General features: G+C 66.8%; 53 protein-coding genes and 1 tRNA gene (2 of these 54 running past the window's edge). 31 read left to right on the forward strand and 23 right to left on the reverse strand.

Annotation, left to right across the window (positions count from 1 at the left end; all coding sequences use genetic code 11):
- Together eno and VH569_RS24355 are read right to left on the reverse strand one after the other, a co-directional pair.
- Positions 1-817, reverse strand: the 5' portion of a protein-coding gene (gene eno / locus VH569_RS24350; protein WP_423318628.1) for a phosphopyruvate hydratase. The gene continues 461 nt to the left of window position 1, outside the view; only the first 817 of its 1,278 coding nucleotides appear in the window; its start codon is at positions 815-817; its stop codon lies off the left edge, out of view.
- Between the two features lie 147 nt (positions 818-964).
- Positions 965-1,747 (reverse strand): alpha/beta fold hydrolase, encoded by a 783-nt coding sequence (locus VH569_RS24355; RefSeq protein ID WP_423318630.1) that lies wholly within the window; start codon positions 1,745-1,747, stop codon positions 965-967.
- A gap of 132 nt (positions 1,748-1,879) precedes the next feature.
- Between VH569_RS24355 and murJ the strand changes: the two genes are divergently transcribed.
- A complete protein-coding gene (murJ, locus tag VH569_RS24360) occupies positions 1,880-3,430 on the forward strand; it encodes a murein biosynthesis integral membrane protein MurJ (RefSeq protein ID WP_423318632.1) in 1,551 nt (516 codons plus the stop codon).
- A gap of 207 nt (positions 3,431-3,637) precedes the next feature.
- On the opposite strand, the gene VH569_RS24365 is transcribed toward murJ, so the two are convergent.
- Entirely contained in the window at positions 3,638-4,480 is an 843-nt protein-coding gene (locus VH569_RS24365; RefSeq protein ID WP_423318633.1) for a sulfurtransferase, read from the reverse strand.
- A gap of 269 nt (positions 4,481-4,749) precedes the next feature.
- Here VH569_RS24365 and fliN point away from each other — a divergent pair, with 269 nt between their 5' ends.
- Positions 4,750-5,052: a flagellar motor switch protein FliN gene (gene fliN, locus VH569_RS24370; RefSeq protein WP_014188019.1), complete on the forward strand. Its 303-nt coding sequence runs from the start codon at positions 4,750-4,752 to the stop codon at positions 5,050-5,052.
- Positions 5,053-5,201: 149 nt separating this feature from the next.
- Positions 5,202-6,455 carry a diaminopropionate ammonia-lyase gene (locus VH569_RS24375; protein ID WP_423318635.1) on the forward strand — a complete coding sequence of 418 codons (1,254 nt, stop codon included), beginning with the start codon at positions 5,202-5,204 and terminating at the stop codon, positions 6,453-6,455.
- On the opposite strand, the gene VH569_RS24380 is transcribed toward VH569_RS24375, so the two are convergent.
- Positions 6,436-7,158, reverse strand: a complete 723-nt coding sequence (locus tag VH569_RS24380) for a hypothetical protein (protein WP_423318636.1) — start codon at positions 7,156-7,158, stop codon at positions 6,436-6,438. The genes VH569_RS24375 and VH569_RS24380 overlap by 20 nt on opposite strands.
- Before the next feature lie 254 nt (positions 7,159-7,412).
- On the opposite strand from VH569_RS24380, the gene gatB reads away from it, so the two are divergent.
- A complete protein-coding gene (gatB, locus tag VH569_RS24385; RefSeq protein ID WP_423318638.1) occupies positions 7,413-8,864 on the forward strand; it encodes an Asp-tRNA(Asn)/Glu-tRNA(Gln) amidotransferase subunit GatB in 1,452 nt (483 codons plus the stop codon).
- A gap of 165 nt (positions 8,865-9,029) precedes the next feature.
- Complete coding sequence (locus VH569_RS24390; RefSeq protein ID WP_423318640.1) at positions 9,030-10,832, forward strand: PAS domain-containing sensor histidine kinase; 1,803 nt, start codon at positions 9,030-9,032, stop codon at positions 10,830-10,832.
- A 49-nt stretch (positions 10,833-10,881) separates the two neighbouring features.
- On the opposite strand, the gene VH569_RS24395 is transcribed toward VH569_RS24390, so the two are convergent.
- Positions 10,882-11,118, reverse strand: a complete 237-nt coding sequence (locus tag VH569_RS24395) for a hypothetical protein (RefSeq protein ID WP_098737227.1) — start codon at positions 11,116-11,118, stop codon at positions 10,882-10,884.
- 282 nt (positions 11,119-11,400) lie between these two features.
- On the opposite strand from VH569_RS24395, the gene VH569_RS24400 reads away from it, so the two are divergent.
- The 9 genes from VH569_RS24400 to VH569_RS24440 all read left to right on the forward strand — a co-directional run bounded on the left by VH569_RS24400 (position 11,401) and on the right by VH569_RS24440 (position 18,939).
- Positions 11,401-11,493, forward strand: a tRNA-Ser gene (locus VH569_RS24400).
- A gap of 394 nt (positions 11,494-11,887) precedes the next feature.
- A complete protein-coding gene (locus VH569_RS24405) occupies positions 11,888-12,346 on the forward strand; it encodes a BRO-N domain-containing protein (protein ID WP_423318642.1) in 459 nt (152 codons plus the stop codon).
- A gap of 1,351 nt (positions 12,347-13,697) precedes the next feature.
- Entirely contained in the window at positions 13,698-13,976 is a 279-nt protein-coding gene (locus tag VH569_RS24410; protein ID WP_423318644.1) for a hypothetical protein, read from the forward strand.
- A gap of 899 nt (positions 13,977-14,875) precedes the next feature.
- Positions 14,876-15,682 (forward strand): nuclease-related domain-containing protein, encoded by an 807-nt coding sequence (locus tag VH569_RS24415; RefSeq protein WP_423318646.1) that lies wholly within the window; start codon positions 14,876-14,878, stop codon positions 15,680-15,682.
- A 156-nt stretch (positions 15,683-15,838) separates the two neighbouring features.
- A complete protein-coding gene (locus VH569_RS24420; RefSeq protein ID WP_423318648.1) occupies positions 15,839-16,933 on the forward strand; it encodes a helix-turn-helix transcriptional regulator in 1,095 nt (364 codons plus the stop codon).
- A gap of 10 nt (positions 16,934-16,943) precedes the next feature.
- Positions 16,944-17,414, forward strand: coding sequence for a glycine-rich domain-containing protein (locus tag VH569_RS24425; protein WP_423318650.1), 471 nt, complete (start codon positions 16,944-16,946; stop codon positions 17,412-17,414).
- Between the two features lie 98 nt (positions 17,415-17,512).
- Positions 17,513-18,037 carry a hypothetical protein gene (locus VH569_RS24430; protein ID WP_423318652.1) on the forward strand — a complete coding sequence of 175 codons (525 nt, stop codon included), beginning with the start codon at positions 17,513-17,515 and terminating at the stop codon, positions 18,035-18,037.
- Between the two features lie 5 nt (positions 18,038-18,042).
- Positions 18,043-18,366: a LuxR C-terminal-related transcriptional regulator gene (locus tag VH569_RS24435; protein ID WP_423318654.1), complete on the forward strand. Its 324-nt coding sequence runs from the start codon at positions 18,043-18,045 to the stop codon at positions 18,364-18,366.
- 111 nt (positions 18,367-18,477) lie between these two features.
- Positions 18,478-18,939 (forward strand): response regulator transcription factor, encoded by a 462-nt coding sequence (locus VH569_RS24440; RefSeq protein ID WP_423318656.1) that lies wholly within the window; start codon positions 18,478-18,480, stop codon positions 18,937-18,939.
- A gap of 515 nt (positions 18,940-19,454) precedes the next feature.
- Here the strand turns inward: VH569_RS24440 and VH569_RS24445 are convergent.
- Positions 19,455-19,778, reverse strand: coding sequence for a PsiF family protein (locus tag VH569_RS24445; protein ID WP_423318658.1), 324 nt, complete (start codon positions 19,776-19,778; stop codon positions 19,455-19,457).
- Positions 19,779-19,942: 164 nt separating this feature from the next.
- Between VH569_RS24445 and VH569_RS24450 the strand changes: the two genes are divergently transcribed.
- The gene (locus tag VH569_RS24450) at positions 19,943-20,098 is read left to right on the forward strand and encodes a hypothetical protein (RefSeq protein WP_423318660.1); all 156 of its coding nucleotides are present in this window, start codon (positions 19,943-19,945) and stop codon (positions 20,096-20,098) included.
- A gap of 49 nt (positions 20,099-20,147) precedes the next feature.
- On the opposite strand, the gene uxuA is transcribed toward VH569_RS24450, so the two are convergent.
- The 3 genes from uxuA to VH569_RS24465 all read right to left on the reverse strand — a co-directional run bounded on the left by uxuA (position 20,148) and on the right by VH569_RS24465 (position 24,461).
- Entirely contained in the window at positions 20,148-21,338 is a 1,191-nt protein-coding gene (gene uxuA, locus VH569_RS24455; RefSeq protein ID WP_423318662.1) for a mannonate dehydratase, read from the reverse strand.
- Between the two features lie 50 nt (positions 21,339-21,388).
- Positions 21,389-22,912 (reverse strand): mannitol dehydrogenase family protein, encoded by a 1,524-nt coding sequence (locus VH569_RS24460; RefSeq protein WP_423318664.1) that lies wholly within the window; start codon positions 22,910-22,912, stop codon positions 21,389-21,391.
- 175 nt (positions 22,913-23,087) lie between these two features.
- Complete coding sequence (locus tag VH569_RS24465) at positions 23,088-24,461, reverse strand: MFS transporter (protein ID WP_423318666.1); 1,374 nt, start codon at positions 24,459-24,461, stop codon at positions 23,088-23,090.
- Between the two features lie 505 nt (positions 24,462-24,966).
- Here VH569_RS24465 and VH569_RS24470 point away from each other — a divergent pair.
- Positions 24,967-26,076, forward strand: coding sequence for a diguanylate cyclase (locus tag VH569_RS24470; protein WP_423318668.1), 1,110 nt, complete (start codon positions 24,967-24,969; stop codon positions 26,074-26,076).
- A gap of 175 nt (positions 26,077-26,251) precedes the next feature.
- Positions 26,252-27,961, forward strand: coding sequence for an ELWxxDGT repeat protein (locus VH569_RS24475; protein ID WP_423318669.1), 1,710 nt, complete (start codon positions 26,252-26,254; stop codon positions 27,959-27,961).
- Positions 27,962-27,982: 21 nt separating this feature from the next.
- Here the strand turns inward: VH569_RS24475 and VH569_RS24480 are convergent, their stop codons facing one another.
- From VH569_RS24480 to fliG, 6 genes are all read right to left on the reverse strand, one after another.
- Complete coding sequence (locus VH569_RS24480) at positions 27,983-29,041, reverse strand: biotin-dependent carboxyltransferase family protein (RefSeq protein WP_423318671.1); 1,059 nt, start codon at positions 29,039-29,041, stop codon at positions 27,983-27,985.
- Positions 29,041-29,760: a 5-oxoprolinase subunit PxpB gene (pxpB, locus tag VH569_RS24485; RefSeq protein WP_423318672.1), complete on the reverse strand. Its 720-nt coding sequence runs from the start codon at positions 29,758-29,760 to the stop codon at positions 29,041-29,043. Before pxpB ends, VH569_RS24480 begins: the two co-directional genes overlap by 1 nt.
- Before the next feature lie 10 nt (positions 29,761-29,770).
- On the reverse strand, positions 29,771-31,072 hold the full coding sequence (locus VH569_RS24490; protein WP_376960263.1) for a TRAP transporter large permease: 1,302 nt from the start codon (positions 31,070-31,072) through the stop codon (positions 29,771-29,773).
- Between the two features lie 3 nt (positions 31,073-31,075).
- Positions 31,076-31,585 carry a TRAP transporter small permease gene (locus VH569_RS24495; protein WP_423318674.1) on the reverse strand — a complete coding sequence of 170 codons (510 nt, stop codon included), beginning with the start codon at positions 31,583-31,585 and terminating at the stop codon, positions 31,076-31,078.
- Between the two features lie 102 nt (positions 31,586-31,687).
- The gene (locus VH569_RS24500; protein WP_423318676.1) at positions 31,688-32,722 is read right to left on the reverse strand and encodes a TRAP transporter substrate-binding protein; all 1,035 of its coding nucleotides are present in this window, start codon (positions 32,720-32,722) and stop codon (positions 31,688-31,690) included.
- 209 nt (positions 32,723-32,931) lie between these two features.
- Positions 32,932-33,954 (reverse strand): flagellar motor switch protein FliG, encoded by a 1,023-nt coding sequence (gene fliG / locus VH569_RS24505; protein ID WP_098737244.1) that lies wholly within the window; start codon positions 33,952-33,954, stop codon positions 32,932-32,934.
- A 169-nt stretch (positions 33,955-34,123) separates the two neighbouring features.
- On the opposite strand from fliG, the gene VH569_RS24510 reads away from it, so the two are divergent.
- The 14 genes from VH569_RS24510 (at position 34,124) to VH569_RS24575 (ending at position 48,302) form a co-directional block, all read left to right on the forward strand.
- On the forward strand, positions 34,124-34,822 hold the full coding sequence (locus tag VH569_RS24510) for an MORN repeat-containing protein (protein WP_423318678.1): 699 nt from the start codon (positions 34,124-34,126) through the stop codon (positions 34,820-34,822).
- A 120-nt stretch (positions 34,823-34,942) separates the two neighbouring features.
- Positions 34,943-35,836: a MurR/RpiR family transcriptional regulator gene (locus VH569_RS24515; protein WP_098737248.1), complete on the forward strand. Its 894-nt coding sequence runs from the start codon at positions 34,943-34,945 to the stop codon at positions 35,834-35,836.
- A 55-nt stretch (positions 35,837-35,891) separates the two neighbouring features.
- Entirely contained in the window at positions 35,892-36,737 is an 846-nt protein-coding gene (locus VH569_RS24520) for a D-amino acid aminotransferase (RefSeq protein WP_423318681.1), read from the forward strand.
- On the forward strand, positions 36,734-38,647 hold the full coding sequence (locus VH569_RS24525) for a dipeptide ABC transporter ATP-binding protein (RefSeq protein WP_423318682.1): 1,914 nt from the start codon (positions 36,734-36,736) through the stop codon (positions 38,645-38,647). Before VH569_RS24520 ends, VH569_RS24525 begins: the two co-directional genes overlap by 4 nt.
- 68 nt (positions 38,648-38,715) lie before the next feature.
- Positions 38,716-40,248: a glutathione ABC transporter substrate-binding protein gene (locus tag VH569_RS24530; protein ID WP_423318684.1), complete on the forward strand. Its 1,533-nt coding sequence runs from the start codon at positions 38,716-38,718 to the stop codon at positions 40,246-40,248.
- 128 nt (positions 40,249-40,376) lie between these two features.
- Complete coding sequence (gene gsiC, locus VH569_RS24535; protein ID WP_423318685.1) at positions 40,377-41,297, forward strand: glutathione ABC transporter permease GsiC; 921 nt, start codon at positions 40,377-40,379, stop codon at positions 41,295-41,297.
- A complete protein-coding gene (locus VH569_RS24540; protein WP_423318687.1) occupies positions 41,294-42,181 on the forward strand; it encodes an ABC transporter permease subunit in 888 nt (295 codons plus the stop codon). Before gsiC ends, VH569_RS24540 begins: the two co-directional genes overlap by 4 nt.
- A complete protein-coding gene (locus VH569_RS24545; RefSeq protein WP_423318689.1) occupies positions 42,156-43,265 on the forward strand; it encodes a P1 family peptidase in 1,110 nt (369 codons plus the stop codon). The genes VH569_RS24540 and VH569_RS24545 overlap by 26 nt, the downstream gene beginning before the upstream one ends.
- Positions 43,262-44,095 carry a M55 family metallopeptidase gene (locus VH569_RS24550; protein ID WP_423318691.1) on the forward strand — a complete coding sequence of 278 codons (834 nt, stop codon included), beginning with the start codon at positions 43,262-43,264 and terminating at the stop codon, positions 44,093-44,095. The genes VH569_RS24545 and VH569_RS24550 overlap by 4 nt, the downstream gene beginning before the upstream one ends.
- Positions 44,096-44,106: 11 nt before the next feature.
- Positions 44,107-45,078, forward strand: a complete 972-nt coding sequence (locus VH569_RS24555; protein WP_423318693.1) for an isoaspartyl peptidase/L-asparaginase family protein — start codon at positions 44,107-44,109, stop codon at positions 45,076-45,078.
- A 91-nt stretch (positions 45,079-45,169) separates the two neighbouring features.
- A complete protein-coding gene (locus tag VH569_RS24560) occupies positions 45,170-46,120 on the forward strand; it encodes a zinc-dependent alcohol dehydrogenase family protein (protein ID WP_423318696.1) in 951 nt (316 codons plus the stop codon).
- Positions 46,121-46,156: 36 nt separating this feature from the next.
- The gene (locus VH569_RS24565) at positions 46,157-46,579 is read left to right on the forward strand and encodes a CopD family protein (RefSeq protein WP_423318697.1); all 423 of its coding nucleotides are present in this window, start codon (positions 46,157-46,159) and stop codon (positions 46,577-46,579) included.
- Positions 46,580-46,663: 84 nt separating this feature from the next.
- Entirely contained in the window at positions 46,664-47,143 is a 480-nt protein-coding gene (locus VH569_RS24570) for a VOC family protein (RefSeq protein ID WP_423318699.1), read from the forward strand.
- Between the two features lie 208 nt (positions 47,144-47,351).
- Positions 47,352-48,302 (forward strand): S1 family peptidase, encoded by a 951-nt coding sequence (locus tag VH569_RS24575; protein WP_423318701.1) that lies wholly within the window; start codon positions 47,352-47,354, stop codon positions 48,300-48,302.
- A gap of 109 nt (positions 48,303-48,411) precedes the next feature.
- Here the strand turns inward: VH569_RS24575 and VH569_RS24580 are convergent, their stop codons facing one another.
- The 8 genes from VH569_RS24580 to VH569_RS24615 form a co-directional block, all read right to left on the reverse strand.
- A complete protein-coding gene (locus tag VH569_RS24580; RefSeq protein WP_423318703.1) occupies positions 48,412-49,413 on the reverse strand; it encodes an ABC transporter ATP-binding protein in 1,002 nt (333 codons plus the stop codon).
- Positions 49,410-50,414: an ABC transporter ATP-binding protein gene (locus VH569_RS24585; RefSeq protein ID WP_423318705.1), complete on the reverse strand. Its 1,005-nt coding sequence runs from the start codon at positions 50,412-50,414 to the stop codon at positions 49,410-49,412. Before VH569_RS24585 ends, VH569_RS24580 begins: the two co-directional genes overlap by 4 nt.
- Positions 50,415-50,449: 35 nt before the next feature.
- Positions 50,450-51,508 (reverse strand): alanine racemase, encoded by a 1,059-nt coding sequence (locus VH569_RS24590; RefSeq protein WP_423318707.1) that lies wholly within the window; start codon positions 51,506-51,508, stop codon positions 50,450-50,452.
- A gap of 78 nt (positions 51,509-51,586) precedes the next feature.
- The gene (locus VH569_RS24595; RefSeq protein ID WP_149224340.1) at positions 51,587-51,970 is read right to left on the reverse strand and encodes a RidA family protein; all 384 of its coding nucleotides are present in this window, start codon (positions 51,968-51,970) and stop codon (positions 51,587-51,589) included.
- Positions 51,971-51,992: 22 nt separating this feature from the next.
- Positions 51,993-53,597: an N-acyl-D-amino-acid deacylase family protein gene (locus tag VH569_RS24600; protein ID WP_423318709.1), complete on the reverse strand. Its 1,605-nt coding sequence runs from the start codon at positions 53,595-53,597 to the stop codon at positions 51,993-51,995.
- Position 53,598: 1 nt separating this feature from the next.
- Entirely contained in the window at positions 53,599-54,507 is a 909-nt protein-coding gene (locus VH569_RS24605; protein ID WP_423318711.1) for an ABC transporter permease, read from the reverse strand.
- Between the two features lie 14 nt (positions 54,508-54,521).
- Positions 54,522-55,463 carry an ABC transporter permease gene (locus tag VH569_RS24610; RefSeq protein WP_423318713.1) on the reverse strand — a complete coding sequence of 314 codons (942 nt, stop codon included), beginning with the start codon at positions 55,461-55,463 and terminating at the stop codon, positions 54,522-54,524.
- Positions 55,464-55,663: 200 nt separating this feature from the next.
- On the reverse strand, positions 55,664-57,135 hold the 3' portion of the coding sequence (locus VH569_RS24615; protein WP_423318715.1) for an ABC transporter substrate-binding protein. Its footprint extends 103 nt past the window's final position; the window shows 1,472 of its 1,575 coding nt (coding positions 104-1,575); its start codon lies beyond the right edge, outside the window; it ends in the stop codon at positions 55,664-55,666.

Here is a 57,135-nt window from a genome sequence, read left to right on the forward strand (position 1 = left end):
CCCAGTAGGCGACCATCTGYTCGGGCGACAGCGACTTGCCTTCRCCGGCCAGCTCGTACTTGCCGTTCTTGAAGAACTCGGTCGAGGCGGCGTCGAGCGCCAGCATGACGTCGTCGCCCGGCTTGTAGCCGGCGGCCTCGATGGCCTTCATGACGAAGCCGAGCGCCTCGTCGGTCGASCCGATGTTGGGGGCGAAGCCGCCCTCGTCGCCGACATTGGTGTTGTGGCCGGCRTCCTTCAGCTTCTTCTTCAGCGACTGGAARATCTCGGAMCCCATGCGGATGGCGTCGGCKCCGGTCTCGGCACCCACCGGCATGATCATGAATTCCTGGATGTCGATGGGGTTGTCGGCATGGGCGCCGCCGTTGATGATGTTCATCATCGGCACCGGCAGCAGCGAGGCGAAGGCGCCGCCGACATAGCGGTAGAGCGGCAGGCCGGCATCCTCGGCGGCGGCGCGGGCGACCGCCAGCGACACGCCCAGGATSGCGTTGGCGCCGAGMCGGCYCTTGTTCTCSGTGCCGTCSAKSTCGATCATCGYMAKGTCGAKSMCGCGCTGGTCGKCGGCRTCCAKRCCGRYSAGCGCSTYGKASAKYTCRCYGTTGACSGAYTSGACSGCCTTCAGCACGCCCTTGCCGCCGAAGCGGGACTTGTCGCCGTCGCGCAGCTCGACCGCCTCRTGGGCGCCGGTGGAGGCGCCCGACGGCACCGCGGCGCGGCCGAAGGCGCCGCTGTCCAGCGCAACGTCGACTTCCACGGTCGGGTTGCCGCGGCTGTCGAGGATTTCGCGGGCGTGAATCTCGGTGATGACGCTCATGATCGGTCGATCCTTCGAGGAATGGCAGCCGCGTTGTCTCGCAGGCCGCGTTTTAAGGCGCGCAGGCTTGATAGCCCCGACGTACGGGCGATGCAATATCTGCTTCGGCTTACAACCCCGCGCGGATGCGCGGATTCGAGCCGGAAATCAGAGAAATCCTTCCACCATCGCGGCGAATTCGGCCGGGCGTTCGGCGTGAAGCCAATGCCCGACGCCGTCGATCATGCGGATGTCCGCCTTGGGGAAATGGCGGCGGATGGCGTCGTGATGCTCCGGCTGGATGTAGTCCGACGCGCCGCCGCCGATGAACAGCGCCGGTCCGTCATAGCGGGCGCCGCCGAAATCGGGGAAGCCGATCAGCCCGGTCATGTTCGTGGCGATGGAGTCGAGATTGATCCGCCAGGAGAAGGCGCCGTTCTCCAGCACCAGATTCTGCATCAGGAAGGAGCGCAGCGGCGCCTCCGGAACGGCATCGGCCAGCTGCGCCTCGACCTCCGGCCGGCGTGTGGCCCCCTCCAGCTTCGCGGCCTTCATCGCGGCGACGAAGGGGGCGTGGGTGTGGGTGTAGGAGACCGGGGCGATGTCGGCGACCACCAGCCGCTCCACCCGGTCGGGATGGGCAAGCGCCAGCGCCATGGCGGTCTTGCCGCCCATCGAATGACCGACGATTGTGGCGCGGGCGAAGCCGCGGTCGTCGAGGAAACGCAGCACGTCGGCTGCCATCTCCGGATAGCTCATGCCTTCGGCCCAGGGCGCGCCGCCATGATTGCGCAGGTCGAGCGCATAGACCCGCCGCGATTCGCCGAAGCGGCGGGCCAGGGTCTGCCAGTTGCGGGCCGAGCCGAACAGGCCGTGCAGGACCAGCATCGGCGTTCCGCCATTGGCTTCGCCGGCTTCCAGATAGGTCAGGGGGAGGGCTTGCTGCGGCATGTCGGTGCTTTCGGCCTGTGATGTCGGAAGATGCGTTCTGGACGAATGCGGGTCGCGATCCTATGACGAACGCGGCCGCATCGCTAGGATGCCGCCGGGCATCATCCGCATCACAGAAGCGACCCTGCCATCGTGTTCCGTCATATCCTGTCCGTCGGCGGCCTGACCCTGGCCAGCCGGGTGCTCGGTTTCCTGCGCGACGTGCTGACCGCGGCGCTGCTCGGCGCCGGGCCGGTCGCCGACGCGTTCTTCGTCGCCTTCCGGCTGCCGAACCACTTCCGCGCCCTGTTCGCCGAGGGCGCCTTCAACTCCGCCTTCGTGCCGCTGTTCTCGGGCAAGCTGGTGCAGGACGGCGTAGCATCCGCCCGCCGCTTCGCCGACGAGGTGATGACCCTGCTGGTCATCGTGCAGATGGTGTTGCTGCTGGCTGTGCTGGCCTTCATGCCGCAATTCATGACGGTCTTCGCCCCCGGCTTCGCCGACGAACCGGAGAAGTTCCGGCTGGCCGTGCTGTTCACCAGCATCACCTTCCCCTACCTGCTGCTGATCTCACTGGTCTCGCTCTATGGCGGCGTGCTGAACAGCATGAGCCGCTTCGGCTCGGCCGCCGCCGCACCCATCCTGATGAATCTGTGCCTGATCGCGGCGCTGGTGATCGGCACGCCGCTGATGCCGACGGCCGGGCATGCGCTGTCCTGGGGCGTGCTGGCGTCGGGCGTCGCGCAATTCCTCTATCTGGCCTGGGACGCAAGGCGGGCCGACATGACCCTGCGGCCGGTGATGCCGCGCCTGTCGCCCGACGTGAAGCGCTTTCTGAAGGTCCTGGGTCCGGCGGCACTGGGGTCCGGACTGACTCAGATCAGCCTGTTCGCCGACACGCTGATCGCCTCGGCCCTGCCGACCGGGGCGGTGTCCTACCTCTATTATGCGGACCGGCTGAACCAATTGCCGCTGGGGGTCATCGGCATCGCCGTCGGGACCGTTCTGCTCCCGGAAATGTCCAAGCGGATCAAGAGCGGCGACGAGGCCGGCGCGGTCGACAGCCAGAACCGCGCCATCGAGCTGTCGCTGGTGCTGACCCTTCCGGCCGCCATCGCCTTCCTGGTGGCGGGCACGCCGATCCTGTCGGTGCTGTTCCAGCGCGGTGCTTTCGGCCCGTCGGACGCCGCGGCCTCCGCCCTCACCCTGCAAGCCTATGCGCTGGGCCTGCCGGCCTTTGTGGTGATCCGCAGCCTCGTCAACGGTTTCTATGCCCGCCACGACACGGCGACGCCGGTTCGGGTGGCGCTGGCGGCGGTCGGCATCAATGTGGCGTTGAAGCTGGCGCTAATGGGGCCGCTGGCCCAGGTCGGGCTGGCGGTCGCCACCTCCGTCGGCGCCTGGGTCAATGCCGGGCTGCTGGCGCTGCTGCTGCACCGCCGCGGCCTGTTCCGGGCGGATGCGCGGTTGACCCGCAACCTGCCGCGCATGGCCATCGCCGCCGTCGCCATGGCGGGCGCCCTGTGGCTGGCGACCGAGCGGCTCGCCCCCTGGCTGGGTGCCGTCGGCGTGGCGGAGCGGCTGGGCGGCCTGCTGGTGCTGGCGGCGGTCGGGCTGACGGTCTATGCCGTGGCTGCCGTGCTGCTGGGGCTGGTGCGGCGCAGCGACCTCAGCCGCCTGCGCCGCCGCCGGGCGAAGGCGTAAGTTGGGGGGGGAGCTTTGTCGTCGTGTTGCTTTGTCGGGCAAGATTTGCACGGATGTCACGGATTTGGACACGGATTACACGGATTTCTCTTCTTGATTTGCCTTGCTGCGGGCTGCCGGTGGGTCTGCACGCTGCAGTGAAGCGATCCGTGACATCCGTGTCGATCTTGCCGAACACGCCTGCTCCTCTCCAAGTATCCTCCTGCCTCACCCCTCTGTCTGCAAAGGCCGCTCCGGATCGGCGCTCCATTCCGACATCGAGCCGTCATAGAGCCGCACGCCGGGCACGCCGGCGATCTCGCTGAGCGCGAACCAGGACACCGAGGCGAGGTGGCCGGTGTTGCAGAAGGTGATGGGCTGGTCGCGCAAGGGCAGAGCGGCCCGGTCGGCCATCGCCTTCACCGCGTCGGGCGTGGCGAAGCGGTGTTCGGCCGCCGAGAAGAGCGGGGCGATGTCCAGGTTGACGGCGCCCGGGATGGTGCCGGGAGCGCGGGCCTGCGGGCTCTTGGCCTTGCCGGCGAACTGCTCGGCCGACCGCGCATCGTGCAGCGGTGTGCCGCCGGCCTTCACGGCTGCTTCGACATCCTCCACGGTGGCGCGCAGGCCGGCGCGCGGGTGGGGGACGAAGCCGGTCGGCTTGCGCACCGCCGGCTCGGGCGTCACCGGTCCGCCGTCGGCGATCCAGGCGGCGAAACCGCCGTCCAGCACCGACACCGCGTCATGGCCCAGCATCTTGAAGGTCCAGTAGACGCGGGTGGCGTTGCCCATGTCGGACGCGTTGGCACCGGCCGCGACCAGTACCACATGATCGCCGTTGCCGATCCCCAGCCCGCCGATCAATCCCGCCAGAACCCCCGGGTCCGGCAGCATCCCGGCCCCGCCACCGACTACAGTCCGCCAGCCGGCCGTTGCGTAGTCGGAATGAACCGCTCCCGGAACGAAGCCGCCGGCGGGCGGGGTTCGCACGTCGAGGACGACGATGCCGGGGCTGTCGAGCCGGCCTTTCAGCCAGGACGCGTCCACAAGCGGGGAAATGCTGCTGTCGGTCATCAGGGTGAACCCGGTTCCGGTTGGTCGGTTGCCTTGCCCTGCCGTGATCGTTGCTCAGTCGCAACGGATTGCCCGGCAGGCCGGCGGATGCCCGCCCGGCGGGCTGCCGGTAGGGGCGAAACAGTGTGGGCGAAGCGCCGGTGCGGGAAAAGCCCAATCTTGTCGCAATCCCGGCCGGTCGGTGGCGTTGCCGGCTAACCCGTCCGGGGTGTAGGATGTTCCGTTCGTATAGGAAGGCGCCCCTTTCCGGCGCGGGAGCTTGGACAGCCATGGCCAACATCGACGACCTGCTCGGCGCGCCCGATCCCAACGACGGCGACGCCTCGTCCTTCGCCATCGGCGACGCGCCGGTGGAGATCAAGGTCGTCATCGGCACCGCCATGCTCCGCGTCCGCGACCTCCTGAAGCTGGGCCGCGGCGCCGTCGTGGAACTGGACCGCCATCTGAAGGACCCGACCGACGTTTATGTCGAGGGCGTGCTGGTCGCCCGCGGCGAGGTCGCGATCATCGACGACAAGATCGGCGTCACCCTGACCGACTTCATCAAGTCCAGCCGCGAATGGAAGCGTTAATCCCGCTCCTTTCCCTTTATCGATGCTTCATTCGGTAGCAGCCCCGCTTGCGCTGGCGTCTTGACGGCGGGCGATGGCTTCTGGTGTCGTTGTGTCCGGTCGTGGGAAGTGCCGTCGCCGACGGCGTCGCCGGCCCGGAGAGCGAAGCCATGCCCCACACCGCCGTCTCCCCCTGCCTGCCGCGCCACTTTTCAAATCCCCATGCCGACCATGAGCGGGTCTACGGCCCGTCGGAACGCGCGATCCTCAGCCGTGCCGCCTTCGAAGGGGCGATGGCAGAGATCGGTGCCTGGCCCGGCTACACGCCCACCCCGCTGCGCTCCCTGCCGGGTCTGGCGCGGGAGGCCGGGATCGACCGCCTCTGGTACAAGGACGAAAGCGCCCGCTTCGCGCTCGGCAGCTTCAAGGCGCTGGGTGGGGCGTACGCCGTGCTGCGGCTGCTGGCGCGGGAGGTGACGGCGCGGGTGCCCGGCGTGCCGGTGACGGCGTTGGATCTCGTCGTCGGCCGCTATGCCAAGGTGACGCGGACGCTGACCGTCACCACCGCCACCGACGGCAACCATGGCCGCTCGGTCGCCTGGGGCGCGCAGGTGTTCGGCTGCAATTGCGTGGTGTATGTGCCCGCCGCCTGTACGCCCGGCCGCCGTGCCGCCATCGAGGCGTACGGGGCGCGGGTGGTGGTGGTGGACGGGCCGTACGACGAGGCGGTGCGCCGTGCCGCCGCCGACGCGGCGGAGCAGGGCCGGTTCGTCGTCTCCGACACCTCCTACACCGGCTATATGGATGTGCCGCGCGACGTGATGCAAGGCTACACCGTGATGGTGGAGGAGGCGATTACGCAGCTTCCCGCCAGCGAACGGCCGACCCACGTCTTCGTGCAGGGCGGCGTCGGCGCGCTGCCCGCCGCGGTCTGCGGCCATCTCTGGGAAAGCTGGGGACGCCAGCGCCCGCGCTTCGTGGTGGTGGAGCCGCACAGCGCCGACTGCCTGTACCAGAGCGCCGTCGCCGGCCGGCCGATGCGGGCCGAGGGCGACCTCGACACGGTGATGGCAGGGCTTGCCTGCGGCGAGGTCTCGCTGCTGGCCTGGGCGATCCTGGAGCGCGGTGCCGACGATTTCCTGACCATCCCCGACGAGGGGGCGGTCACCGCCATGCGCAAGCTGGCGGACGGCGGGCATGGCGGCCGTCCGGTGGTGGGCGGTGAATCGGGCGTCGCCGGGCTGGCCGGGCTGCTCTGCGCCGCCGCCCACGAGGAGGTGAGGCTGGCACTGGGCCTCGTTCCCGATGCGCGGGTGCTGGTGTTCGGGACCGAGGGGGCGACCGACCCGGAGGTCTATGAGCGGATCGTCGGCCGCTCGCCGGAGGCGGTCGCCGACGGGCTGCTCAGCGCAGCAGGTCGGTGACGATGTTGGCGCCGTCGGCGGTCAGCCGGTCGGCGGTTTCTCGATGGTCGCGGGCACCGGAGAAGCCGCCCTCGGCCTTCACCCGCTCGATCCAGCTCTGCGAGGCGCCGAGCGACACCAGCCGCTCGACCATCATCTGGGTGGAGCGCAGGGTCATCCGGCCATTCTCCGCCATGCGCGGGGCATGCACCATGAACTCCGCCCGCGGAGCGGCGTAGCGCGGATAGCCGGCCAGATAGAGGCCGACGCACATGCTTTCGCAGGACTCGCCGTCGCGCACCCGGGTGGCGACCGGCCGTCCGCCCTTGCGTTCGGCCAGGACGGCATCGATCATCCGGTAGCCCGCGGCGGTGAAGCCGCCGGGGCTGGACAACTCGATCACCAGCGGGCGGCGGGCCGGCAGGGCGTGCAGGGCGTCGAGGAAGCTGCGTTCCGCTCCCGGCGTGATGATGCCGTCCAGCCGCAGGACGGTGACGTCGCCCTGGTCGTTGCGGGACATCGCCGCGTCGGGGAACTCCGAAGACGGGGCCGCGGGCACCGGATTGACGGTGACGGGACCGATGGCAGCCGGGGCGGAGCCGGCCGGATTGAGCGACAGGCCGTCCGGCTGGGTTGCGGCATGGCCGAATGCGGAGCCCGCGATCAGCAGGGCACCGAGACCGGCACCGAACCCGACCTTCCGCAGCAGCTTCCGCACCGACATCACACCCTCCCGCGCTCGATCCACCCAGCGTGGCGGTCAAAGCTTGCCCGAGTGTTAACGGTATGTCTGTGGCGGACCACACAATGGGGGTAGGAGCGGGGGTAGGAATGCGGGCGGGACGGATGCGGCGCGATAAAGCGTGCGCGCGAACGCAAAGGGCGCTAGAAGAAACAGGATTCCAAGGGTATGGCCGGGGCGTCCTTTCAGGGCGATGCCCGTCCCGTCCCGTGCCGTGAACGTCGAAGAGCGGAACGATGTCGTACATCCAGGGTGAAACGGGCGATTGGGAAGTCGTGATCGGGCTTGAGGTCCATGCCCAGGTGATTTCGAACGCGAAGCTGTTTTCCGGCTCCGCCACCGAATTCGGGTCCGCGCCGAACAGCCAGGTCAGCTTCGTCGACGCCGCGTTCCCCGGCATGCTGCCCGTCATCAACGAATATGCCGTCGAACAGGCAGTGCTCACCGGTCTGGGCCTGAAGGCCGAGATCAACCTGCACTCGGTCTTCGACCGCAAGAACTACTTCTATGCCGACCTGCCGCAGGGCTATCAGATCAGCCAGTTCCTGCAGCCCATCGTCGGCAAGGGCGAGATCGTGCTCGACCTGCCGGACGGCACCAGCCGCACCGTCGGCGTCACGCGCCTGCATCTGGAACAGGACGCCGGCAAGTCGCTGCACGACCAGCATCCGTCCAAGACCTACATCGACCTGAACCGGTCGGGCGTGGCGCTGATGGAGATCGTGTCGGAGCCCGACATGCGGACCTCGGAGGAGGCCGGCGCCTATGTGCGCAAGCTGCGCTCCATCCTGCGCTATCTCGGCACCTGCGACGGCAACATGGAGGAAGGCTCCATGCGCTGCGACGTCAACGTGTCGGTGCGCAAGCCGGGCGACGCCTTCGGCACCCGCTGCGAGATCAAGAACGTCAACTCGATCCGCTTCGTCATGCAGGCCATCGAGTATGAGGCGCGCCGCCAGATCGAGATCATCGAGGACGGCGGCAAGATCGACCAGGAGACCCGGCTGTGGGACACGACCAAGTTCGTGACCCGCTCCATGCGGTCGAAGGAAGAGGCGCACGATTACCGCTATTTCCCCGACCCCGACCTGCTGCCGCTCGAACTCGATGCGGTGTGGGTGGAGGACATCAAGAAGACGCTGCCCGAACTGCCGGACGACAAGAAGACCCGCTTCATCGAAGACTACAAGCTGTCGGTCTATGATGCCGGCGTGCTGGTGTCGGAGAAGCCGAAGGCCGACTATTTCGAGGCGGTCGCCAAGGGCCGCGATCCGAAGCTGGCCTCCAACTGGGTCACCGGCGAACTGTTCGGCTATCTGAACAAGGCCGGCAAGGAGATCGAGCAAAGCCCGGTGTCCGCCGAAAACCTCGGCGGCCTGATCGACCTGATCGCCGACAACACCATTTCCGGCCGCATCGCCAAGGAAGTCTTCGAGACGATGTTCGAAACCGGCGAGAAGGCCGCCGACATCGTCGAGAAGAAGGGGCTGCGCCAGGTCACCGACACCAGCGCCATCGAAGGCTCGATCGACGCCGTGCTGGCCGCCAACCCCGACAAGGTGGCGGAGTTCCGCAGCGGCAAGGACAAGCTGTTCGGCTTCTTCGTCGGTCAGGTGATGAAGGCGACCCAGGGCAAGGCCAACCCGGCGATGGTCAACGAAATCCTGATGAAGAAACTGAAAGGCTAACCTGCCTGTCCCTGTTGGCGGGCAAAAATCGCCATCTTGCCCGAAAGAAAGCCTCTCCGTTCGGCGGAGGGGCTTTTTTCTTGGGTGCCACCCGCCGTTACGGTAAAGCCGCAGTTGAATTTTCCCGGTTTCCGCCGTCACAGTGCTGGAAACGGTGGAGGAACCATGGCGGCGGAGCCGGTGATGATGGCGCTGGCGGCTGGTGCTGTCGGCGGTCTGCTCGGGGTGCTGCTGGGCCGGTATGCCGGTCGCCGGGCGGCCCGCCATCCATCGTCGCCACACCCCGCCAATCCTGCCGGCGCCCGGCTGGCGCATGCCCTCCACGAACCGGACATCGGCGAGCGGCTGGAGATGGCGCTGGAGGCGACCGGGGCCGCGGTCTGGGATGCCGATCTGGTGGCCGGCACCTGCTGGTGGTCGGACACCTTCCCGCGCATGCTGGGCTATCGCACGCGCCCGGCGATGCCGCCCGATTTCTGGGAAAGGCGGCTGCACGCGGAAGACCGCGAGCGGGTTCTGGCCCACATCGCCTCGCATCTGGCCGGCGAGACCTCGGCCTACGCCTACAGCTACCGCCTGCGGCACGAGGGGGGCGGCTGGGTGTGGATCGCCGCCAAGGGCCGCGCCTTTCGCGACGACACCGGGCGGGCGGTGCGCTATGCCGGCATCATGACCGACATCACCGAGGCCCGCCGGCAGGAGGAGCGGCTGCGGGCCAGCGAGGAACGGCTGCTGAAGATCATGGAGGCGGCCCCCATAGCGGTGAACGTCACCACGCGCGACGGCCGCTGGCTGTTCTGCAATGCCCAGTCCGTGCGGCTGATGGGCCGTGACCGTTCGGAACTGATGCGCACTCCGGTGGCCGATCTCTATGCCGAACCCGCCGACCGCGCGGCGCTGATCGCCCGATTCGACCGGGAGGGCGCCTTCCGCAATGCCGAGATCCGGTTCCGCAGGCCGGATGGCAGCGTCGTCTGGGTCCTGTCCTCGTGGAACAGCATCGAACTCGACGGTGAAGCGGCGCTGCTGACCTGGCTCTACGACATCACCGACCGCAAGGCCGCCGAGTCGGCGATGATCCAGGCCAGGGAAGAGGCCGAACAGGCTCTGGCCGACCTGCGGGAGGCGCAGGAGAGCCTGATCCAGGCCGAGACCATGGCCTCGCTCGGCCAGCTGGTGGCGGGGGTGGCGCACGAGATCAACACGCCCATCGGCATCGGCCTGACCGCCGCCAGCCACATCGGCGAACAGGCGCAGGTCCTGCGGGACCGCTTCACCGGCAACGCACTGCGCCGGTCGGAATTCCTGGAGTTCCTGGATGGGCTGAGCGAGAGCAGCCGCCTGCTGATGGCCAACATCGACCGCGCCGCGTCACTGGTGCAGAGCTTCAAGCAGGTGGCGGTCGACCAGTCCTCCGGCGACCGGCGGGTGTTCGAACTGGGCGGCTATATCCAGGAGCTGCTGTTCTCGCTGCGTCCGCGGCTGAAGCGCACCAATCTGCGGGTGGCGGTGGAGTGCGACGACGAACTGACGATGGACAGCTTTCCCGGCGCGCTGGGGCAGGTGCTGACCAATCTGGTCATCAACGCCGTCGTGCATGCCTATGGCGACGGGGATCGAGGCGGGGATCGGGGCGGCGACCGCCTGGTCGAGAGGCCGGCCGGCACGATCAGGATCACGGCGCAGGCGGATGGGGCGGAGCGGGTCCGGATCGATTTCATCGACGACGGCGCCGGCATCGCGCCGGAGCATCTGTCGAAGGTCTTCGACCCCTTCTTCACCACCAAGCGCGGACAGGGCGGCTCCGGCCTGGGGCTGCACATCGTCTTCAACACAGTCACCGGCCCGCTGGGCGGCAGCGTGTCCGTCCAGTCCTGGCCGGGGCAGGGGACCCGCTTCACCATCCAACTGCCCCGCGAGGCTCCGGCGATGGAGCCGGCCGTGGCAGCGGAGCCGGCCCTGGGCTGAACCCGTGGCGCAGCCCCGCGGCAGGGTGGCCGATCAGGCGCAGGTTCGGTCAGGCAACGTGAAGTTCGTGGAATTGCAGATGCTTGGGCCGCCGGCCGCGACGCTTCGGCGCCGCGAAGTTGGCGAGCGCGCCGTTCTCGCCGCGCAGCTCGGCGGTCAACTCCTGCACGCAGCGCTGGAGCAGTTCCTTCTCGCGCTGGTCTTCGCGGTCGGTGATTTCCAGGCAGCTCAGCTTGATCTCGACGAGGTCGATCAGTGTTTCGGCGCAACGGCGTGACAGGGTCATGGCATCCTCCACGGCGACGGGGTGCGGCGTCACTGACCGGCGGGGCTCTGTCGGGATCAGCCCCCACGCGACCGAGTCGTTCGGCACCCGGGCTTTTTATTGCTCATGGTGGCATCATAAGCGCCTTCCGTTAAAAAGTACCTAAAATTTTATACAGATTTGTCCCTTTCCAAAGATTTTCAGGAAAAGCGGATTTGCGGCTTTGTAAGCGTTGACAAGGGTACGGCCGGCCGTTAGAACCCTCCCCACGCCAGCGGTGACCCACGGGAAACCGCACTGGCTGGAGGGGTGGCCGAGTGGCTGAAGGCAACGGTTTGCTAAACCGTCATAGGGTTTAAAGCCCTATCGTGGGTTCGAATCCCATCCCCTCCGCCACCTTGCTTGGCAGGTGCCAAGCCATTGAATTTCCGCGATAGTTGATGCTCTGAAAGTGCCCGATAGGGCACACGCATGGGGTACACGTTTGCCCCTCCGTTTCGTCCTCTTTGGACGGCAAAAGCTCCCAATTTGACCCTGTCCGTTGCAGTGTTTGTAAAGCTCCCTAGCGACTCGATACAGCAGCCATTGCCAGCGCGGCTACCCTGGTAGCTGACAAGCTCCGGGGGCGCTCAGTGAGTCACCTGCGGGCTTCTGAGGGCGCTATGCCGATGCAGGGAAGGCGTGGGACGCCAGATGGAACCAACAGCCCCCGGCTTTCTGAAAAAGGCACTTGGCAAAAAGAGGGTTGAAGACTGGTGGGGTTGCTGTTGGTGCCTCCGTATCCCGGACCATGACCAAAGTTCACAGCTTCGTGTTCCCCGCTTCCGCCGGCCCGATCAGCATCCGCACCGTTGAAATCGACGGGGCGCCTTGGTTCATGGCGGTTGACGCCTGCCGCGCCCTTGGGCTTTCCACGTATGCCGGAACCACGGTCCATCTTAAGACCCTGACCGCCGACGAGCGGCAGGGGCACTCTTTGCCCTCCCTAAATCGGCTATTGGGTGGTGGTGTAGACCGTGCGTTCTTCGGGGGTGCTGGCCTACAGACCCTCATTTCAGAGTCCGGCCTTTACAAGCTGGTGATGCGTTCGGACAAGCCCGAGGCCCGCAAGTTTCAGGATTGGGTTACGCGGGACGTGTTGCCCGCGATCCGCAAGGACGGTGGCTATATCATGGGTGAGGAAGGGAGGGGCATGGGCACCCTCAGAGACTCGCTACAGCGTTTCCACCGTTGCCCGCTACCCATGTAGCCAAGCCAGCGCCAAGGGCCTTCAGCGGGCTGCCTATGGGCTTACTGGCGAGAGCTTGGCACAGTAGCCACCCTAAGGGCTTGCAGGCTTTTCACGCGATCTGTGAAAAGGTAGTGATTGGCTCCGATGGTCTGGGGAGCGCCATCGGCCCAAAGGGACACAGAAGAACTAACGGGGCTTGGTAGTTCGATTGCATCTCAATCAAACCCTATTTTCCGTGCCGTGCGGTAAAATCGCTCCTGATCTTATATAAACATTTTATCTGGGGTGGGGGTGGGCTTGAGAGGCTATAGCTATTTGTCGCCACCGCCGACAAACCCCTCATCATTTTGCAGTTGATGCCTGCAATCTAGCCGATGATCGGGACTCGCGGACATCCGAATTATCTTGCGGCTCAAGATAAATAGCATCGCAGTTCGTGGGGATTTGCATTCGCAACGTGCAAACTCCGCCTCCCATGAACGGTTTGGAGCATTCCCGCGGCTATTGCCCAAGCAACGAACGAGCCGTCCCTAGGCGCCCTCAGGGACTCGCTACAGTGGCCCCACCATCGCCCGCCACCCACGTAGCCAAGCCAGCGGCAAGGGCCTTCAGCGAGTCGCCCACGGGCTTCCTGAAGGACACCCGCAACCATGAGCGACCTGAATTGCGTGACCGCCGTTGAAGGTGAAACCCGTATTCAGGGACATGGACGAGTTAGAGGCTAAGAACCCCTTCGGAGTGAACGCCTCCAAATTTCCCTACCCGCAGCGGCCGTGCCATTGAAATGACCCTACCACGCTAGAGGTCTTCAGGGGTTTGTTTGTAGTGCAGATTAACCCCGGTGAGCTAACATTCGCCTCATGATCGAACGGAGCAAGGCAGAGCTTGAGGGCGTTGGGTATGTTGCAGTCGTCCCGTGCAACGTCCTCATGCATGACCTGAGTGCATGGAGCGCCTTACCAACTCCCGTGCCGCTACTACCGAACAGCGGCGGATTTGAGGGGGTTGGAATATTCACGCGGCCCGTGAAAAACACCGGCAAGCGTGGCGGAGCTTGAGAGTTTCGGAGGTTTGGGGGAGACGCCCACAAATTTGGCCCCTTATTACCACCACGGTAAAAACCTTGGACGCCCGGCTACGGTTGCACCGAACACGGCCGAAATTGAGAGCTTTGAGATTATGTCGGCACAGCCGATAAATCCCAGAAAGCGTATCAGACCTGGGGGCTTTGGACCCCTTTGCATCCGGCAGGTGCAAACTTGTGGGCAGGTTTAATGGTTTCGGAGGTTTGCCGTGCCGTACGGCGAACTTCGGTTCCAGCGGTGGTCGCTTCCCTACGGCCTTCTACCTGAACTAAGAACAAGCCCTTTTGGTCGCCATGTTCTCCCGGACGGAAAAGGCGAAGGAGGTTCGGGTTACCCTGGTCCGGGTGTTCGCCGCGTATCGCTGCGGTGATCTGGTCCCGGCCGTTCCCCAGCTTCCCAACTTCATGAACCCGGCCGAAGCTGCGCGGGCGTGGGCTGTGGAGTACGAGGGGAAGCTGTTGGCCTACCGCATCCCTCAGACCTTCGCTGAAGCCCTGCGGATTGCTACGGACGATGCGGTCTTGGTGGCGCTGGCGGGACTGAGAGTAAAAGTTGGTTCGTAAGTTATTATAGCCCTCAGGCTGCCAACATCCCCCTTTGCTCCCGCTGTCTCCGAAGCCTCGCTACGGACACACCATTAACGGTATAACCGGACAACAAAGCTACTTCGGTATTCGGTAGGTATCCATGGTCACTAAGGAGATAGTTCAATCGCCATTTCTTATTATCGATGTTAGAAATCGCTTCGGTGATCCCTGCATAGTCCAGACACCACCAGATATTATCCAACACTTCTTCATAGAGGACGGGGAAGATGATTGTAGATTTATCCCCCTGGAACACCCCAGACCCCTTACCGGGGATGACATTATGTCCGTACTCAGCATGGAACACATTGTCCGGCACCAGTGCCCTTCGCTGTTGTCCGCCATAGGGCACCGTCTCTAGGAACCCGTGGTGATCCAATGAGCGCCCTGAGGGTGGAGTCGGCTATACCCCATCGTTCGGCCATAGCGGCCACGGTAACGCCTTGCTTGTCCCGCCAAAGGGGTTCCCGGCGGAGAGTAGAAATCTTCGGAATGTGCATATCGTTGTTCGTCCTTTGAGAGTGGGTTGACCCGCTTACCGGCTTGTCCGGTGCCCTGGTCCTGAGAGGCGGCATGGAGCCTTCCTCCTAGGCCCTGTTCCTCTCGGGCGCACTGTTGCACATAGCCCGGACCGATCCATGCAATGCCGCAGCACTCCGGGTCCGGTGCCCGGGTCAACCCAGCACTTATAAGCGGAAGCGTGGCGGTAGACGTTGCAACTTGGAGGCGCTACCATCGGCGCTTGGGCAAGCATCTTGTCTAGCACTCCCCCGTGTCTGCACACCGCCGGGATGGCTGTGATGGACTCGACATTTCCGCGGTAGAAGGCTTCCGCCATGGCCCGTAGACCTTTTCGAAGTGCCGAGCCCTACCGAGTGGAAGCGTACGCCAACGAGACCGATGCGACGCTGGTCTTCCAAAAGTCCGAGGTCCAAAAGTGGCAGGCGGAAGCCGTCGACATCTATGCCAGGGCGCATGCACGGGCTGATGGATGTACCCTCGATCCTTTGTTCGCTCGCGAAGGCAATGGCGAGCAACTCTACCGCAGTCTTGTCGAAGCGACCTGCATCCGCCTCTTCCATGCCCGGCTGATCGAGCGCGCCCTCGTCGACTTCGCCAACATGCAGGATGGCTGGCGCGCCATCCATGAGGCCGACATCCCGCCGCGGAAATCCCGCCGCAAGGCGGACTGCCTGGCGATCAACGAGCGGACGGGCCAGTTGTTCGTTTTCGAGGCGAAGCGGGACACACGCCACTACAGCGCCGAGGCCGGGCGCGCCATCGACGACCGGCTTTGGGAGATCGTCGATGCGCTGGAATCGAGGACCCGTTATCTCGGCTGGCGGTACAGGGAGGTTTCCGTTCTTGTCGCCACCGGTCTCCTTATCATCTCCCCTACAGTCGCGGCGGAGAGCATCGCCGGCACGGCCGGGAGGTCCAGCGGCGCCAGGAAGCCTACGGTGGCCTTGCTGAGGATCTGCGCCGCGACACCGCAAGCCCCAGGGCTGTCAGCACCGAGGCGGCCGAGCAGATCAGCGTCGCCATACCGGGGGCGATGCTGGCTTCGGTCAGTTGGCGGCCGGCTGGCTTATAGAATCGTCGCCAGCTACAGCGGGAATGCCGTGACGGCTTGCGACACGGCGAAGATCACCATCGTTTCCAAGGCTCAGCGGAATACATGATGAGGCCGCTATCCCGCTGTTTGTTGCGAGTCTCACGCGAGAATCCCTCTCGGAATATGCAGCGGCATTAAAGAGTATGCGGAAGCTTTGGACCCGAACTTTCAAACTGTTGCATAATGGCAACAAAGCACTCAGGTCCACAGCAGAATTGCACCAATGACGGAAAATCGACCGTTTCCTGATGACGCTTTAAAGTGGCGTTGGCAATATGGTTTCAACGCGACGAACGGCCATGGCGCCATGACTGCAACCTGCATTCCCGAGAAGTTGGCTGGTCTTATCGGTATAGCCTCAGAAATGCAGGCTGCGATCCTGATATACGAACAGGATGTTATCGTGTTCGCCAATTCAAGTGGGCGGGAAATATATGCATGCCAGGATTGGTCGAAACCTGTTCTGTTTGATAATTGCTTCCGTCGAGCGGTGGAGCTCGGGCGCATACAAGATAAAATAATATTATCAGATCCTCAGTCACACCTCGTTTATGCAAAGATGGCTAGAGCAAGAGAGGCAAGCTTTCAATTCCGCCGTTACTATGATGGGATTTTGTATGATCGCCATCACGTTGGCCTGGACAGCGAATGGAATGCTCAAATATGGCTACCTGTTCGGCCGTCACTTGATGACGCAGCAGACCAAAGAGCCATACCCCCGAATCTACTGGAGCAGATCGAGCGAGGCCGTGCGGCTGCCGTTATGGCGGCTATGCTCGAACGCATGGGGATCGCCGTATCGCTCGTAGGCTCGAATTCGAAAATCATCGAAAATTCCTCGCTGATGGTGCGGTGTCTTAGATCTGGCTCCGTTCTCGCAAGGGCGCCAGGCAACAGGCTGATATGCCCGCGACCTTCTGATGACGAGCGCCTTCAGCAAGCGATAACAGCCGTCGCGTCGGGCCGGAAAAGTGAAGCGCTTGTGAAGTTGCCCGACGCACAGCTCGTCGCTGTTATGCCTGCGAACAACGGTGCGGCCATGGTGGTTCTGCAGAGTGTCGCTCCCACTGAGCCATTGCAGGAAATCCTCATTTCTACGTTCGGCCTCAGCCGACCGCAGGCAGAGGTCGTTGTGCGCATAGCGGCCGGCGAAACAGCCGAGCAGATCGCCATCGCCCTGGACCGAAAAATTCGAACTGTCCGGCAGCAAATCGAAACATCCCGAGCCAAGATTGCTGCGGGGCGTCAACAGGACATCGCCCGCATCGTTACGCGGGCGGCGACACTATTCGGTGGCATTCCGCCATTGAATTCATAGAGGAAGCAATATGGCGAACCTTGAATATGTGAAGAACTACGATTTCTCACACGTGATTGCTCACATGATGCGTGATGGTCTTTCGAAGGATGAGGCGGCGCAGTCGGCCGATCATCTCCGGGCCTTCATGGTTCTGAATGCCATGCAGCTCGATTCGCCCACCTGCCTGGTGGCCTGGGAAGGCATGGAGCCGGCGTGGCACGCCTTCATCCTCGATACCCGCGCCTATGCATCGTTCTGTCAGCGCGCTTTCGGGCGCATGCTTCACCATTGGCCGGATGCCTATGGCACCGACGAGTTCCGTGCCGGCTGGTCGAAGACTGTCGAACTGGCCGCCAAGCATTTCGGAATCTTCCTGGATCGTGACCCGGAAGCCCGTGAAACCAGCCGCGGCAAGCAGTGGAACATGGCTGCCCTTTGCAGCCGCCCTGTAGAAGAAGGCGAAGACCCCGAGTTTCCCATTGTCCGGCAGGTAGCCTGATCGCACCAGAAAGGCGCCCGCCTGGTGACACAAGCGGGCGCCCTTAGGCAGGTCGGTTACCCGATCCAGACGATCACCCGTAGCCGTAGGAAGCAACGATGATCAACCATGAGCATACTGCCGTACTGGGCAGGTGCAAGGGCGAGCGCACGCCCGATGCACATTTGCTGTTTATCGATCATTTGTCCGTGGACCAACTTCGCCGGCGGGCAGCGCATGATCGTGCCGATGCACTGGAAATGGTCGGTCACGCATCGGCCGATACCGTCTCCATGTTGTTGGATGATGCCGAACGATGTGAGGCGCGGGCAACGATGCTGGAGCAACGATGTGGCGACACCATCGGTGCTGGCCCGGGGGAACTTACCGTCGAAACGGCCATCAGCCGCTTGACGCAGGCGGCGCGTGGTCGCGTGGTCGGCTATCGGCCCGGCCACCCGGCTTCGCGAATCACTGCCATCCAGGCGGACATTCGGCGCCATGCAGACCATCGCACAGCCTTTGCATTCGTGGCCCACTGCGCCGATTCGACCCGGTGCCACCTTCAGTCCGTCCCCCAACCGACCCTGGAGGCCGCCTATGTTGCCGCCGTCCAGTCTTTAGCGTCCTTGGCTGACAGGTGATGGCGATGTCCTTCATGGAACCTGCGACGCCGCGGGCCATCCAGTTTGGCGCGACGCTGACGGATGGAGGCGGCGCTTATCATTCCCGAGGGCGCGAAATCATGGCGTGCTTGGGCAAACTGACGACCCGAGAGGTTGACGTGCTGGTGCTTCTGGTTGCCGGCAAGGGCTCCAAGACCATCGCCTGCGATCTCGGCATCAGCTTCAAGACGGTGGAGTGCCATCGAGCCCGCGTCATGGAGAAGCTGGGATGCGCCGGTCTCTTCGAGCTTGGCCGCGCTTGGGAAGCTGCGGTGCTGAGCAATCGACGGAAGACGGCGACGCGATAGCGTCCGATTGCGAAACCGCAGACTGGAACATGCCCGGCTGGCGCAAATAGCCGTCCGCCGTCGGTTTTGGTGGCCTGCGTCGGCGCGACACCACAGAGCCTGGAAAACTCCATGACAATTGACCGCAGGAAATCTCTTTTCGCGCCTCTGCATGAAGACACATCGTTTTCAGACTTCCCGCTACCCGGCGAGCAGTCACCTGCGTTGACCTATGCCTTGAGTATGATGGATGCATATGTTTCGGAGCGGTTCGGCGCGATGGCCTCCGAGACCGCCGTGCCATCCTCCCGTGTCACGCAACTGCTGCAAACGGCTGCCGTTGGCGTTGAGGGCAGACGGCGGGACGCGATCAAGCGGCTCTCACAACTCACATCCCGAGAAGCTGATGTCCTGGGCGGGCTGGTCGACGGAAAAAATAGCAAGTCGATAGCTTTCGACATGAATATCAGTCCGAAGACTGTAGAGATTCATAGATCTCGGATCATGAAGAAACTTGAGTGCGGCAGCCTATTTGAACTCGGTCGTATCTGGGAAGCCGCACTCTCTGCCGGCGATATCCCTACGGCTGTTTGATCTTTTGAGCAAATGATGCTCCAGCCGGTTGGCGACGATCCGCATTCCTCCACCAGCGTAGCCTGCCGGCAGCGCCCCCATGTTGGCTGGAATGCTGGTGCGCCTCGGGCGATCTCGTCCAGCGAGGTCAGCGATGCCCTGTGCGCGGCCGGGCTCGCGGCCAGAGTCACGCTGGTGCTGCTCGACTGCCAGCTTCGGCGCGCGGGGCGGGGGACCGCCGCTGTGATCAGGCGGCACCTTCTTCGGCCGGTCGATGGCGCCTTTCCGTGAGATCGCGGATGTCGTCAAGGAGCGAGGCCGGAGGCGGCCGGCATCCGCAAGCCTGGGAGTGTTCCAGGTGCCATTCGACGCGCTGCTGTCGGGTCGCCTTCGCTGGCATGGGATGGGCTTCGTGCCAGGTTCTGTTCATGGATGCCCCTATTGACTGCAGAGCAATTATACCCGTCGATAGGGGCGGCTTCCATTGGCTCCGGTCTTTCCGCCCACGGCTCCGGGCGGCCGGCTTCGTCTCGCGGTCAACCCTTCAGGCAGCTTGCCATGAAGGCTTTCCGATCTTCCCCACTCTTCCCGGCCGCGTCAGCGTTGCACTTCTTCATCTTGTCCTGCTGAGCCGTCAGCGGCTTGGCCGGTTCGGCGGCTGCGGCCGGCTTGTTCGAGAGGCAACTGCTCATAAATGCCTTGCGCTCGTCGCCTTTCAGGCTTTTGGCGGTCGCATCGGCATTGCAGGCCTTCATTTTTTCCTGCTGCTTCTCCTGCTGCGGCGTGGCCGCAGTCGACGCACCGGAACCGGCAGCCAGCGTCACGGCCATGGCAGCAGCTGCAATCACGTACCTCAGCATCTCAAGATCCTCCCGGGCACGCCGCCTCGCACGAGGCATGTCGCGACCGGTGGAGGATCGCACGGGCGGAATCGAAGGGCCAACGGGCGCATCCGGGCAGTGCAGGGCGGCTGGATGCGCCCGTTGGCCGAGCCGCCCTATACCGAATTGCGTGGGCTTCGCCGATGTCCATCGCGCTCTGGGCGCGGAACGGCTGCCACCGGGTGGATGGCACGCTCAAACCCCACCAGTCGGCAAACCCCGCCAATCGGCAAACGGTGCATGCCATCGAGGCGCTGGCCTGCGGCATGATCCTGACGGTGATCGAAGGATTAGGCTGACTGGAGGCGGGACCTCTCTCCCCGCACTGGAAAGAGGTCCCGCTTCCGATCATGCCACCCGCTTGTCGCGGAAGGCTTCGATGGTGCGCATCACGCCGCGCAGTTCGGCCAAGCCCTTCAGGCGCCCGACGAAGGAATAGCCGGGGTTCATCGTCTGGCCGATGTCGTCGCCCAGCAGATGGCCGTGGTCGGGGCGCATCGGGATTTGGGCGTCGGCGCGGCCTGCCTGCCGGCGGCGGGCCTCCTCGTCGATGATCGCCGCGGCGACGCCGATCAGGTCGGTGTCGCCGCCGAGATGGTCGGCCTCATAGAAGGAGCCGTCCGGCTCGTGCGTGGTGTTGCGCAGATGGACGAAGTGGATGCGCGGGGCGAACTCCTTCGCCATCGCCACCAGATCGTTCTTCGGGTTGGAGCCGAAGGATCCCGTGCACAGGGTCAGCCCGCAGGCCTCCTGCGGCACGGCGGCGAACAGCGCCCGCACATCCTCCGCGGTGGACATCACGCGCGGCAGGCCGAAGATGGGGAAGGACGGGTCGTCGGGATGGATGCACAGCCGCACCCCCTCTTCCTCGGCGACCGGGGTGATCTCGCGCAGGAACTCGATCAGGTTGGCGCGCAGATCCTCGACGCCGATCTCCTGGTACAGCTCCAGCATGCCGCGGAAGCTGTCGCGGTCATAGGCGAAGTCGCGGGCCGGCAGCCAGTCGATCAGGTTGCGCTCCAGCTCCGCCACCTGTTCCACCGTCATCGCCTCGAACCGTGCCTTGGCGGCGGTGACATGGGCGGGGTCGTAGCTGGCCTCCGCATTGCGGCGCTTCAGCACGAACAGATCGTAGGCGGCGAAATCGACGCTGTCGTAGCGCAGGGCATAGCCGCCGTTCGGCAGCCGGTGCATCAGGTTGGTCCGGCTCCAGTCGGTGATGACCATGAAATTGTAGCAGATCACCGGGACGCCGGCCCGCGCCACATTGCGGATCGACTGCTTGTAATTGTCGATCTTGGTCTGGAAGTCGCCGGTCCGGGTCTTGATCTCCTCGCCGACGCCGATGCTTTCCACCACGTCCCAGGTCAGGCCGGCGGCCTCGATCATGGCGCGGCGCTTCTGGATTTCCTCGGGCGTCCAGACGCTGCCCTGGTTCATGTGATGCAGCGCGGTGACGATGCCGGTGGCACCGGCCTGACGGGCCTTCTCCAGGGTGACGGGATCGTCCGGGCCGAACCAGCGCCAGGTTTCCTGCATGATGATGTCCTTTCGAAGAGGGGTGCGGGTGGGCGGAAGCCGCCCTTTGGTCAGGGGGTCGCGAGGAAGCCGGTCAGCGTCTTGGCGACGCCGACGCGCATCAGGCTGTCGAGATGACGGACGACCGCGCTGCGGAAGACGTCCTCGGCGACCAGTTCGGGGTCGAAGATGTCCTCCACGGCGAACAGCGCCGCCGCCAGCGCGCCGGCATCGTCGCCATGGGCGCCGGCAATGCCGGTCAGCTGTGCGGCCATCGGATCGGCGACCGCATAGGCGGTGCCAGCCTCGTCCTTTTGCAGCAGGAAGCGCATCCAGGCGGCGACGGCCAGCGGGATCGCCCTCGGTGCCTTGCCGGCGGCGAACAGCTCGCGTGCCGGTTCCAGCAGGCGCGGCGGCAGCTTCTGCGATCCGTCGGAGGAAATCTGAAGGGTGCGGTGGCGGATGCCGGGGTTGCGGAAGCGTGCCTCCAGCGCCGCGGTGTAGGCGGGGATGTCGGTGCCCGGCACCGGGGGCAGGGTGGGGATCAGGTCCTCCGCCCACAGGCGCCGCACGACGGCCGGCAGCTGCGGGTCGGCCATCGCCCCGGCGATGGTCTCGATGCCGGCGATCACCGACAGGTAGGCCAGCAGCGAATGGGCGCCATTGAGGCAGCGCAGCTTCATCAGTTCGAACGGGTGGACGTCGTCGACCATGATGGCGCCGGCCTTTTCCCAGGCCGGGCGGCCGAGCGGGAAGCGGTCCTCGATCACCCATTGCTTGAAGGGCTCGCTCACCACCGGCCAGGCATCGACGCAGCCGGTCGCCTCCTCCACCGTGGCGCGGTCGGCGTCCTGGGTGGCGGGGGTGATGCGGTCGACCATGGTGCAGGGGAAGCCGACCTGCTCCGCGATGTAGGCGGCGAGGTCCGCATCGCACAGTTCGGCGTAGCGGACGACGATGCCGCGCACCTTGATGCCGTTCTGGGCGAGGTTGTCGCAGACCAGCACGGTGAAGGGGGCCACCCCGGCGGCGCGGCGGCGGCGGATCGCCTCCGCCAGCAGGCCCGGCACGCTGCGCGGCTTGGCGGGATCGGCAAGGTCGGCACGGATCTGCGGATGCGTCTCGTCGAGCGCGCCGGTGGCGGCGTCCTGGCAATAGCCCTTCTCGGTCACCGTCAGGGTGACGATGCGGATCTCCGGCTTCGCCATCAGCGCCAGAACCTCGTCCAGCTGGTCGGCGGTGGCCATGGCGTCGAGGAAGGATCCCATGACGCGCAGCCGGTCGCGGTTCTCCTCGCGCACCAGCAGGGTATAGAGGCAGTCCTGCGGTTTCAGCGCGTCGCGGATCGCCGGCGACAGCGGATCGACGCCGACGATGCCCCAGCTCTTGTCACCGGCCGCCAGGACATCGTCGGTGTAGGTGGCGAGATGGGCGCGGCAGAAGGCGCCGAGGCCGATATGGACGATGCCCGGCGTCACCGCGGCGCGGTCGTAGGCGGGGCGCTCGACGCCCGGGGCCAGGCGGTCGAGGGTGGCGGTGGAAAGGCGGGTTTGTGAAGGACGGGCCGCCAGCAGGGCGGTGTTCGCGTCGGGCATGATGGGCTCCGGGTCGCGGCGGTCGCTGCGGTCTCCCTGTCCGCTGCCGCCCCGGAGGGGTGTGTGCGGCAGTGCGGGTGGGCCGGTGCACCGTCATTCTGGTGAAGTGGTGGTGGTCGATTGCGGACTCCGGGGCGGGGCGCCCCGGAGTGTCGGGACGGGGTGGGCGTGGAGATCAGACCTCGATCCCGGCCGGGGTCATGCCCGACCCGGTCTTCGGCAGGATGAAGTGCATGATCGCCAGACCGACGAGGTAGAGGACCGAGGCGATGCCGAACAGCACCTGATAGTTGCCGCCGGTCGCATCCAGCAGGCGGCCGACGCCCATCGAGACGAACATGCCGACGAAGTAGGCGCAGAAGCCGCCGATGCCGACCACCGAACCCACCGCGTTGCGCGGCATGGTGTCGGAGACGATGGTGTAGACGTTGGCCGAATAGCCCTGGTGGGCGGAGGCGGCGATGCCGATCAGCAGGACGGCGACCCACATGCTGGACACGGTGGAGGCGAAGAACACCGGCAGGACGCACAGGCCGCAGACCAGGAAGGTCAGCTTGCGGGCCCGCAGGGGCTTCACGCCGCGCTTGATCAGGTGCGAGGAGAACCAGCCGCCGCCGACGCTGCCGAAATCGGCCATGGTGTAGATGATGATCAGCGGCAGCATCGCCCCGAACAGGTTCACGCCATACTGCTTGTTCAGGAAGCCCGGAACCCAGTTCAGGTAGAACCACCACACCGGAGCCGAGAAGCAGGTGCCGACGATGTTCGCCCAGGTGCCGCGGTAGCTCAGCAGCTTGATCCAGGGAATGTTCTCCTGCGGCAGCACCGGGTCGCTGCGGATATAGGCCAGCTCCTCGGCCGTCAGCTTCGGATGGTCTTCCGGCTTGCGGTAGATCAGCAGCCAGGCGATGACCCAGAAGAAGCCGATGCCGCCGGTGACCAGGAAGGCGGCCTGCCAGCCATAGGCGACCAGCAGGATCGGCACCAGGATCGGCGCGACGACGGCGCCGACGTTGGATCCCGCGTTGAAGATGCCGGTGGCGAGCGCCCGTTCCTTGGCCGGGAACCACTCCGACACCGCCTTGATCGAGGCCGGGAAGTTGCCGCCCTCGGTCAGGCCGAGGCCGGCGCGGGCCATCTTGAAGCCGAAGACGCTGCCCATCAGGGCGTGGACGCAGGCGAAGAAGCTCCAGCCGGCGACCGCCGCCGGCAGGCCGATGCGGATGCCGATCTTGTCCATCAGCCGGCCGCAGCCGATGTAGCCGAAGGCGTAGGCCAGCGAGAAGGCGGCGACAATGTCGCCGAAGTCGGACTCGGTCCAGCCCATGTCGCCCATCAGCGTGGACTTCAGCAGGCCCAGGACCTGACGGTCCATGTAGTTGATGGTGGTCGAGAAGAAGAGCAGGCCGCAGATGGTCCAGCGGTAGCGGCCGATGGCCTTGCTCACCGTGACCGCCGCTTTGCCTGCCGCTTGGCCGATGCCGCCGGCCCGGTGGGCCGGTTCCGCCGACTGGCCGGGTCCGGCGTCGGCAATGATCTGTTCGCTCATGATAGGCGTCTCCAGCCAGGACGCACGCCGCCGCCCGGTGTTCGCACACCGGCCCCCCATCAAGGCATCGAGCCTTCATCGCTTGGGCGCGCCGGATGGCTTCGCGCGGGAGCCGGTCATTCGGCAGCCCCACAGCGTCGTCCGGCGGCGGTCGCACGTTTCAGAACTGTTTCCTGGATCAGTCAGGCCATCGTCGGGAGCGGTGCCGCTTGGGAACCGTTCATGGCGTCGCATACTACCATTCCAGTTGCTGGTATGGTAGTTGCGCCGGCCCTCGTTGGTCAACCTCACCATCTGCGGCATATCGTCAGGCGAGGGCCGGCCGACTCCGATCCTACCTTGGTATGTTCGATTGGGCTGGACGGCATTTGGGACAAACCCCAATGTACTGTCTCAGGAGCTTCGTAAGAGGATGATCGGCGGAATTTCAATAGCCGCATAGACCACAACCGCAGACTACAGGGAAGGGCCGCAGGTGGAGGAACCCAGCGCCACGGGAACGATTGTGACCGCACTTGCCGGTGGCATCGGGCTGCTGGCGCTGATGACCCTGATCTACGGTACAGTCTTATACCGCCTGGGAGACCGGCCCAGGCTGCGCCAGTTTTGCCTGGGCCTGATGTTCGGTGCCGGCGGTGTGGCGGCGATGCTGCAATCCGTCCCGATCCTTCCAGGTATCTATCTGGACGTAAAGACGGTGCCGGTGGCGCTGGCCGCCCCCTTCGGCGGTCCCCTTGCCGCCGTGCTGGCGGTAGCGCTGGTTTCTGCCGCCCGCTTGGCGCTCGGCGGCGCCGGCATGGTGTCGGGTGTGATCGGCATTCTCGCGGTCGGCAGCGTAGGGCTTCTGGTGCGCTGGCTGGTCCCTGTGACGGGCTGGCGGACCGCAAGGCCGCTGTTCATTCTGGCTCCTGTCGCCGCACTCCACCCGTTCTGCATCTTCCTGCTGCCCTGGGAGGTGGCGCTGCCGGCCTTCGTCAACGGCGCTCTTCCCATCGCGCTGTTCACGGCGGGCGGCATCCTGATGCTGGGCACGATGCTGGGACGCGAACACCGCCGGGTCGATACGGAAAAGATGCTGCGGGATGCGTCTCTGAGCGACCCGCTGACCGGTCTGGCGAACCGCCGGGCCTTTTTCGCCGCCATCGACCGCACCGTGGCCGGCGCGCTGCGTCACGACACGCCGGTGTCGCTGCTGATGCTGGACATCGACCATTTCAAGGCGGTGAACGACAGCCGCGGGCACGATGCCGGCGATGCGGTTCTGGTGGCGCTCAGCCGTCTGCTCCAGCGCAGCGTGCGGCAGAGCGATCTCGTTGCGCGCTTCGGTGGCGAGGAATTCGCCATCCTGCTTCCCAACGCGCCCATCGACGGGGCGTCCCTGCTTGCCGAACGCCTGCGCTGCGCTGTCCGCGATCTCGCCATTGCGCAGGACGGCGCGGTCCTGCATGTGACGGCCAGCATCGGCGTATCGACCCTCTCCGCCGGCACCGACCGCGCCGATGCCATGATCAAGGCGGCCGACATGGCGCTCTACCGGGCCAAGCAGGGCGGCCGGGACCGGGTCTGCCGCCAGCACGAGGCCATCGTCAAGGAACCGGTGCCGGCTGCGGAGTGAGGCAGCTGCGCGTTCGCTCGGATAGTTCGCGGATGTTCCGGACCGGACCGGGGTAGCGGCGCGGCGCGATGGATCACTGGCTGCCTGCACGTGCCGGGAAACACACCAGCGATAAGGTAGAATTATCTCTCCCTGCCGATGCCGGGCGCGTCGGCACCCAAGGGAGGGAGCGATCATGGGATGGGATCAAGCGCAGGCGCACGGCGCGTCCGGCCGACGGATCACGGGCAGTGCGCATCGAGACCTTCTGTTCGGCGGGAACGGCAACAACACCATCGCCGGCCATCGTGGCAACGACTATATGGAAGGCGGCGCCGGCAGCGACCGCTTTGTCCTCGATCCCGGAGATGGCTGGGATTGCATCGGCGACTTCCAGGGCGGTGCGGGCGGCGATCTGCTGGATCTGCGCGGCTGGGGCGGGATCGGCAGCCTGGAGGATGTGCTGGCCCATTCCCATCAGGACGGCGACGGGCTGGTCCTCGATTTCGGACCGCGCGACGGGGTCAAGCTGATGGGGCTGTCACGGGACGATCTGACGGCCGACAATCTGCGGCTGAAGGCCAGCCGTTTGAAGGCGGACGCCGTGTTCGCGGCCTCCGACAGCGGTCATGGCGGCGAACTCTGGGGAACGGACGGGCGCCGGGCCTTCCGTCTGCGGGACATCGCCCCGGGGACGGCCTCATCGGATCCCCAGGGCTTGGTCGAGGCGGACGGGCATGCCTATTTCAGCGCCGACGACGGCGTGCATGGCCGCGAGCTGTGGATGACGGACGGTACGCCGGGCGGCACCCGCATGGTGGCCGACATCCATCCGGGCGTCGCGGGCTCCGGGCCGACGGCGTTGACCGTCGTGGACGGCAAGCTGTACTTCCAGGCCCACGACGGACAGCATGCGACGGAGCTGTGGGTCAGCGACGGCACCGCCGCCGGGACCCATATGGTGAAGGACATCGCCGACAAGCCGGCCGGTTCCTATCCCTACGATCTGACGGCGGTCGGGGACGAGCTGTTCTTCTCCGCCACCGACAGCGAGCATGGGCGGGCCCTGTGGCGTTCCGATGGAACGGCGGCCGGAACGGTGCTGGTGAAGGATTTCTTTCCGGGAGGGTTCGATCCGCCGGTGCCGCTGCCCATCTTCCCCGGTCATCTGACGGCGGGCGGGGAAGAGGGACAGCGGCGCCGGCTGTTCCTGACGGGCTGGGACGGCACCGGTTCCTACAGCCAGCTGTGGGTGACCGACGGGACCCTGGCGGGGACAGTCAAGCTGCTGGAGGGGCTTGGCGAGGATCCGAAGAGCGGGCACACCCTGTCTCTCGCCATGGCGGGAGATACGCTGTTCTTCAATCGGGGCGATGACCTGTGGAAGAGCGACGGCACGCCGGCGGGCACGGTCCTGGTCAAGGATTTCCCGTCCCTGGGCTTTTCCCGTTCCAAGCAGTTCTTCGCCTTCGACGATCAGGTCGCCTTCGTTGCCGGGAGCGAGCAGAACGGCTACGAACTCTGGACGTCGGACGGGACGGAACTGGGAACGCGGATGGTCAAGGACATCGCGCCCGGCCGCGCCGATGCCAACATCGCGAACATCACCGTCGTGGACGACACGCTGTTCTTCACCGCCGATGACGGCGTGCATGGCGACAGCCTGTGGCGAAGCGACGGCACCGCGGCGGGCACGCGGATGGTCATGGACAAGGCCCACCACACGGGTTGGACGCAGCCCACCAGCCTGGATGCGGCGGGCGGCAGCCTGTATTTCAGTGCGACCGATTCCACCCAGGCAGCGGCCCTGTTCCGCCTGGATATGGACAGGGGGGTGGTGACGGAACTCGCCGGTGCGCAGCCCTTCAGCCTGCCCAACGGCGGTTTGCAGGTCGTCGGGGTCTGACCTCTCCGGCGGCCTCCGGCGTCACAGCAGAGGCAGGTCGCTGCCGCCATTGACGATGTCGACGGTGCCGGAGATCAGGTTTTTCCCATAAAGCGCCTCCAGATCGATGCCGCCGGCCGGGCGCACTTGGCGAATGGCGCGGATCCAGCCGGCGATGGTCTGCTCCTGGCGACGGCGGATCGCCTCGGCGTCCTCGACCGCCACGGGCTGGAAGGACAGGCTGTCGCCGGGACGCAGGCGGCCGGCGCGGGCCAAGTCGGCGGAGATCACCGTGGCGATCTTGGCATAGCCGCCGGCCGTCTGGTGGTCATTCAGCAGCAGGATCGGCTGCCCGTTGCCCGGCACCTGGATGGAGCCGGTGACCAGCCCGTCCGACGGAATGTCGGCGGAGCCGCGATGCTCCAGCGCCGGCCCCTCCAGCCGCAGCCCCATGCGGTCGGCCTGTTTGCCGACGCGGTAGGGGGCGGACAGGAAGGTCTCCAGCGCCGCCGCGGTGAAACGGTCCTCCTGCGGCCCCAAGACCACGCGCAACGGTCCGGCGCCGTAATCGGGCGGCTGCGGCAGTTCGACGTCCGGGCCGTCGGGTGCGCTGTCCAAAGCCAGCGGCAGCCGGTCCCCCTCGGCCAGCGGCCGTCCGCCCAGCGGGCCGATGCCGGCACGCACATAGGTGGATAGGCTGCCCATCACCGGCGCCAGCGCGAAGCCGCCGGCCACCGCCAGGCAGGCGACCGACGCCCCGTCCACCGCCCCCAGCCGCAGCACGTCGCCCGCAAGCAGGGTATGGCTGCGGTGGGGCTCCAGCGGCTGCGGAGCGGCGCCATCGCGCTCCAGCGTCAGGGCCAGCGGACCGACCGCGGCGATGCGGACCGACGGCGCATCCACCCGCAGGGAAGGGCCAAGCAGGGCGATCTCCAGCCCGGCGGCCCCTTGCGGATTGCCGACCAGCGCATTGGCCAGCCGCAGCGCCACCGGGTCGAGCGCACCGGCCACCGGCATGCCGAGTTCCTGGAAGCCGAAACGTCCCAAATCCTGGACCGTCGCGAACAGGCCCTGCCGGACCACCGTCAGGGAGGCGGCCATCACGCCGCCCTCAGGCTGGCGGGGTCGAAGCGTCCGGCGGATGCCGCCTCGGCGATCCCGTCGAACGCCGCGCGGTCCACCGCCTCGAAGCGCACCCGGTCGCCGGCCGCCAGCAGCACCGGATCGGGCCGGCCGCCGTCATAGAGCGGCACCGGGCAGCGGCCGATCAGGTGCCAGCCGCCGGGGCTCTCCCACGGATAGACGGTGGTCAGCCGCCCGGCGACGGCGACGGAGCCGGCCGGGACCCGCACCCGCGGTTCGGTCCGGCGCGGCCGGTCCAGCTCCGCCGGCAGGTCGCCCATATAGCCGAAGCCCGGCATGAAGCCGAGCATGTAGACGAAATACTCCACCGACCCATGCAGCGTTGCCACCCGCTCCGCGGTCAGGCCGAGCTGGTCCGCCATCTCGGCCAGATCGGGGCTGAGCTCGGGGTCGTAGCAGACCGGCAGCCGCCACAGCCGCCCCTCCGCGGGTGTGGCGCCGCTGCCGGCCAGCGCCGCCTCGACCGCCGCCTGCATCTCCCGCCGCCCGGTGGAGACGGGATCGTAGACCACCAGCAGCGAACGGAAGGTCGGCACCGTTTCCACCAGCCCCGGCGGCGGGGCCGCCTTCAGCCGGGCGTGCAAATCCATGACGCGGGCGTTGGTCGCCCGGTCGATGGTCTCGCCGAACTCGACATTGAAGGCGGTGTCGCCGGCACTGGTGAAGCGGACTTGCACGTTTCCCTCGTTAACCAATCATCATCGACGGCAGCCACGACACCATGCCGGGGAAGACCCACAGCAGCGCCACCATCACCACCATCAGCAGGAAGAAGGGCAGGCTGGCCTTGCCGATGGTGAAGATGTCCTTGCCGGTCATCGATTGCAGGACGAACAGGTTGAAGCCGACCGGCGGGGTGATCTGCGCCATCTCCACCACGATGATGATGTAGATGCCGAACCACAGCAGATCGATGCCCGCCCGCTGCACCATCGGCAGGATGACCGAGGTGGTCAGCACGACCATCGAGATGCCGTCGAGGAAGCAGCCCATCACCACGAAGAAGGCGGTCAGCGCCACCAGCAGGGCCGCCGGCGACAGCTGCATGGTGGTGATCCATTCCGCCAGCAGGCGCGGGATGCCGGTATAGCCCATCGCCACCGTCAGGAAGGCGGCACCCGCCAGGATGAAGCCGATCATGCAGGAGGTGTGGGCGGCGCCGAACAGGCTGTCGCGGAAGGTTGTCCAGTTCAGCGTGCCGGTCACCAGCGCCAGCACCAGCGAGCCCAGAACGCCGATGCCGGCGGCCTCCGTCGGGGTGGCGATGCCGACATAGATCGAGCCCAGCACCGCTGCGATCAGCAGCATCACCGGGATCAGCGCGCCGGTATCGCGGATCTTCTCCCCGAAGCTCTGCGACGGTTCGGGCGGCGGCACCCGGTCGGGGTTGAGCAGCGACCAGCCGCCGACATACAGCATGAACAGGCCGGTCAGCACGATGCCGGGAATGACGCCGGCGATGAACAGCCGGGCGATCGACACGTCGGCCGCCACGCCATAGACGATCATGATGATCGACGGCGGGATCAGCAGACCCAGCGTGCCGGCGCCGGCCAGCGAGCCCAGCGTCATCATCGGGTCGTAGCCGCGGCGGTTCAGCTCCGGAATGGTCATGCGGCCGATGGTGGCGGCGGTGGCGGCGGACGAGCCGGACACCGCGGCGAAGATCGAGCAGCCGATGATGTTCACATGCATCAGCCGGCCGGGCAGCCAGCCGGTCCAGGGCGCCAGCCCCTTGAACATGTCGGACGAGATGCGGGTGCGGAACAGGATCTCGCCCATCCAGATGAACAGCGGCAATGCCGTCAGCGTCCAGGAGGTGCTGGCCCCCCAGATGTTGGTCGCCATCACCATGCCCACCGGCCTTGCGGTGAACAGCGCCATGGCGACGAAGCCGACGCCGGCCAGCGCCAGCGCCACCCACACGCCGGCCCCCAGCATCAGGAACATCGTCACCACGACGACAATGGATGCGGTCGTCTGATCCATCGCTCAGCCCTCGCTCTGCATGCCGGCATGCTGGTAGGAGGCTTCCCGCCCCTGCAGCACGGCCAGCAGATCGTCGATCAAGGCGATGACCAGCACCACCAGACCCACCGCCATCAGCGCCTGCGGCATCCACAGCGGGACCGGCAGCACGCCCTGGCTGAGATCGCCGAAATCGTAGGAATCGTAGGTCATGCGCACCCAGTACCAGGCGAAATAGCTGCTGAGCGCGGTGGCGAAGCCCAGGCACAGCAGCTCCATCACGCGGCGGGCGGCGCCGTTCAGCCGCTCCACCAGCACGCCGACGCGGATGTGCGCGCCGCGGCGCAGCGCCGGCCCCAGCATCAGGAAGAAGGACGCCGCCATGCAGTAGCCGGCAAGCTCATCGGCTCCCGGCACCATCACGTTGAGCAGCCGGGAGGCCACCTGCGTCACGATCAGGACGGCGATGGCGGCAAGAAGGACCGCGCCCAGGATTTCGGCGGCGCGGTAAAGGATGGACAGTGCGGTGCGCATGGCGCAACCACCTCCTGCGGTCGGGACGGAGCGAAGGGGCGTGGAGGGGGCCCGGCCGGCCGCCTTTTCAGGGGCGGTGCCGGCCGGACGCATCCGGACCGGTTACTTGCCGAAGGCGGAAATGATCGCCTCGCCGTCGGCGCCGGCCGCCTTGGTCCATTCGGCGGTCATGGTCTTGCCAATGGCGGACAGGCCTTCCTTCAGCTTGTCGGACGGCGGCAGCACCTTCATGCCGTTGTCGGCCATGGTCTTGTTCAGATCGGCCGTCTTTTTCTCCCACTCGGCCCAGCCGGTGGCCTCGGCCTTCGCCGCGGCGTCCTGGATCGCCTTCTGGGTGCCGGCGTCCAGTCCCTTCCAGACCTCGGTGTTGACGAACACCATGTTGCGCGGCAGCCAGGCCTGCACGTCGTAATAAACCTTCACGAAGTCCCAGGCCTTGGTGTCGACGCCGGTGGCGGCCGAGGTGATCATCGCAGTGACGATGCCGGTGCCGAAGGCCTGCGCCACTTCGGCCGCCTCGATCTTCACCGGAATGGCGCCGCTCAGTTCGGCGATGCGGGTGGTGGCCGGATTGTAGGCGCGGAACTTCTGGCTCTTCAGCCCTTCGACCGACTGGATCTCGTCCTTCACATACAGGCCCTGCGGCGGCCACGGAATCGAGTAGAGCAACTTCAGGCGCTGGCGCTCCAGCTTCTTCTCCAGATAGGGCTTGGAGACCTCGTACAGCTTATGCGCCGACTTGAAATCGGTGGCGAGGAAGGGCACCGAATCGAGGCCGTAGAGCGGATCCTCGTTCGCCCAGGAGCTGATCAGCACCTCGCCCAGCTGGGCCTGGCCGGACTGGACCGCGCGCTTGATCTCCGGATGGCGGATCAGCGAGCCGTTGGAATGGACGGTGATCTGGATCTTGCCGGCGGTGGCCGCCTTCACGTCGTCGGCGAACTGCTTCACCACGATGGTGTGCAGGTTGGTGTCCGGATACGGCGTCGGCATGTCCCAGGTTTCGGCCGCGGCCGCCAGCGGCCCGGCGGCGACGCCCAGACCCAGCAGGCCGGCGACGACCGGACCGGCCATCCGGGCAGTGGCCGAACCGGCCATCCGGCCGATGAAACGGGAATGCAGCGTGTGAGCGGTCATGATGTTCGCAAAGCCCCCTGTTGTTGCCCGATGCGGCATCCGCCGGCCTTCTGGCCGGTCGGAGGAGAGCGGCAGCCGCTCCCCTGATCCCGCCCTTGATCGGACTCCAAAGGTTCACCGTTCCGAACCGTCCGTCAAACCCCCTGTGAGGGTCGACGGGAAAAAAGTCAGCGCCGTCCGCCGCTTATCGGTTGCACTGCACCCGCCGGTCAGTAGATCAGCTCGTTCTCGCCGCTGCCCTCGGCCAGGACCAGCTCGCCGCGGGCGGCCAGATCCTTCGCCAGCTGCACCATGTACATCTGCGCCTCGTCCACGTCGCGGACGCGGACCGGACCCATCGCCGCCATGTCTTCGCGCAGGATCTTGGCGGCGCGCTCGGACATGTTGGAGAAGAACAGATCCTTCAGCGACTCCGACGCGCCCTTCAGCGCGGTGCCCAGCTTCTGCTTGTCGACCGTGCGCAGCATCGTCTGGACGCCCGAGGGGTCGAGCTTCGACAGATCCTCGAAGGTGAACATCAGCGACTTGATGCGCTCGGCGCTGTCGCGGTTGCGCTCCTCCAGCGCCGCCATGAAGCGGTGCTCGGTGGTGCGGTCCAGCCCGTTGAAGATTTCCGCCAGCATCTCGTGGCTGTCGCGCCGGCTGGTGCGGGCGAGGTTGGTCATGAACTCGGTGCGCAGCGTGCGCTCGACGTCGTCCAGAACCTCCTTCTGCACCGCCTCCATGCGCAGCATGCGCATGATGACTTCCATCGCGAAGCTTTCCGGCAGCTGCGCCAGGACGCGGCCGGCATGGTCGGAGCGGATCTTGGACAGGACGACGGCGACGGTCTGCGGATATTCGTTCTTCAGATAGTTGGACAGCACCGACTCGTTCACGTTGGTCAGCTTGTCCCACATGGTGCGGCCGGCCGGACCACGGATGTCCTCCATGATCTGGTCGACCTTGTCCTTCGGCAGGGTCTTCAGCAGCAGCCGCTCGGTCGAATCGAAGGAGCCGACGACGGTGCCGCTCGACGACATCTGCTCGGCGAACTCGACGAACAGGCGCTCGATCAGGTTGGCCGACACGGTGCCCAGGTTGGCCATCACCTGGGACAGCTCCTTGATCTCCTCGTCGTCCATCAGGGAGAACAGCTTGGACGAATGCTCCTCGCCCAGCGCCAGCATCATGATGGCGGCCTTTTCCGGGCCGGTGAGGGTCCGGTAGTCCTCACGAACCTTCTGAGCCATTGCTACCCTTCACGATGCGCTGATCCATTGATGCGCGATCATTGCGGCAAACATCGTTAACAAACGATAAGGAAGACGCCGGGGCATACGAAAACAGGCATTTTGGAACAGAATCCGGGCAGGAACGGTTGGAGGTTGCATCCCCGTCCCCGCGCGAAAGGTGGCCTTCATGTCCGCTCGTGCCGCTCTTCTGCTGCCCTGTCTGCTCACATTCCTGCCGGCGTCCGCCCTGGCGGAACGGGCGGTGACCGTCGAGGGCTCCGACTGCCGGGTGTGGGACCAGTATCCCGACCGGCGCAAGACCGTCCGCTGGTCCGGTGCCTGCCCGGACGGCTGGGCCAGCGGGCCCGGCGTGCTCAGCTGGTTCCATGACGGCCGCTACGACGGGCAGGTGGAAGGCATGCTGGTCGACGGGCGGATGGAAGGGCAGGGGCGCGTCACTTGGCGCGACGGCCGCCGCCTCGACGGGAATTTCCGCAACGGGCTGGTCTCGGGGCAGGCGACCCATGTCTGGGCCGATGGCCGCATGTATGAAGGGGAGTGGAAGGACGACCGCCGGACCGGCTTCGGCACGCTCACCTTCCCCAGCGGCAACAAATATGTCGGCCGCTTCCAGCGCAACCGCCCGACCGGAGAGGGCGAGTTCGTCACCGCCGACGGTCGCCGCTATCGCCCGCGGATCGACGCCAGCGGCACCGTCGGCGCCGGTGCCCCGCTGGACCGCCCGCCGCAATCGGCCTCGATCCCGGCGGCGGCGGCGGACGCCGACCCCGGTCCGCCAACGCCGCCGGCCCGCGCCGGTCGCCCGCAGAAGCTGGAAGACTGGCTGAACCAGTCCGACCGACTGCTTCGCGACCGTTCGCGCTGACGGCTTGCCCCCGTACAGACGCCATACGGCCATATGTGAAAATGGATTTACAGAAATATGCCATTCCTGTAACTCTGTACTCATAAGGGCCGTGCTGACGCTGTTGAGGGGGATCGGGGGATGGAGCCGCCCATTCAGACGGGATCGCTGCTGATCCGTATGCAGAACTGCCAGCAGCAGCTTCCGGCCGCCCTCGCCAAGGTGGGGGAGTGGGCGCTGGCCTATCCCTTCCGCACCGCGACCCTGAAGATCGGCGAACTGGCGGCGGCGGCCGAAGTGTCGGTGGCGTCGGTCAACCGCTATGCCCGCTTCCTCGGCTATGACGGCTTTCCGGAATTCCGCGAGGATCTGCTGCGCGCCTTCGAATCGACCTTCGCGCCGGTGGAGAAGCTGCGCGTCGCCGTCCAGCGCGACACCTCGAACGCCGAGATCATGCGGGAATCGCTGGCCAGCGACGCCGGCAACATCGCCCGCACCATGGATCTGCTCCAGCCCGAGCAGTGCGAGGCCGCCATCCGGCTGATCCGCGAGGCCGGCCGCGTCGTGGCGCTCGGCCTCGGCGACAGCGCCTATCTCGCCCTGTTCCTGGCCGACGTGCTGGAGCCCTATGTCGACACCGTGCGCGAAGCCATCGAGTTCGCCGGCACAGAGCGCACCATCCGCCGGCTGATGACGGTCAGGCCCGGCGATCTGGTGATCGCCATCACCTCGCCGCGCTATTCGCGCCGGACCATCGAGCATCTGCAGCTGTGCCGGGAGCGTGGGGCCAAGGCCATCGCGCTGACCGATGCGCCGGACAGTCCCATCGTGCCGCTGGCCGACGTCACCCTGCTGGCCGGGGCCGACCATGGCGTGCGCCACAGCTCGCCCACCGGTCTGATGGCGCTGATCGTGGCGCTGGGCACCGCGCTGTCGCGCTCCGGCCCGGACAGCGTCGGACAGGCCGCCGACGTTGCCGAACGCATCCTGCCCTACCTCCACGTCGTGCCGAAATCGAACCGCCCGACGGAGTGATCCGGGCCGATCAACCGGGGCCTCCCCCTCCACGCGCCGAAGAAGTTGGAAAGCGATGACGATCTCCTATTGGAACGGGCGTTACCTGCCGCTGGACGAGGTCCATGTGTCGCCGCTGGACCGCGGTTTCCTGTTCGCCGACGGCCTCTATGAGGTGACAGCGGCTTACAATGGCCGCCTGTTCGAGCCGGAGGCCCACATCGCCCGCCTGCAACGCGGCATGTCGGAGCTGCGCATCGACTGCGCGCTGTCGGCCGGCGACTGGCTGGGCATCATGGAGCGGCTGGCTGCGGAGTCCGGCATCTCCGGCGACCTGACGGTCTATCTCCAGGTCACCCGCGGTGCCGCATCCAGCCGCGGCCACGCCTTCCCGGCCGGCGTCACCCCGTCGGTGTTCGGCATGGCCAGCCCGCTGAAGCGCCCGCCCGCGGCGTGGCGCGACCAGGGCGTCGCCGCCATCACCATCCCCGACATCCGCTGGGGCCGCTGCGACCTGAAGACGGTGGCGCTGCTGGGCAGCGTGCTGGCGCAGCAGGCGGCGACCGATGCCGGCGTGGTCGATGCGCTGCAACTGCGCGACGGTCTGGTGACCGAGGGCGCCGCCACCAACATCTTCGTGGTGAAGGACGGCGTGATCGCCACCCCGATCAACGACAACCGCATCCTCCAGGGCATCACCCGCATCGTCGTCCTGCGGCTGGCGGCCGAGGCTGGCCTGCGGCTTGAGGAGCGCGACATCCCGGCGGCCGAGCTCGACAGCGCCGACGAGATCTGGATCGCCAGCACCACCAAGGAAATCACCCCCGTCACCAGCCTGAACGGCAAGCCGGTCGGCAGCGGCGCGCCGGGCATGGTCTGGCGCCGCCTGTTCGCGCTGTTCGCCGAAAGGCTGTCCCGATGAGCGGTGCCGCTGCCGTGAAAGCGGTCGACACCGCGCCGGCCCTGCTGTCGGTTGAGGGGCTGAGCGTCGCCTTCGACGGCGACCATGGCCCCGTGCGCGTCGTCGACGATGTCAGCTTCACCGTGGCGCCCGGCGAGACGGTCGCCATCGTCGGCGAATCCGGCAGCGGCAAGTCGGTGACCTCGCTGTCGCTGATGCGGCTGGTCGATTATGCCGGCGGCCGCATCGTCGGCGGGCGCATCCGCTTCAAGGGGCGCGACGGGCGCGAGCGCGACCTCGCCACGCCGCCGGCCGAAGCGCTGACCGACATGCGCGGCAACGACATCGCCATGGTCTTCCAGGAGCCGATGACGTCGCTGAACCCGGTCTTCACCATCGGCGACCAGATCGCCGAGGCGGTGATGCTGCACCAGGGTCTCGACCGCAAGGCGGCGCGGGCGGAGGCGCTGCGCATGCTGGAGAAGGTGCGGATTCCCGAACCGGCCCGGCTGCTCGACCGCCATCCCCACCAGCTGTCGGGCGGCATGCGCCAGCGCGTGATGATCGCCATGGCGCTGTCCTGCAAGCCGTCGCTGCTGATCGCCGACGAGCCGACCACCGCGCTGGATGTGACCATCCAGGCGCAGATCCTGCGGCTGATCCGCCTGTTGCAGGACGAGATGGGGATGGGCGTCATCTTCATCACCCACGACATGGGCGTGGTGGCGGAGGTGGCCGACCGCGTCGTCGTGATGTGGCGCGGCCGCAAGGTGGAGGAGGGGCCGGTCGAGCGCATCTTCCAGGCGCCGCAGCACCCCTACACCAAGGCGCTGCTGTCCGCCGTGCCGAAGCTGGGCGCCTTGCGCGGCCAGGACCTGCCGGTGCGCTTCCCGCTGCTGGTGGTGGACGACGCGAAGGCCGAGGCTGCGCCTCCGGCTCCGCCGCCGGTGCAGGACACCGTGCGCGCGACCGATGCCCCGCTTCTGGAGGTGCGCGACCTCACCACCCGCTTCGACGTGCGCAAGGGCATCTTCGGCTCGCTCAAGGCCCGCGTCCATGCGGTGGAGAAGGTCAGCTTCGCCGTCCGTCCGGGCGAGACGCTGGCGCTGGTCGGCGAGTCCGGCTGCGGCAAGTCGACCACCGGCCGCACCATCATGGGGCTCCAGTCCGCCACCTCCGGAACCATCCGCTTCGACGGGCTCGACACCGCGACGCTCGATTCCAACGGTCAGGCGAAGCTGAAGGAGAAGATCCAGTACATCTTCCAGGATCCCTTCGCCTCGCTGAACCCGCGCATGACCGTCGGCTTCAGCGTCGCCGAGCCGATGCTGGTCCATGACTATGCGCCCGCATCCAGGCCGGGCCTGTCGCGCCGCCGCGCCATCGAGGAGCGGGTGGCGGAACTGCTGACCCAGGTCGGCCTCAAGCCGGAGCATGCGCGCCGCTATCCGCACGAATTCTCCGGCGGCCAGCGCCAGCGCATCTGCATCGCCCGCGCCATCGCCTGCGACCCCAAGCTGATCATCGCCGACGAGGCGGTGGCGGCGCTCGACGTGTCGATCCAGGCGCAGATCGTCAACCTGCTGATGGAACTCCAGGCCAAGCGCGGCCTGTCCTACCTGTTCATCAGCCACGACATGGCGGTGGTGGAGCGGGTCAGCCACCGCGTCGCGGTGATGTATCTCGGCCAGATCGTCGAACTCGGCCCCCGCCGCGCCGTGTTCGAGAATCCGCAGCATCCCTACACCCGCCGCCTGATGGCGGCGGTGCCGATCGCCGATCCCAGCCGCCGCACCCGCGATCTGCGGCTGCTGACCGGCGAGATCCCGAGCCCCATCCGCAGCATCGGCGACGAGCCGCCGGTGCAGCCGCTGGTGCCGGTCGGCGAGGACCATTTTGTCGCGCGCCACGCCGTGGGCGGCGACTTCTAAGTCCGTCGGCGGCGATTTCTGAGTTTGCCGACGGCGATTTCCGAACCAAAAAAGCAGGGAGCCTACACGTGAACCGCTTCGCCCTTCCGCTTCTCGCCGGCCTGCTCGCCGGCACCGCTCTCGCCGGCCCGGCCTTCGCCGCCAAGGATCTGGTGGTCGGCCTTCCCGACAACATCACCACGCTGGACCCGGCCGACATCAACGACACGCTGTCGCAGTCGGCCAGCCGCACCATGCTCCAGGGCCTGTTCGGCTTCGACAAGGACATGAAGCTGGTGCCGCTGCTGGCCGAGAGCTTCACCGTCAACGACACCGCCACCGAATACACCTACCGCCTGCGCAAGAACGTCGCCTTCCATGACGGCACGCCCTTCAACGCCCAGGCGGTGAAGACCAACTTCGACCGCCTCGCCAACCCGGCCAACCGGCTGAAGCGGCAGAGCCTGCTGGCGATGCTGGCCGAGACGGTGGTGGTCGACGACTACACGATCACCCTGAAGCTGTCGCAGCCCTTCGGCGCGCTGAACAACAACCTCGCCCACCCCGGCGCGATGATCCACAGCCCGAAGGCGCTGGAGACCTTCGGCAAGGAGATCGGCCGCCACCCGGTCGGCACCGGTCCCTACAAGTTCGTCAGCTGGGAAGCGGACACCCTCAAGGTCGAGAAGAACGACAAGTACTGGAAGCCGGGCCTGCCGAAGATCGACCACGTCACGCTGAAGAGCGTGCCGGAGAACGGCAGCCGCATCGCCATGCTCCAGACCAACGAGGCGCAGTTCATCTATCCGCTGCCGCCCGAGATGGTGAAGATGGTGGAGGCCAACAACCAGCTTGAGCTGATCGACGCCCCGTCGATCATCGCCCGCTATGTGGCGATGAACACCATGAAGAAGCCGTTCAACGACCCGCGCGTCCGTCAGGCGCTGAACTACGCCGTCGACAAGAACGCCTACGCGAAGGTGGTCTATCGCGGCTATGCCGGCCCGCTGGATTCGGCGATCCCGTCCAAGCTGGGCTTCCACGTCGCCCAGCCCAACCAGTACACCTACGACCTCGCCAAGGCGAAGGCGCTGCTGGCCGAAGCGGGCTATCCGAACGGCTTCGAGGCCGAGATGTTCGGCCGCAACAGCACCAACTTCATCCGCGGCATGCAGTTCGTCCAGCAGCAGCTGTCGCAGATCGGCGTCAAGCTGACCGTCACCCCGCTCGAATCCGGCGTCGAGACCGCCCGCGTCTGGGGCGTCGAGAAGCCGGAGGACGCCACGGTGCAGATGCAGTATGGCGGCTGGTCGGCCTCGACCGGCGATGCCGACTGGGGCCTGCGCCCGCTGCTGTGGGGCAAGGGCTTCCCGCCGAAGTTCTTCAACGTCGCCTACTACAAGAACGACACGGTCGACGCCGCCATCGAGACCGGCATCGGCACCGCCGATACCGCCAAGCGCGCCGAGGCCTACCGCGTCGCCCAGGAGCAGATCTGGAAGGACGCGCCCTGGATCTTCCTCGGCGTCGAGAACCTGCTGGCCGGCAAGTCGAAGAAGCTGACCGGCTTCTACTACGTCGCCGACGGCGGCCTGCAGATGGAAGAGGCCGATCTGCAGTGATGTGAAAAATCGCCCTCTCTCCCCGCTCTCGCGCAAACGAAGTTTGCGCTGACGCGACAGGCGGACCTTCGGTCCGCCGATAGCGGGGAGGGGGCATCTTTTCTCTGCCTACCCAGGACCTCTGCCCCATGCTGAAATATCTCGTCGGCCGTCTTGCCGGCATCCTGCCGGTTCTGCTGGTGATCTCCGTCTTCGTCTTCGGCTTCGTCCATCTGCTGCCGGGCGATCCGGCGCGGCTGGTCGCCGGACCGGATGCGACCCAGCAGGACGTCGAACTGGTGCGCCAGGATCTCGGCCTCGACCAGCCGCTGTGGGTGCAGTACGGACGCTTCCTCGGCAATGCGGTGCAGGGCGAGTTCGGGCGGTCGATGAAGTCCAAGCGGCCGGTGTCGCAGGAGATCGGCGAGCGCTTCATGCCCACGCTCTACCTGACCGTCGTCGCCATGGTGTGGGCGACGCTGGCGGGCCTGCTGATCGGCGTCGCGTCGGCAACGAAGCGCGGGCGCTGGCAGGACCATGTCGGCATGATTGTCGCGGTGTCGGGCATCGCCTTCCCGTCCTTCTGGCTCGGCCTGCTGATGATCGACCTGTTCTCGGTCAAGCTCGGCTGGCTGCCGACCAGCGGCTATGGCACGTGGCAGCATTACGTCATGCCGTCGCTGACGCTCGGCCTTGGCGTCGCCGCGGTGATGGCACGCTTCACCCGTTCCGCCTTCATCGAGATCGCTCGCGAGGATTACGTCCGCACCGCGCGGGCCAAGGGCGTGCCGGCCCGGCTGGTGGTGTGGAAGCACACGCTGCGCAATGCGCTGATCCCGATCATCACCATGGTCGGTTTGCAGTTCGGCTTCCTGCTCGGCGGGTCCATCGTGGTGGAGACGGTGTTCTCCTGGCCGGGGCTGGGCCGGCTGCTGGTGGATAGCGTCAATTACCGCGACTACACCGTCATCCAGGCGGAGATCCTGCTGTTCTCGCTGGAGTTCATCATCATCAACCTGCTGGTCGATGTGCTGTACGCCTTCGCCAACCCCGAGATTCGCTACTCATGACCACGACAGACGCAACCGGCGTGGCCGCCGCGACCCATGAAGCCGTCCGCTCGCCGCTGCGCGAGTTCTGGCGCAAGTTCCGGCGCAACCGCACCGCCATGGCGGCCGGCTTCTGTCTGCTGGCGCTGGTGCTGGCCGCGGCGGCGGCGCCGTGGATCGCTCCCTTCGACCCGGCGGCCTTCGATTACGACCGCATCCTGGAAGGCCCCTCGGCCGACCATTGGGCCGGCACCGATGCCTACGGTCGCGACATCCTGAGCCGCATCCTGTGGGGGGCCCGCATCTCGCTGGCGGTCGGCCTGCTGTCGGTGCTGCTCGGCGGGGTGGCCGGCGTGGCGCTGGGCCTGATCGCCGGCTTCCGCGGCGGCTGGATCGACAGCCTGATCATGCGCGTCTGTGACGTGCTGCTGGCCTTTCCCGGCATCCTGCTGGCCATCGGCATCGTCGCCATCCTCGGGCCGGGCATCGAGAACGTCATCTATGCGGTGGCGGTCTTCAGCGTCCCCGTCTTCGCCCGTCTGGTGCGCGGCAGCACGCTGTCGCTGAAGCGCGCGGTCTATGTCGACGCCGCCCGCGCCATCGGCGTGCGCGACCGGCTGCTGATGGTCCGCCACATCCTGCCCGGCACGTTGCCCAGCGTGATCGTCTATGTCTCGATGCGCATCGGCACCTCGATCCTGACGGCGGCCAGCCTCAGCTTCATCGGCCTCGGCGCCCAGCCGCCCAGCCCGGAATGGGGCGCCATGCTGGCCGACGGGCGCAGCTACATCGGCGTCGCCAGCCATGTCACCTTCTATCCCGGCCTCGCCATCTTCCTGACGGTGCTGGCCTTCAACCTGCTCGGCGACGGACTGCGCGATGCCCTCGACCCGAAACTCCGCTGAGCCGAGTTCCGCTGAGCCGGCAAAGCGCGCGCGGGCCTTCGGGCTCGCCTGCGGCCGGCTGACGCCGGGGCCGCGCAACGCCATCACCGACGTTCCGGGCGTGCGCGTCGGCCATGTCACGCTCGATGAGGGCGCCATCCAGACCGGCGTCACCGCCATCCTGCCCCATGCCGGCAACCTCTACCGCGACAAGCCCGTCGCTGCGGCCGAGGTGCTGAACGGCTTCGGCAAGAGCGTCGGGCTGATGCAGGTGGAGGAACTCGGCGCGCTGGAAACCCCGATCCTGCTGACCAACACCCTGTCGGTCGGCACCGCCTCCACCGCCCTGGTCCGCCACGCCATCGCCGCCAACCCCGACATCGGCCGCAGCACCGCCACCGTCAATCCGCTGGTGATGGAGTGCAACGATGGCCCGCTGAACGACATCCAGGCGCTGGCGGTGACGGAGGCCCATGCCGCCGCTGCGCTCGCCGCCGCGCTGTCGGAAGCGGACGGTGTGGAAATCGCGGTCGGGTCGGTCGGGGCCGGGCGCGGCATGTCCTGCTTCGGCTTCAAGGGCGGCATCGGCAGCTCGTCGCGCCGCCTCAAGCTGGACGGCAAGCGCCATCACCTCGGCGTGCTGGTGCTGGCGAATTTTGGCCGGCCGGGGGAGCTTTGCCTGCCCGACGGCCGCCGCGTCGCTCCGCCTGCGAAGGACGATGCGCCGGAGAAGGGCTCCGTCATCGTCATCGCCGCCACCGACGTGCCGCTCGACCATCGCCAGCTGCGCCGGGTGATCCGCCGCGCCGGGGTCGGGCTTGCCCGTGTCGGCTCGTTCTGGGGCCACGGGAGCGGCGACATCGCGCTGGGCTTCACCACCGCCAACCGCATCGACCATGACGAGCGGGCCGATATCGTGCCGCTGCGCATGCTGAACGAGCGCCGCATCGACGCCTTGTTCGAGGCGATGGCCGACGCGACGCAGGAGGCCGTCCTCGACGCGCTGGCCGCCGCCACGCCGGTGGTGGGCCGCAACGGCGCCACCCGGCCCTGCCTCTCCGACATGCTGATGTCAGACTTACCGATTTCCGGGAGCATTCCGTGAAGATCTACATCTCCGCCGACATCGAAGGGGTGGCCGGCGTGGTCTCCCAGCAGCAGGTGACGCCGGGCAATGCCGAGTACGAGCGCGCCCGCCGCCTGATGACCGCCGAGGTCAATGCCGCCATCGACGGCGCGCTGGCGGCCGGGGCCAGCGAAATCCTGGTCAACGACAGCCACGGCCCGATGGTCAACCTGCTGCCGGACGAGTTGCACCCGGCCGCCGAACTGATCCTCGGCCGGCCCAAGCCCATCGGCATGTTCGCCGGGCTGGAGCCGGACACCGCCGGGGTGATGTGCGTCGGCTTCCACACCTCGGCGCGCCAGTACGGCATCCTCGCCCACACCACCAACAGCTTCGCCTTCGGCCGCGTCCGGGTGAACGGGCTGGAACTGGGGGAGGCCGGCAATTACGGCGCCTATGCCGGCGAGATCGGCGTGCCGGTGATCCTGCTGAGTGGCGACGACCGCTTCGCCGCGGAGATGGCCCCGCTGTTCCCCGACGCCGAACAGGTGGTGGTCAAGCAGGCGCTGGGCCAGCGCGCCGCCCGCTCCGTCGCGCCGTCGGTCGCCCGCGACCGCATCCGCGAGGCGTCGGCCCGCGCCGTCCGCCGGGCGTCCGGCATCCCGCCCTTCCGCGTCCCGCCGCAGGCCGACGGCGCGCCCTACCGGCTGGAGATCGAGATGAACAGCCCGGCGCTGGCCGATCTGGCGTCGCTGATCCCGGTGTCGGAGCGGCTGGACCCCGTCACCATCCGCCTGCCGGCCGCCAGCATGGCCGCCGCGCTCGGCTGGATCAACACCCTGTCGGCCATGTCGGCCACCCTGCGCTGAGACCCGCCCCCATGACCCTTTCGCACCCGCAGCCCTTCGCCCTTGCCATCCATGGCGGCGCCGGCACCATCAAGCGCAGCGCCCTGACTCCGGCGCTGACCGAGGGCTACCACGCCGGCCTGCGCCGGGCGCTGGCCGCCGGGCACGATGTGCTGGCCGACGGCGGCAGCGCGCTGGATGCCGTGACATCCGCCGTGATGGCGCTGGAGGACGAGCCGCTGTTCAACGCCGGCCGCGGCGCCGTCTTCACCGCCGAGGGCGTGCAGGAGATGGATGCCGCCATCATGGATGGTCGCGACCGCGGCGCCGGTGCGGTGGCCGGGCTGTTCGGCCCCCGCAACCCCATCCTGGCCGCCCGCGCGGTGATGGAGCACAGCGAGCATGTCCTGCTGATCGGCGAGGGCGCGCTGGATCTCTGCCGCCGCCAGGGTCTGGCGATGGAGGAGGCCCCCTATTTCTTCACCCAGCCGCGCTGGGACGCCCTCCAGGCCGAGTTGGAGCGCCGCCGCTCCGGCACCCCAGAAGACAACTCCGATGGGGGCGCCGACCAGCGCCGCCACGGCACCGTCGGCGCCGTCGCCCGCGACCGCGACGGCAACCTCGCCGCCGCCACCTCGACCGGCGGCATGACCGCCAAGGCCAGGGGCCGGGTGGGCGACAGCCCGGTGATCGGCGCCGGCACCTTCGCCGACAACATCACCTGCGCCGTCTCCGCCACCGGCCATGGCGAGCATTTCATCCGCCGCTGTGCCGCCCACGAGATCGACGCCCGCATGCGCTGGGCCGGCCAGACCCTGGAACGCGCCGCCGGCGACGTGGTGGACGAGCTGGGCGTGATCGGCGGTTCCGGCGGCCTGATCGCCATCGACCGCGACGGCCGGGTGGCGCTGCCCTTCAACTGCTCCGGCATGTACCGCGGCGCCATCGGGCCGGAGGGGCTGCCGATGACCGCGATCCACCGCGAGGAGTTCCGCATCGGCTGAGGCCAGTCCCCTCTCCCCCGCTGGACAGGCGGGGGCCGGCGTCCCACGTTGCTGCTTCATCAGTGCAACAGCCGGAACGGAGGATGGCGTCATGCGGGCGATGGTGATTTCGCGGTTCGGCGGTCCCGACGTGTTCGAACTTCAGGACCGGCCACGGCCGGTGGCGGGGCCGGGCGAACTGCTGGTGCGGGTGGTGGCGTCGGGCACCAACCCGGTGGACGCCAAGATCCGTCAGGCCGGAAGCTGGGCCGGCATCCCCTTCCCGGCGGTGCTCGGCTATGACGTGTCGGGCGTGGTGGAGGAGGCCGGCCCCGGCGTGACCGGCTTCAAGGCCGGCGACGAGGTGTTCTACACTCCGGAGATCTTCGGCAATCCCAACGGCAGCTATGCCGAATACACCGTCGCCGCCGCGTCCATCGTCGCGCACAAGCCGCCCAGCCTCAGTCACGTCGAGGCGGCGGGCATCCCGCTGGCCGGCGGCACGGCGTGGGAGGCCATCGTGCGGCGTCTGGCGGTGCGGCCGGGCGAGACGGTGCTGATCCATGGCGGGGCCGGCGGCGTCGGCAGCTTCGCCATCCAGTTCGCCAAGGCGGCCGGCGCCCGCGTGCTCGCCACCGCCAGCAAGGCCAACCACGAGGCGATGCGCGACCTCGGCGCCGACGTGACGCTCGACTACCGCGACACCGACGTGGTGGACCAAATCCTGCGCGAGGCGGGCGGGGCGGGGGTGGACGCGTCCTTCGACACCGCTGGCGGCAATGTGCCGCTGAGCACCCAGGTCACGCGTCCCTTCGGCCGCATCGCCACCATCCTGCCGCCGACCGGCGACCTGAACGCGCTCTATGTGAAGAACCAGACCCTCTACGGCACCTTCCTGACCCGCGAGGGCGCCCGCCTGCGCGAGATGGCGCCGCTGTTCGTGCGCGGGCAGGCCAAGGTGATCGTCGATGCCGTCCTGCCGCTGGAAGAGGTCGGCAAGGCGCATGAACGGCTCGATTCCGGCCACGGCCGCGGTAAGATCATCCTGCAAGTGGGCGCCTGACGCGAGGTCGGGCCGGGCTTTTGAAGGGCTGTCGTGGTGTATATCTGGCTTATCGGGCTGCACGTCACGGCGGTGACGCTCTGGATCCTGGGGATGTCCGCCACCGCCATCCTGATCAGCGCCCTGGACCCCATGACCGCCGCCGAGGAAGGACCGGCCCGCCTGCTGCGCGCCGCCGGCCGCTGGGAGCGCCGCGTCACCTCCCCGGCGATGGGGCTGGCGTGGCTGTTGGGCATCACGTTGGTGGTGGTCGGCGGCTGGGGTTTCGAGCCCTGGCTGGTGGCGAAGGTGATCATCGTCACCGCCCTGTCCGCCCTGCACGGCACACTCGCCGCCGGGCTGCGGCGGCTGGGCGAACCGGGTGCGCGGCAGGTGTCGCCGCTTCTGCGCTTCTCCCCGCTGGCGGTGATCGCCGGGGCCATCGCCATCGTGACGCTGGTGGTGGTGAAGCCTTATTGAACACGGTATGGTGTCGGACTGGGAGGGGCCGGCCTCTTTGACCCCGCGCCCGGCCGGTTCGGTTTCAGTGCGAAAGGACCCGCCATGGCCGTCGCCAAGACCACGATCTGCCTCTGGTTCGACAAGGACGCCGAGGACGCCGCCCGCTTCTACGCCGCGACCTTCCCCGACAGCGCGGTGACCGCCGTCCACCGCGCCCCCGCCGACTACCCGTCTGGCAAGGCGGGCGACGTTCTGACGGTGGAGTTCACCGTCGCCGGTCTCCCCTGCCTCGGCCTGAACGGCGGCCCGACCTTCACGCACAGCGAGGCCTTCTCGTTCCAGTTCGCCACCGACGACCAGGAGGAGACCGACCGCTATTGGACCGCCATCGTCGGCAACGGCGGTCAGGAGAGCGCCTGCGGCTGGTGCAAGGACCGCTGGGGCATCTCCTGGCAGATCACGCCGCGGGTGCTGACGGATGCGCTGGCGGCGGGCGGGGAGGAGGCCAAGCGGGCGTTCGAGGCGATGATGGGGATGACGAAGATCGACGTGGCGGCGATTGAGGCGGCTCGGCGGGGGTGAGGGGGGTAATCAATGATTGATCTTTTATTGGTCTAAATTGCATCGTAGGCTAATAGATTATTTATTCTCAGTAAAATTCAATTCAGGCAGCAATGATTCATTGAGGGTGCAATGTTTTTGAATAATCAGTTGCATTGATTGGGCTGTGGTGATTAAGATTCTATTTGCATAATGCCTTGATCCATATCTTAAACAATGGTGGCGGATAATGTGTGCATCATCGCTTAAGTTTGCTACAGAGATAAATTTCTCTGATAGAGATTTTGTGGATTTGGGTTTTCACGAGACGCAAACGGGAGTCCTTCCGCTTGTGCATGTTAAGAATGGTGTTATCCGACCCCTTGGGACTTGCTTTTCTATCACTAATGATGGCCTTTGCATGACCGCTCGTCATGTAATCGAGGAGGGTGTTCAGGCTCCGGATGGCATTAGTTATAAAGATTTGGACGAGAAGGAAGATGGATATTTTGGGGCTCTCTACATTTCTAGTGAAGAGCACCCTGAGAATCCGGACCATATATTGGGAGGGTTCCTCCCGATGGACAAAGTATATTTTTGCAATGGATTGGATATCGCTCTGTTCAAACTGAAATTGCCAGTCAATGAGCTTACAGGGGAGATGCTGAGATTTCCCCTACACCAATTGCGCTTGAGTCTTCCTGGGGTTGGAGAACCCTTCTTCAGTCTCGGTTATCGGACTATGGACTGGCAAAAAGGCATGGTCGAGAATGGCTATGATGTTAGCCACAAGTACTCTGCTTCGCGTGGGCAAGTAGAAGAGCTTCATGCTGGAGGTCGAGATAGATCAATGCTTCCCTACCCTTGCTTCCGCACTTCCGCTCGGCTCGATGGTGGAATGAGTGGGGGGCCGCTAGTCGATAATTTTGGACGTGTCTTTGGCGTCGTATGCTCGTCATTTGGAACTGCTTCTGATGATGGGTACATATCTTATGCATCTCTGATTGGACCGGCCATGGCTATGACGCTTGAAGTTGCTGACGAGGTCGGTGGTGAAGTGCGAAAAGCATTCTTATGGGAGCTTGTTGAAGGTGGCGCAATTTTGGCGGATCAGCGAGGATTTGAAGTTAATCGCGTAGGTGATGAGATTAAGATCGTGCTCGGGCAGTCACTTGCATTGAATTCAAAGCTTGGTGCGTGATGAAGCAATACTTTATTAAGAGGCAGAATTTCTAGATATTTCCGTTTTGCACAAATTTTTTAATGCCCCTATTAGAGGAAATTGCCCCTATTAGAGGAAATTGCTCGTCTCACCCCACCCCCACATCATCCCGAATGCACGCTACCGAATGCCCCGGCGCTACCTCGCGCAGCGTCCGGGCTTCCGGTTCCGCACAGGCCGGCAGGGCGAAGGGGCAGCGGGTGCGGAAGACGCAGCCGGACGGCGGGTTCATCGGGCTCGGCACGTCGCCGTCCAGCAGCATGCGGGACTTCGGCGCGTCGGGGTCCGGGTCGGGGGCGGCCGACAGCAGGGCCATGGTGTAGGGGTGGCGCGGGCGCTCGTAGAGGCTGTCGCTCGGCGCGATCTCCATCAGGCGGCCGAGATACATCACCGCCACCCGGTCGCTGATGTAGCGCACCACCGCCAGATCATGGGCGATGAACAGCACCGCCAGCCCCAGCTCGCGCTGCAAGTCGCCCAGCAGGTTGACCACCTGCGCCTGCACCGAGACGTCGAGCGCCGACACAGGCTCGTCCGCCACGATGAAGTCGGGTTCCACCGCCAGGGCGCGGGCGATGCCGATGCGCTGGCGCTGGCCACCGGAGAATTCGTGCGGGAAGCGGTCCATGGCGTCGGCGCTCAGGCCCACTTTCTCCAGCAATGCTGCCACCCGGTCGCGGCGGTCGGCGCGGGTGCCGATGTTGTGGATCGTCAGAGCCTCGCCGATCACGTCGCGCACGCGCTGGCGCGGGTCGAGGCTGGCATAGGGGTCCTGGAAGACGATCTGCATGCGACGGCGCTGCGCCCGCATCTCCGCCGTCGGCAGACCGGTGATCTCCTGCCCGTTGAAGCGGATGGAGCCGCCGGTCGGCTCGATCAGCCGCAGGATGCTGCGCCCGGCGGTGGTCTTGCCCGAGCCGGATTCGCCGACCAGCCCCAGCACCTCGCCGCGGTTCAGGTCGAAGGACAGATCGTCCACCGCCTTCACCCAGCCGACCGGCCGTTGCAGCAGCCCGCCGCGCACGGGAAAGCGCTTCTCCAGATTGCGGACGCTCAGCAGGGGCTGTTCGGTAACGGTATCGATGCTCATTGCACGTCTCTCCAGCGGCGGCAGCGGGCGGAATGGTCGGGGCCGACCGGCTCCAGCACGGGTTCGGCGGCGAGGCAGGCGGGTTCGGCCAGCGCGCAGCGCGGGGCGAAGGTGCAACCGGCCGGGCGGTTCACCGGGCTCGGCACGCTGCCGGGGATGGCGTAGAGCCGGCCGCCGTCGCCGCGGCGCTGGCCCAGATGCGGCATGCAGGCCAGCAGCCCGCGGGTGTAGGGGTGTTTCGGCGATTTCAGCAGGGAGCGCACATCGCCTTCCTCGACGATGCGGCCGGAATACATCACCACCACCCGGTGCGCCACTTCGGCCACCACGCCCAGATTGTGGGTGATGAACAGGATCGAGGTGCCGGTCTCCTCCTGAAGCCGCCGCATCAGATCGAGGATCTGCGCCTGGATGGTCACGTCGAGCGCGGTGGTCGGCTCGTCGGCGATCAGCAGGGTGGGGCGGCAGGCCAGCGCCATGGCGATCATCACGCGCTGACGCATGCCGCCCGACATCTGGTGCGGATACTCGTCCAGCCGCCGCTCCGCCGCCGGGATGCCGACTTTCTTCAGCATGGCGAGCGCCTCGGCCCGCGCCGCCCGGCGGTCGAGACCCTGGTGGTAGCGCAGCGCCTCGCCGATCTGGTCGCCGACGGTGTAGACCGGGTTCAGCGAGGTCATCGGCTCCTGGAAGATCATGCCGATCTCGTTGCCGCGGACGCTGCGCATCGCCCGCTCGCTGAGGCGGGCGAGGTCGCGCACCTGGCCGTCGCGGCCGCGGAACAGGATCTCGCCGCCGGCGATGATGCCCGGCGGCGACGGGATCAGCCGCATCGCCGACAGGCTGGTCACCGACTTGCCGCTGCCGGATTCGCCGACGACGGCCAGCGTCTCGTTGCGGCGCACGGCGAAGGACACGCCGTCCACCGCCTTCGACACGCCGGGATCGGCGGTGAAGTGGGTTTGCAGGTTGCGGATGTCGAGCGTGAGGTCAGCGTCCATGACGGGATCCCGGAGCTTGGGCTATCTGAGACAGATCAGCGGGTGCAGCCGCGCGCCGGCACCGGCCAGTCGCCGACGACCTCGCCGTTGCGGGTGATCGCCATGCGGTCGTGCAGGTTGGTCACCACGCAGACATGGTTGGGCAGGATGCGGACGCGGTCGCCGATCTGCGGCTTCGCCGCGCTCCGGCTGAGGTCGACCACCGCATGCTCCTCGTTGACGCGGACGATCACCGCGTCGGGATAGTCGAGGATCAGGCCGAACCCTTCGCCCACCGACGGGGCGACGCGGTCGCTCGACAGCGTCTTGCTGCCGCAATCCAGAACAGCGCGGTCGGCAGTCGGGCGGCTGACCACGGTGGCGTGGACGTGCACGGCGCATTCCTCCAGCGTCGCCACCCCGGCGCCGACGGTGGCGCGGTCGTGGTAGATGTAGGTGCCGACGCGCAGCTCGGTCACGCCGGGAAGCTCGTGGGTGTCCCAGCAGCCGGGGGTGCCGCCGACCGACACCGTCTCCACTGCGATGCCGGCGCCCTCCAGCAGGGCGCGCGTCTCGGTGACGAAGGGCACGGTGCGGGGGCCGCGCGGGTAGGTCATCAGGCCGCGGAAGCGGGTCAAGCCATTGCCGGCGGCGCGGCGGGCCAGCGTCAGCACCTCGTCCGGGGTCTGCACGCCGCAACGGCCGTCGCCGCTGTCGAACTCCACCAGGATGCCGATCTCGACGCCGGCCTCGGCCGCGGCGGCGGCCACGGTGTCGAGGGCGACGGCGTTGTCGAGCGCCACCGTCAGTTTGGTCTTGCCGGCCAGCTCCGCCAGCGGCGAGACCTTGGCGGCGCCGACGATGGGGTAGGTCAGCAGGATGTCGGCGCAGCCGGCCTCGGCCATCACCATCGCCTCGCTGATCTTCTGGCAGGTGATGCCGACGGCGCCCAGCTCGATCTGGCGCAGCGCGAACTGGGGAAGCTTGTGGGTCTTGATGTGCGGGCGCAGCGCCAACCCGTGCCGGTCGCAATAGGCCTGCATCTTGGTCAGGTTATGCTCGACCCGGTCGAGGTCGATGACGGGGACGGGGGTGTCGAGATCGTCGACGCGCATGGGACCGCTCCGGAACACGAATTCGGGGAATGGGCCGATCCCGGCAACGGAGCCATGGGATCGGCCTTGCACTGAATGTTACGCCGTCGGCAGGACGGCGATGCAGTCGATTTCGACCTGGATGTTGTTCAGCTGGCAGCCGATGGTGGTGCGGGCCGGCGGCTCGGTCGGGAAGAACTCCGAATAGAGCGCGTTGTATTCCTGGAAGCGGCCGAGATCGCTGAGGTAGCTGTTAACCTTTACCACATGGGCGAGGTCGGTGCCGGCGGCCTTCAGGATGATCTCCAGGTTGCGCAGGGTCTGGCGCACCTCGCCGGCGAAGTCCTCGGGCAGCGCGCCGGTCTCCGGATGGTGCGGCCCCTGGCCCGACACATAGACGAAGCCGTTCGCGACGATGGCGTGGCTGTACTGGCCGGCGGGCTTCGCACCCTTTTCGGCGAAGATCGGCTTGCGGTTGGTCATTCGGTCCTCACAGGTTGAAAGATCAGGTACGGGCCAGGGCCTTGCCCGGACGCGCACCGGTGTGACCGCCGTCGCGCAGGACGAATTGTCCGGCGACGAGCACGTCGGTGATGCCGTGGGGCGGGCGCGTCGGATTCTGGAAGGTCGCGCAGTCCGCCACGTCGGCGGTGAACAGGGTCAGGTCGGCCACCATGCCCGGCCGGATCAGCCCGCGGTCGGACAGGCCGAAGCGCTGGGCCGGGACGGCGGTCATGTGACGCACGGCATCCTCCAGCCCCAGCCCGCCCTCGCCCCTGATGGCGCGGGCGAGATAGCGCGGGAAGCTGCCGAAGGCGCGCGGGTGCGGCTTGCCGGTCTCGCGCGGCAGCCCGTCCGACCCCAGCATGTGCAGCGGGTGCGACAGCGCGGTCTCCAGATCGGCTTCGGCCAGCTGGAACATGACGATGTTGGTGCGGCCGCGGTCGGCGCGGATCAGGCGGACCAGCGTGTCGAAGGGCTGTTCCTTCGCCACATCGGCGATCTCGGTCAGCGACAGCCCTTCCAAGTCACGCAGGTCATCCGCCGAAACGCCGCCGATGCGGACATTCTCCCAGCCGATCAGGCGGATCTTGGATTCCCAGCCGGCATCGTTCGGCGCCTCGCCGTCCTCCACCGCCCGGCGCAGCGCTGCCAGCCCGTCGGCATCGGCCATCCGCGCCAGCAGCGCCTCGACCCCGCCCGCCAACGCCGACGGCGGCAGCAGTTGCAGGATGGTGCTGGAGCCGGCCGGGTAGGGGTACATGTCGAAGCTGACGTCGGTGCCGCCCTTGCGGGCGATCTCCAGCCGCTCCACCGCCCGCGGCAGGCTGCCCCAATAGGGCTTTCCGGCGGCTTGCAGGTGGGAGAGCAGGCCGCTCGCCCCGCCGGCCTTCAGCAGATCGAGGAACTCGTCCACCGAGGCGATCAGCCCGCCCTCATAGGAGCGGACATGGGCGGTCAGCAGCGCGCCATGCTCCGCCACCACCTCGGCCAGCCGCACCAGCTCGGCGCGGTCGGCCCAGGCGCTGGGCGGATAGACGAGGCCGAGCGACAGGCCGTGCGCGCCCTGGCGCAGCTGGTCCGCCAGCAGTGCCGCCATCGCCTCGCGCTCTTCCGTCGTGGCGGCGCGGTTCTGCCAGCCCATGACGGCGAGGCGGAGTGCGGCGTGCCCGACCAGCGAGACGAGGTTGATGGCGGTGCCGCGCCCGTCGAGCGCCGCCCGGTAGCCGGCGAAGTCGGCGAAGGTCTCCTGGTCCGAGACAGTTCCCAGCAGGTTGCCGAAATGCTCGCGCAAGGGGTCGCCGCTGTCGGGGCTCTGCGGGTAGAGCCCGAAGGAGCAGTTGCCGACCACCACGGTGGTGACGCCCTGCGCCACCTTTTCCGGCCGGCCGGGCTGGCGCAGCTGGATCAGGTCGTCGTGGCAATGGGCGTCGATGAAGCCGGGGGCGAGGAAACGGCCCTGCGCCTCCAGCGGTTCGGCATCGGTTGCGTCCAGCATCGGGCCGACTGCGGCGATGCGTCCGCGCTCCACCAGCACGTCGGCCGGGAACCAGGGGGCGCCGGTGCCGTCGATGACGCGGGCGCCCTTGATGAGGAAGGTGGCGTTCATCCTACTTCGCCTTCTGGAGCCGGGGGTCGAGTGCGTCGCGCAGCCCGTCGCCGACGATCTGGAGCGACAGCACGGTCAGGACGATGGCGCAGCCGGGGAACAGGATCAGCCAGTCGGCCTGCTGGAAATACTGCTGGGCGCTGGCGATCATGTTGCCCCAGGTCGGGGTGGTCGGCGGCACGCCGACGCCGAGGAACGACAGCGCCGCCTCCGTCAGGATGGCGTAGGCGAAGATGAAGGTGGCCTGCACCAGGATCGGCGACATCAGGTTGGGCAGGATGTGCAGGAAGACGATGCGCGGGGTCGACGCGCCGAGCGCGGTCGCCGCCTCGATGAAGGGCATCTCGCGCACCACGAGGCAGGCAGCACGGACCACGCGGGCGACGCGCGGCGTGTAGACGATGCCGAGCGCCAGCACGACGTTGTAGAGCGACGGCCCCAGCGCCGCCATGAAGGCGATGGCGAGCAGGATGTCGGGGAAGGCCATCAGCGCGTCGGTCAGCCGCATCAGCAGGCCGTCCAGCGGCCGGATATAGCCGGCGGCGAGGCCGAGCAGCGTGCCGAGCACCGTCGCCACCACCACCACCAGCAGGCCGACCAGCAGCGACAGCCGGGCGCCCAGCATCACGCGGGACAGCACGTCGCGGCCATACTCGTCGGTGCCGAACCAGTGGGCGGCGGTCGGCGGCTTCAACCGGCCGAGGATGTCCATCTTCGCCGGATTGAACGGGGTGATCCACGGCGCCAGCAGCGCCACCGCCAGGATCGCTGCCATGACCAGGAAGGACAGCACCACCAGCCGGCGGCGGAACAGCTGGCGCAGCAGCAGGGCGGCCGGCGACCGGCTGTTCCCGGCCTTGGCGGAGGAGGGAAGGGGGACGTTGCCGTGACCGGCGGGGACGCTTGCCATGGAAACCCTCCCTCTCAATAACGGACCCGCGGATCGACTACGGCGTAAAGCAGGTCGACCGTCAGGTTGATCAGCACATAGATGGCGGACACCACCAGCAGGGCGCCCTGGATCACCGGATAGTCGCGGCGCAGCACGGCCGACACGATCAGGTTGCCGACGCCGGGCAGGCCGAACACGGTTTCCGTCACGATGGCGCCGGCGATCATCACCGCGGTGGTCAGGCCGATCACCGTCAGGATCGGGATCATCGCGTTGCGCAGCGCATGCTTCAGCACGACGACCAGCGGCGGCAGCCCCTTGGCCCGCGCGGTGCGGACGTAATCGTGGCTCATCACGTCCAGCATGCTGGTGCGGGTGAAGCGCAGGATCAGCGCCGAGTTCGGAATGCCGAGCGCGATGGCGGGCAGCACCAGATGGCGCATGCGTTCCAACAGGTCGGCGTCGGGCGGGCCGTAGCCGGCGACCGGGAACCAGGCATGGTCGACCGCCAGATACTTGATCAGCGTCAGCCCGATCCAGAAGCTGGGGATGCTGGCCGCCAGCATGGCGAGCCCGACCGCGGTCTGGTCGACCAGMCCGCCGCGCTTGGCCGCCGACAGGATGCCGACCGGCACGCCGATCAGCATGGCGATCCCCACCGACATCATGGTCAGCAGCCCGGTCAGTTCCGACCGTTCGGCCAGCGCCTGCGCCACCGGGCGGTTCAGGAAGATGGAGTCGCCGAGGTCGAAGCGGACGATCTGCCCGAGATAGAGCAGGAACTGCGTCAGCAGCGGTTCGTCGAGCCCGAGCCGGCCGCGCAGCGCCGCGATGTCGTCCGGCGTGGCGGAGGAGCCCAGCATGACGGCGGCGGGATCGCCCGGCACGACGCGGGCGATCAGGAAGACCACCATGGCGACGAGCAGCATGACGACCATCATGCCGGCGAACCGGCGGACGATGTAAACGAGCATGGTTGCGGTCCCGGACCGAGGGGAAGCACAGAATTCCCCTCTCCCGTCCCGGGAGAGGGAGGGGACCCACGAAGTGGGGAGGGTGAGGGGCGATCCGGACATGGATCATCGATCCTTGCCATACCCCTCACCCTTCCCACCGCTTCGCGGCGGGCCCCTTCCCTCTCCCGAGGCGGGAGAGGGAATTACCAAATCGCCCCTCAGCCCTTCAGGTCGGTGTTCCAGAAGAACGGCCAGGGCGTCGGGGTGTAGCCGGTCAGCTTGTCGCTGCTGGCGGCGAGGTTGTAGAACTCGCCGACCTTGATGCTCGGCACCTCGCTGTAGAACAGCGACTGCAGGGTCACCCACTTCGCCTTGCGCGCCGCAGGCTCCATCTCGCGGTTGAAGGCAGCCAGCGCCTCCTTCTTGGCCGGGCTGTCCCACCAGCCGGGATAGCTGGGGTTCAGCACGGTGATCAGCGACGGCTCCGGCACGAAGGTGTGGTAGGTGAAGAAGGCATCCCACCCCTTGTCGTCGCCGCGGCGTTGCAGCAGCGTCGCCCAGTCCAGCACCTGGAGGTCGACCTTGAAGCCGGCGAGTTCGAGCTGGGCCTGGGCCACCATGCTCATCTTGTACAGGAACTCGTACTGCACCGAGGTCATGATGCGGATCGGCTCGCCCTTGTAGCCGGCGGCCTTCAGCAGCTCCGCCGCCTTGCCGGCCGCATGGTCGGCGTAGGGCTTGGCGCTGGCCGCATCGTAATAAGGCGTGCCCTGGGCGTAGATCGACCCCTCCGCCTGGACGAATTCGGGATCGCCGAAGCCGGCCAGCAGCATGTCGTTCGGCTCCAGCGCCGCCAGGACCGCCTGGCGCATCTTCGGGTTCGCCATCACGCCGGTCTTGGTGTTCATGATCATCAGCGGGAAGCCGAACGGCTTGACGATCACCGGCTTGACGCCGGCCGCACCCTTGATGCGCGGCAGGGTCTCCGCCGGCAGGCTGTCGGCGAACTGGTACTGGCCGGCCAGGACGCCCGACACGCGGGTGGCGGCGTTCGGCACCGGCACGAAGCGGACTTCGCCGATGTTGGCCTTGCGGCTGCCGGCATAGCCGCTGGGCGCGCCGGCGGGCGAGGCGTAGGTGTCGTGGCGCACCAGCCGGATATACTGGTCGGGCTTGTGCTCCAGCAGCTTGTAGGGGCCGGTGCCGATCAGCGACTTCAGGGCGCCCGGCCCGTCGATCACCGATTTCGGCACGATGGCGGCGGCGCCGTTGTTCATCGCCAGCAGGGCGGTCAGCGGCGCGAAGGGCTCCTTCAGCGCGATGACGACGGCGTCCGCACCCTTGGCGGCGATGCTCTCCACCAGCGGGGCGACGGTCTTGCCGCGCGGCGAGGCCTTGGTCCAGTGGTCCAGCGAGGCGACCACGTCGTCGGCCGTGACGGTGCTGCCGTCATGGAAGGTGACGCCGCTGCGCAGCGGGATGGTGTAGGTCTTGCCGTCCGCCGACACCTGCGGCAGGGCCGAGGCCACCAGCGGGGCCAGCTTCCAGTCGCCGTCGAAGGTGAACAGCGTCTCGAACATGTGCTGGGTGATGATGCTGACGAGGTCGGACGTGGTGCCGACCGGGTCCAGCGTCGGCGGCTCGCCGATGGTGGCGACTGTGACGACCGATGCGCCGCCCTGCTGGGCCT

Source organism: Azospirillum sp. 11R-A (genome assembly GCF_049472615.1).
GTDB classification, from domain to species: domain Bacteria; phylum Pseudomonadota; class Alphaproteobacteria; order Azospirillales; family Azospirillaceae; genus Azospirillum; species Azospirillum palustre.

Coding starts and splice junctions, on each gene's coding strand:
- VH569_RS24375 (WP_423318635.1), top strand. CDS start 5,202: ATGCCCCACACCGCCGTCTCCCCCTGCCTGCCGCGCCACTTTTCAAAT.
- gsiC (WP_423318685.1), top strand. CDS start 40,377: ATGCTGAAATATCTCGTCGGCCGTCTTGCCGGCATCCTGCCGGTTCTG.
- VH569_RS24390 (WP_423318640.1), top strand. CDS start 9,030: ATGGCGGCGGAGCCGGTGATGATGGCGCTGGCGGCTGGTGCTGTCGGC.
- fliN (WP_014188019.1), top strand. CDS start 4,750: ATGGCCAACATCGACGACCTGCTCGGCGCGCCCGATCCCAACGACGGC.
- VH569_RS24500 (WP_423318676.1), bottom strand. CDS start 32,722: ATGACCGCTCACACGCTGCATTCCCGTTTCATCGGCCGGATGGCCGGT.
- VH569_RS24520 (WP_423318681.1), top strand. CDS start 35,892: ATGACGATCTCCTATTGGAACGGGCGTTACCTGCCGCTGGACGAGGTC.
- VH569_RS24570 (WP_423318699.1), top strand. CDS start 46,664: ATGGCCGTCGCCAAGACCACGATCTGCCTCTGGTTCGACAAGGACGCC.
- fliG (WP_098737244.1), bottom strand. CDS start 33,954: ATGGCTCAGAAGGTTCGTGAGGACTACCGGACCCTCACCGGCCCGGAA.
- VH569_RS24465 (WP_423318666.1), bottom strand. CDS start 24,461: ATGAGCGAACAGATCATTGCCGACGCCGGACCCGGCCAGTCGGCGGAA.
- VH569_RS24355 (WP_423318630.1), bottom strand. CDS start 1,747: ATGCCGCAGCAAGCCCTCCCCCTGACCTATCTGGAAGCCGGCGAAGCC.
- VH569_RS24595 (WP_149224340.1), bottom strand. CDS start 51,970: ATGACCAACCGCAAGCCGATCTTCGCCGAAAAGGGTGCGAAGCCCGCC.
- VH569_RS24475 (WP_423318669.1), top strand. CDS start 26,252: ATGGGATGGGATCAAGCGCAGGCGCACGGCGCGTCCGGCCGACGGATC.
- VH569_RS24420 (WP_423318648.1), top strand. CDS start 15,839: ATGACGGAAAATCGACCGTTTCCTGATGACGCTTTAAAGTGGCGTTGG.
- VH569_RS24440 (WP_423318656.1), top strand. CDS start 18,478: ATGACAATTGACCGCAGGAAATCTCTTTTCGCGCCTCTGCATGAAGAC.
- uxuA (WP_423318662.1), bottom strand. CDS start 21,338: ATGCAGGAAACCTGGCGCTGGTTCGGCCCGGACGATCCCGTCACCCTG.
- VH569_RS24450 (WP_423318660.1), top strand. CDS start 19,943: ATGTCCATCGCGCTCTGGGCGCGGAACGGCTGCCACCGGGTGGATGGC.
- VH569_RS24585 (WP_423318705.1), bottom strand. CDS start 50,414: ATGGACGCTGACCTCACGCTCGACATCCGCAACCTGCAAACCCACTTC.
- VH569_RS24425 (WP_423318650.1), top strand. CDS start 16,944: ATGGCGAACCTTGAATATGTGAAGAACTACGATTTCTCACACGTGATT.
- VH569_RS24430 (WP_423318652.1), top strand. CDS start 17,513: ATGATCAACCATGAGCATACTGCCGTACTGGGCAGGTGCAAGGGCGAG.
- VH569_RS24555 (WP_423318693.1), top strand. CDS start 44,107: ATGACCCTTTCGCACCCGCAGCCCTTCGCCCTTGCCATCCATGGCGGC.
- VH569_RS24365 (WP_423318633.1), bottom strand. CDS start 4,480: ATGACCGACAGCAGCATTTCCCCGCTTGTGGACGCGTCCTGGCTGAAA.
- VH569_RS24515 (WP_098737248.1), top strand. CDS start 34,943: ATGGAGCCGCCCATTCAGACGGGATCGCTGCTGATCCGTATGCAGAAC.
- VH569_RS24605 (WP_423318711.1), bottom strand. CDS start 54,507: ATGGCAAGCGTCCCCGCCGGTCACGGCAACGTCCCCCTTCCCTCCTCC.
- VH569_RS24600 (WP_423318709.1), bottom strand. CDS start 53,597: ATGAACGCCACCTTCCTCATCAAGGGCGCCCGCGTCATCGACGGCACC.
- VH569_RS24560 (WP_423318696.1), top strand. CDS start 45,170: ATGCGGGCGATGGTGATTTCGCGGTTCGGCGGTCCCGACGTGTTCGAA.
- gatB (WP_423318638.1), top strand. CDS start 7,413: ATGTCGTACATCCAGGGTGAAACGGGCGATTGGGAAGTCGTGATCGGG.
- VH569_RS24545 (WP_423318689.1), top strand. CDS start 42,156: ATGCCCTCGACCCGAAACTCCGCTGAGCCGAGTTCCGCTGAGCCGGCA.
- VH569_RS24445 (WP_423318658.1), bottom strand. CDS start 19,778: ATGCTGAGGTACGTGATTGCAGCTGCTGCCATGGCCGTGACGCTGGCT.
- VH569_RS24590 (WP_423318707.1), bottom strand. CDS start 51,508: ATGCGCGTCGACGATCTCGACACCCCCGTCCCCGTCATCGACCTCGAC.
- VH569_RS24525 (WP_423318682.1), top strand. CDS start 36,734: ATGAGCGGTGCCGCTGCCGTGAAAGCGGTCGACACCGCGCCGGCCCTG.
- VH569_RS24405 (WP_423318642.1), top strand. CDS start 11,888: ATGACCAAAGTTCACAGCTTCGTGTTCCCCGCTTCCGCCGGCCCGATC.
- VH569_RS24510 (WP_423318678.1), top strand. CDS start 34,124: ATGTCCGCTCGTGCCGCTCTTCTGCTGCCCTGTCTGCTCACATTCCTG.
- VH569_RS24395 (WP_098737227.1), bottom strand. CDS start 11,118: ATGACCCTGTCACGCCGTTGCGCCGAAACACTGATCGACCTCGTCGAG.
- VH569_RS24490 (WP_376960263.1), bottom strand. CDS start 31,072: ATGGATCAGACGACCGCATCCATTGTCGTCGTGGTGACGATGTTCCTG.
- VH569_RS24540 (WP_423318687.1), top strand. CDS start 41,294: ATGACCACGACAGACGCAACCGGCGTGGCCGCCGCGACCCATGAAGCC.
- VH569_RS24480 (WP_423318671.1), bottom strand. CDS start 29,041: ATGGCCGCCTCCCTGACGGTGGTCCGGCAGGGCCTGTTCGCGACGGTC.
- VH569_RS24580 (WP_423318703.1), bottom strand. CDS start 49,413: ATGAGCATCGATACCGTTACCGAACAGCCCCTGCTGAGCGTCCGCAAT.
- VH569_RS24435 (WP_423318654.1), top strand. CDS start 18,043: ATGTCCTTCATGGAACCTGCGACGCCGCGGGCCATCCAGTTTGGCGCG.
- VH569_RS24380 (WP_423318636.1), bottom strand. CDS start 7,158: ATGTCGGTGCGGAAGCTGCTGCGGAAGGTCGGGTTCGGTGCCGGTCTC.
- VH569_RS24460 (WP_423318664.1), bottom strand. CDS start 22,912: ATGCCCGACGCGAACACCGCCCTGCTGGCGGCCCGTCCTTCACAAACC.
- VH569_RS24495 (WP_423318674.1), bottom strand. CDS start 31,585: ATGCGCACCGCACTGTCCATCCTTTACCGCGCCGCCGAAATCCTGGGC.
- VH569_RS24575 (WP_423318701.1), top strand. CDS start 47,352: ATGTGTGCATCATCGCTTAAGTTTGCTACAGAGATAAATTTCTCTGAT.